Source organism: Dysgonomonas sp. Shenzhen-Wh21 (assembly GCF_043392705.1).
GTDB lineage: Bacteria > Bacteroidota > Bacteroidia > Bacteroidales > Dysgonomonadaceae > Dysgonomonas.
Genome location: NZ_JAIXHZ010000227.1, coordinates 1 through 40,666 on the forward strand (window position 1 = coordinate 1; position 40,666 = coordinate 40,666).

The window sequence follows — 40,666 nt, forward strand, 5'->3', positions numbered from 1 at the left end:
AGAAACTAAAAAATTGTTACAATCTAATGAGGAATAAATATCTTTAACCAATCTCGTCCGAGACACTTAGTGGTATACTTTTCAATTACTAAGTGGACTACTTTTCAATTATATTATACAATTAACGATTTAAAATTTGAAGAATGATTCTAAAATCTGTACAGCGATATGCAGCCGGCTTGTCAGTCTGCTTGCTGCTTGTGATGCTGGCATCATGCAAAGCCAAAACGGTGTATGTGCCTGTAGAAAGCATCAGGGTAGAATATCGGGATAAGCTGTTGCGCGACTCGATTCACCTCTACGACTCTGTATTGGTAAAAATGAAAGGCGATACGGTGTGGCTCGAGAAGTACAAATACCTCTATCGCGACAAGGTGGTAAGGGATTCTGTATTTAAGACAGACAGCATAGCCGTGCCCTATCCGGTGGTAGAGGTGCAGGAAGTCAACCGATTGACTTCTTTCCAATCTTTTCAGATCTGGTGCGGTAGGGGCTTATTGTTGTTTTTGCTCGGATATTTGGTAATGCGTAGGTTTAAGAGAAGCGTTTGAAATTTTTTTTAAATAAAATCACATTTTTTATGACGTGTATAATACGCTATAAATTAGTGATTTACTGTCTATATGTGCTCTTAATGAGGATTGTAGGTGAATTTTTTAAGGAATTTAATTTTTATAATGTGTAAATTTGACTATCTTTGTGTAAACATTACAAATACAACAATAATAAGTTATTTTAAATACTCTCATATGGACTATCAAACTATCAAAAAAAGCAAAATAATTTTATAAGTTTTGTTCTTTTTGAGGAAAAATCTAAAGTTTTATTAATCTGTTTTTTTATTAAAAAATATAGGTTTTCGTATTTTTTAATATATTAAGTAGTTTGTAAAGTTTGTGTAAGTGAAAGGTCTACAAAGTGATTTTGTGGGCCTTTCTTAATTAATAAGAATGATCTTAAGGATTAGGATTTTTGAATGGATGAGGCTTGTGTTGGGTGTACAGCCTCTTCGGATTTATATAAAGACAAATTTTATCATGTTTAGAGAGATACAGAATTTAATATTTTACAATATCTATCAGCATATTCCTTTAAGTCACGGTTATACGTTCCAAAGTTTTTTACAATCATGTCAAATATCAAGAAGCTGCGCTTTTTGATCAGAATATCCGGATCATTGATCGCATATTGCCCGGTGTCGATGTCCTCGGTGTGCTCAATGGAGATATAATATTTAGACATAATCTTACACATAAAGGAAAGGTGATAGCAATGAATTCTATGCAAATCTAATGATAAGATGAATCCTTTTTTATCATTTTTTGTGCGATATGACTTTTTGTGCCGATATGCTGGCAATAATATTTTTTATATCAGTCGTTTAACTCTCTTCAGTAGGGGGCTTTATATGACTTTTTTGTAGAATGTATGTGGGGGTTTTTGTCATTTTTTTGCACAAGAATAGCCTTGTTGCGGTTGTGATCTTAACGTACAAGCTCGAAAGACCAGCGAAAAGATAGTCTTTCCCTTTGCTTTTGATGTAGAGGGAATGGTGGCGTAGGCCTTCGTTTATTGTAAAGTTTTCTGTTCTAATTCTTACTCCGAAAATAGATAAGCTTGCGAACTGGCAATCTGTAGGAAGTAGATGAAAATGAAGCCTAAGACAGAGAGCAATACAGCGATACCTACAAAACCGGCAACATAAAGGAATCTTCCTACGCCCGTTTTGTTCGATTTGATGTAATCCCAGTCGTCTAGCAATAGTTTGATGTTTTTCCACCCTGCAAAAAGAAAGAAAACTGCAAATATCAGAAGCGATACGATGAATAAATAGTGTATTGTGTTCATTCTGCCTGATTTATGGTTTATTATTTATTGAAGTATTAATTTTATCACTACTTTTTGTTAACATACTGACTATTATATGAATTACTTATATTGTATATTACATTTATTCCATTGTTTCTAAAACAACAATATCAACCTGAACTTTACTGCTCACTCTCTATCTCACAAGAGCTTACCTCTTTTTGCACATTTAAGGCACAAGATTCTAATGAATTATCGTCAGAAATATTGATTTGTATTGTCCGAACTCATTTCAATTTATATCGAAATTCATATCGAAAATGAAGTCTTGAACGTTTTGTGTTGCCTGATAATATGCTATTTATGATCAAATATACATCTATTTCTGTAACAGAATTATAATTTTGATATTTATTTTTATGTTAATAGAAAAATAATTTTTTAGCATAATTTTATACTCCTAAAAAAGTCATATTTTGGGTTGTGGGGCACATGCCTAAGTCTCTTTTCTTTAATGTGTTAATATTTTATTTAACACATAAAAAGTCATATTTCGGCATTCCCCTATTTTATAATATTTATTTATTGTTATATTGGCATGTCTTTATAGTTGAGTTTTAGAAAACTCCCCATATTTTATGGTTCTCCCTTCTGTTGATTCCTTCGTCCTTGTAGGTTTGCAACCTCTTCGTCCTTCGGGGTTTGCAACCCCGAAGTTTTTATTATAAGGATTTGAAATCCAAATAAGACTAACTTTCGGATTGCAAATCCGAAAGGACGGTGTGGTGAGACGGTGAGCCTTAATGACTAATTGGGAAAGGTATCTTTTGAACGTCAATAATCGTGTCGTTTTGCAATTTAATATATTTGATGGTCGTATCTATTGGTATCAAATCAGGCTTGGATACTGTGTCGGGCGAGGATATTGATAGTACTTCAATATACAAAGTATCGTTTTTCTTAAAGGTTTTGTATTTGCTAATTCTATAATATGAGTCTAATATGCTTATAGAAAGGGTGTCATCGGTGTGTTTTAAGACTATAATTCCTTCCGAATTATTTGGCTGAAACCGACAGCCTGATACAGTCAGTATAACGAGTGATAGGATAACGTATATAGTCTTCATATTATTTAGTTTGATAAATTGATGATTGTCACTTTATTCGTTTTTCGGGGTTTGCAACTCCGAAGTTTTATCATCAGGATTTAAAATCCAAAAGGACGGTTGCAATAGTATTTATTCTAATGTAATATCTATGTTGCTGCTGTTTTCTCCTTTTATCGTAACTGTCCTCTCTTTTTTATCTAGCATGTCAGAGAATGTAATTCTGACTGAATCTCTATTGGGTATAGTAATTTCGTATACGCCATTGAGCCCGCTGGTTGTGAAGAAAGGGGTTTGCCTAGGAATGAAAGGAAGGTCTTCAACCAAAACATCAACCAATGGTAATGCTTGTCCTTTTTTATTATAAATCTGCCCCTTTATATAATATGCTCCATCTAGAGCCTTGCTTATTAGAGAATCGCAATGGATTCGCTCAGGTGTTTTCTCTAATGTTACATTTATATATTTATCTTCCTTTCTTACATCTATCTCTTTCTTGTAGTAATCTTGAAAATCTTCTAGCCCATTGTAATTAAAATAGAAGAATAGTCTGTGTTCGAAACAGAGTCTGATCGAGTCTCTTTTTCTTACACAAATCCGGAATTTTCCATTATTATCTGTTAAAGAAGATACATATATGGCTTGAGGCGAATTGACTGTTATGTTGTATATGGGATTTCCTTCTGTGTCAGTTACAGTTCCTGAAATGAACTTTTTGCTGCTGCAACTTCCGATTAGAACTAGGATTAAAATAAGAATCAGGTTTTTCATAATAATAAAAATATTTTTGTCCTTCTGGATTGTAAACTTTTTGCCTCTCCTTCATTCTTCGGGATTTTTCGTTCTTTCGTCCTTCGGGGTTTAACTACGTGACACTCCGTTGATTGCTAATTGCAACCCCGAAGCTTTATTATAAGGATTTTAAACTCGTTCCTGCCCGTTTATATACAGGCGACCACAAGGGATCGCCCCTATTGTCTTAATATGCGTCTCTTCTTTTGCTCGAAAAGTTACATCATATTCGATACCCTTTGTATAATATTGAACATCTGCCGTATATCGTTGAAGCTCAACTCGAAGTCTGAATATTCGGGTGAGGTGTTCAGCGAATGGCAGGTGATCGTGCCTTTTTCTATATCCTGATTTATAATCTGTTTGCAGAGGATGGTGTTGTCGAGCACAATGATCCAGTTCGGGTACTCATTCGTATGTAACTTGTCTCTCCAGTGTTCCGATCCCAGTTCACGCCCCAGCACGATGTCGCCGTTTGCGAGGCTTTTGCGTGTATCGTCGTCCATGCTGTCGCCCTTTATCTCAAAGGCCATGTACTTTCCGTGTCCTATCTGGTCTACAATGAAATTGTACTCGTCGAGCGAACCGCTAAATTCGGCATCCCGATAGTCGTCTATGTACTTGGCATAGGCTTTTATCGGTACAAAGGGAACTCGCATCAGGTATTTTCCGTTTGCCAACTCAAAGTATTTCACCCCTGCCTTTGTTATCAGGTAAGGCTCTTCCTTGTCGGCGTCGGCTTTCATCATCGGACCTTCTTCGGTGAGTAGCCAGCTTGCATTTATCTGCGGCAGCCGGGCAAGAATTTTCTCTATCACTTCCAATCCGATCTTTCGGTTTCCGCTTATCCAGTTGCTTGTTGTATTTGGTTTTTCGTCTATCGATCTGGCGAATTCGATGTTAGACCCTTTAAACAAATCTTCCCTTATTTTCTTTATTCTCTCATGTATTTCCATGATTCACTAATCTGTGTATTGTTAAATGGGCGTGTAATGTGATTATTTTGCTTTTCCTTCTTCTTTTCTTTCTTCTTAAGTCTTTGCTAGAAAATGATTACCGAGCTATCTTATTCATTATCTAGGCAGTATTATCTATTCAATCGCAGTTAACTATAATTAACCATAATATTCACGTAAATGTGTATTATGCATTCACAAATATGTGTATATTTGTATTGAAAGTATTATTTACTATCAAATTAAAGAAAATAAATACAATCTGGCAATTAAAATGAAAGAAAAATGGGAGCACTGAAAATTGACTGCTATTGCAATGAAAGACAGATGGCAAGCTTAGTGAAAGCCGTTACCGGCCATTTGTATGAATCCGACAGGTCGGAGATACCCGATTTCGACGATGTGATCTGTGGTGTACGGGTGTGTGTAGAGTTTGAAACATACATGGATACTGTACAGCTGAAAACCTCCGAAGTACTCGATAGCGACTGGGATTTGCTCTACGAAGACTCTGCTGTGCTGACTTCACGCCTGCGAGCTATTGTAGATGAATACAACCGCAACGAGAACGAAGCATGTGAACAGTCGCGGGAGATACTTTCCGACAGATACACAAGCTGATGGGAGTGCAATACGTGCCTCCCCGGCAAGAACTAACCCAACATCGGCTCTAAAACAATTAATCGCTTGTATGAACTACATTGAACTCATAAATCTATTTTGGCAAATCCGCCGTAAGGTGCGATTGAGCTCCAGCGAGGCAGATATGTATTACTTCCTGATGCAGGAGTCGAACGCTCGCCAATGGGAAAACCCTTTCGAGTGTACCAACGGCATTATCTGCGCCACGATCGGTTTTAGCGAAAAGACCATGATAGATGCACGCAACAGGCTAAAAGAGAAGGGGCTGATAGACTTTGAGGCAGGACAGCGCAGGCTTCGTTCCCCCGTATATACACTGTTGTACAACAAAAAAGGGTGCAGACCGGCAAGTAAGAAGCAGGTAAAACCTGAAAAGAAAAGATTGCCCTTTACAGGCGATGAGAACAGTGCAAAATCCGCATTCGTTGTGCCCACCTTCGACCAAGTGCAGGCTTACTGCACGCAAAGGGGCGGGAGAGTAGACGCCCGCAAGTTTATAGACTTCTATACAGCAAAAGACTGGATGATAGGGCGCAACAAAATGAAAAACTGGCAGGCTGCTGTCCGCACGTGGGAAAAATCGGAGGCTTACATGCAGCCCGTAGCCGAGTGTAAACAACAAAAAAGCTTAGGAGATGAACGATTTTAGCGAAATATGCAGCCGAATGAAAGAGCACGATATGCCTGTGCCTCACAGCCAAGTGATGGTGCGTGTGCCCGAAGCTCGCACGGTGCTCTATCACTATATGAAAGACTGTCTGGCGCAGAAAAGGAGTGAACTGCACTGGCTGCCCGAGTACGAAGAGGTAGCAGAATGGTTGGCAGACAATCGGGGGAGGGGGCTTTTTATGTATGGCGACTATGGTCGTGGCAAAACGGTGCTGGGCTATCATGTGCTGCCCGCCATCTTGCTGAAGTATATGAACAAGGTGGTGAATGTGTACGATGCTCAGAAGATGAACAGCGATATAGATAAGCTGCTGAGGAAGCATGTTATAAGCCTCGACGATATTGGTACCGAAGATACTTTGGTAAGCTATGGCAACCGCCGCCTTGCCTTTGCCGAAGTGATGGATGCCGCCGAAAAATACCGAAAGCTGATTATCGTATCCACCAATCTCAATGGTGATCAGATTGTAGCTCGTTATGGTCAGCGGGTGATGGAGCGCATTATTTCGGTTACCCGCCGTATCGAATTTAAGGGGCAGAGCCAAAGATGCTGATTAACAAATAATTTGTGACTATTCATAATTGTCGGGATTCTCGTCCCGATGGGCATCGCCTGCTCTTTTTTGTGCGGTGCTCTTTATTTCAAAAGTGTATTCAACGTATTTATAATCAATTATTAACCATTCTTTATCTTATTATATTATGCTATTATTCAACGTAAGCAAAGGCAACAAAGGGAAAAAGTATTTCAGTAAAAAACGTGATATGTCGGATATCGTTTTTGCCGAAAAGGCAGAAGCTTTCAACCGTTGGTTCGCCGACAATAATAAAAAGCTGACTCAATATCTTGAGGTACGCCGTTCGTACAACTGTGATGTTTTCAACGACAGCTATCTGAAAATGTATGAGAATATTCTCTTCTCGGGAAACAAAATCGAGAATTATATGCACTATTTTATCCGTTCGTATTATACCAACCTGATGGCGGAGGGCATTAAGCAAAACAGATATTGTGAGCTGTTGCCCAACTACGACAAGTCGGATGTAGATAGCGGCTATTTTCGTGAAATAGAAGCCAAGCAAAGCAAGTTGGAGTCGGATATAATGCAATATGTGTATGACAACTACGATATTCGAGATTTTGAACTGTTTAAGATGTATATCTCGCTCAAGCCTGCGATAAATTATAGTTCGCTATCGGAAATTACAGGGGTTAAGGCGCATAATATACAGCGGGCTATCTCGCGCATCAAGAAAGGTGTACTTGCCAATAAGGAGTTTGCAGAAAGGCGTAGAGAGTTGGTATAGATATTTTTACAAATTATTTATATTCTTGCCTGCATAAAAAAATGTTCTGTCTTGTTTTGCAAGACAGAACATGAAGTATAAGGTTGGGAAGTCCTGATTTTTGCGTAAAAAACGATTTTATATTCCCTTCTAAGAATACAATAATGTGAAGTTAAAGTTTGCTGTGTTTATTTATAATTCTTCTATCAGTAGATAGCTGCCTATCGAGCTCATGTGTTTGGCATCATGTGAAGTTGATGCAGACATGCGCGTGAATCTGTCGTTTGTGGGTCCATTAGCTATCATTCTTATAGTTGCACCTTGTTTTCCTGTGTTTAGTATGCAAATTGGGTTTGTAACCCCGCCATCGTGATAGCCCTCTGTTGACGATTCTGAATATCCCCATGTGGATATTGGTAGCGACTCCACAGTTGGTTTTCCATTCTTCACAAGATAAAAACGACTGGCGATGTATGTCGCGCTTCCTTCGGTGCCATTGGTGAAGATGCCAACGTAGCCTGTTATCTTGAAATCTTTGAACGGGGGGAGGTATATGTCTGTGTTGTTTATAATCTTCAGATCGTTTGCATTTATGCCTTTTATCGAATCCCACACAATGTCTGTAGTCACGGGATTTGTTGAATTGTTCGTTCTGGGAGCGATGATCTGAACGTTTTGTTTGATGGCAACAGCCAGTGTTTTTTCCACAACCGATACCTTTGGTTTTAGGGCTACCCATTTGTATGTAGAGTCACTTAGTTGCCATGTATATATGCCTCGTCCGCTAGAAAATTTGGAGTTGGTGTTGTATACCGTTAGTCCTTCGTTTATAGTGTCTTGTGCAATGTTGTATCCCTCTGCAAACATTGGTAAAAGTTTGTCTGCCTTTGATAAAAATACCCTCGGAAAACCAAAACCTTTTGTAGAGTTTGTACCCTTCGAATCGTTTTCTTTCAGTTGCAAGATGGAACCATAAACCGGTTCGCTCGCACACCCAATGGTTACTTGGGCTTTTAAGAAAACGTTCATATTGATGAGTAATAATATGATTATATATCTGATCATAATAATTAAAATATGATAAGTGGTCTGATGTGCTTGAGTAATCAGCCACTGTAAACTGTAATTGTACTTGTCTCTAAATCCTTCGCAAAGGTAGTATTAAAAAAGGAAATAAAATAATTACTCTCTTTATATTAAGACTTTAGGGAGGGTATTCGTTTTGTTTTTACTTTGTTTCTAGGCTCTATAAAATTAACGGAAGCGTACTAAATACGTTATCTATAGTGTGTTATGTGTTTATAGTTAAAATATACAATAACCTCTATCTATTAGTTATTGAAAAAAGAAATATAGATTTTTTTCGCACAATTTTTCTTTATAGTTTCTCTTTGGAGGAATAATAGACTATCTGATAAATGTTTGAGGGGAACTTTCATTGTCTTGTATATTGCTCACGGCTATAATCCTTGTCTGTCGTACTGAAGAGCGAAGTATTTCGCTATTTCATAAAAAAATATCATCCAAATCGTGAAAAAACCGTCATCTTTTTTCTTCAATATTATCTTATTGTGCACATGTGTTTATTGAATTCAAAACATTTCTAAAAAGAACTATTAAAGTAATTATTAAGCTTATGAAGAAAATTTTATTGATGCTAATGCTCTTTCTCGGCTTTGGATCGATTACGATTATGGGGCAGACCTTTGTTCGAATTTATCCCAAAGCCAGCTTTGTAGGAGTAACTAAAAAAGGTACTACTTATGCAAAGCAATCTATAGAGAAAGATCCGAAGCGTTTTTTTGTCGGTTACGATGCTACTACCAGTACTTATGGTAGAGGATATTTGGAATTTGATCTTTCATCTTTACCTAAGGATGTTACAATTGTTTCCGCATCATTACAGTTAACAAGTGTGATAGCGTATGATAATAATTTCAACGGGAAGATTAAGCTATATTCATGTGGAAACTACATGGATGCTAATGAGGTTATTTGGAATAGCCTGAAAGGAATAACTAATCTTGATCTCATTAGTACAGATATGCAAAGAGAAGGGTATGGGAAAGCCTTGTCAAATGAAGCGTTGAAGATAACAACGAAGAATGCAATCGGTAAAAAGTTATATTTAGCAATAAATCATGTCGATGAAAGTAAGGTAATAAGATTTACTGGAGATATTAAAGATTTGTATTTGGATATAGAGTATAAAAGTGCAAGCGGCGAAACGGGCGGCAGTACAGGTTTTCCATATATTGATGAAATAATTACCTCCACAGTAGACAATCGACTATTATCATTTACATATCCTGCACATCCTGGAGATACTATAATTTGTTATTGTAAAGTTGTCAACGCTGTAGTAAAAGAAGGTGAGATTTCTTGGACTTATAATAGTGACCATTTAAGAAGAATACCCAACAAATCTGATAATGACTTTAAAAGGATAACCTTTGTAGTTAAATATACTCATACAAATATACGTTCAGAGATTAGGGCAGAATATGGGGTGTTTAAAGCGAGAGAAGAAGTAGAAATAGAAGGTAAGCCTGCCAAAATGATTCCGAGTAGCTCCGCAGTTTATCAAGGGAATAAAATTACTTATACATTAGATATTCCTTCTAATATAAGAGACCAGGTAGTAGTAAATTGGGAAGGCTCAATGCTACTATCTCTACTATCGGGACAGGGCACATGCGAAGCTGTATATTATGCTGCACGTGAAGGTAATGCCATTGCTAAGGCAACAGTCTCCTATAATGGACAAAGCTATACAGTTGAAGACTCCAGTGTTCGCATTATTTTAGATCCAAACCCTAGTACCATTTCTTACAATGCTATCAAGAACTATACCGATATAAGCCGATACGATAGGGTTGGGTCGTTAACATTCGGTAGCGAAATAAGAGGAGCAACCAAATTTCAATGGTATGGAGGTTTTCCGGTCGAATATAAAGGCAGTAAGACAAGTGCATCTGTTACAGTAGATAAGAAGCATATTATAAGTAAGGGATTTGGGATGACAATATGGGTAACAGCAAGTAATGATAAAGAATCTGTTACTATTTATTACTTTGTATCTGTCGATGGCGTAGGTGGATTAGATCCTACGATATAGTAATAAGATCTTATATAAATAATTTTATCTATCCTCCTTCCTTCTTCATAAAGGGAGGAGGATATTTTTCTCTTTCCTTCCCCCAAAAAACTGCATTATTTCTCTACAAAATTATCTTATTATATATGGATGCGCTAATTATCATTATTACGATGCTGTGTTGCATTATCACCTCCCTTTATTGCGGAGTGGTGCTGTCGCTAAGGCTTCCCGAAGTGTGGACTATTCTCGACCGAAAGCCTTTCAATTGTCGTCCCTGTCTCACCTTTCACCTCACATGGATGCTGTTGGGGATATTTGCCTTTGAGAGGCAATCGTGGACTTTGGCAGGTATCGGCATCGTGGTTGCGTTCATTGTATTTTTCATTGTAAAATATATCGACAACAAAAAAATAGTAAAATGACAAATCTAGCATTAAGATCAGAAGTAGAAGCATTGGTACGCGAAGTAGAGAAAACACACCGTTACTCGATGGGCCGTATCTATGGATTATATAATCGGGTTTTCGGCACAAACGAAACCCCTCAGTCGTGTGCCAGTTGCCTGATACGCAAAGTAAGAGAGTTGAAAAACTGGCTTGCTAAAAGCTCCGATAACGAGCATATTGCAGATAAAGAAACTTCCGCAGTGCAATCCGCATCCGCAAAGACAGCAAAGAAACATTTGAAAAAAGATAAATAATGGCTGCCCGCAAAACCTGTTACAAAAGCCGTGAAAACAACGGCAGGGAGATAAGGTATGAAAGCCCGGGTAGCCTTCTCGCACAGGCATATAAATACTTCGAGTGGTGCGACAGCAACCCTTGGCACAAAGCTGAGCTGATCCGTTCGGGAGCAAGGGTAGGAGAGGTGGTAGAGCTTCCCGTGTCACGCCCATACACCATCGAAGGCCTGTGCGTTTTTTGTGGAATCAGTCTTGCTACTTTCAGCCGATACGAGTCTGACCCTCACTTTGGTGAAGCTATAGAGCATCTCCGATTGACAATCTGTCAGCAGCAGCTCGAGGGCGAATGTATCGGTGTTTACAATGCAAATGCTCTGTCTAAGGTTACAGCCATAGAAAAAAAGGAGGAGGCAGACCAACCTTCCGAATTGGTTATCAACGTGCTGTCTCACGATACAAAAGAAAATTTGGAAAGATTGAAGAAAAACCTATCAGGATAAGGGGTGTTGAGCGATTAACACATACATTCTGTTTTCGTAAACTCATAAAGTAAAGACAATGAGGTTCTTTTTTTGATATTGTAGGTCTTTTATTAAAAATTTATGTTATTTTTATAAAACAAATACAAATATTCTCATTTTAGGGAATCCGTTTAATATAGAGCCTGTTCGTATGGAGTAATGATGATGAGCCTGTGGATATGCAGCGTTTTTAACACAGCGATATTCTTCTCGAAAGCTCATTTATAAGTTAAAAAACTTATTATACATATAATACGTATGTTTCTTTAACTCGGAAGCATTTTAAATCTATTGTTTAACTAAACTTTTTTATGCTTATGAAAAAAATTATTTTAGTGGTTACCCTAATGTGTTTATATATTGGGGGCGTATGTGGACAGAGCTCTGGAGTGAAGCCAGCCGTAGCGAATGGAGAGAAAAGCGATGCAGCCGAAAACTCCGTAGTCTGTGTAGGAGTGCCTCAAACTCCAATTTTGTCTTGTAGTGGAGGGACTACCCTGCAACCAAATTCAACTTATGAACTCCAAGCTATTTCTGCGGGTGCACAAACATATACATGGTCTACAGCTTCAAGTGCAGTAACGTTAGAGCCTACTGATCCTACTTCAAATACCATAGTGATTAGAACAGGTGGAAGTACAGGGATGAGCAATGTGATTATAGTTACATGTTATACCACGAATGAATGTGGTAAAAGTACTACTTCTAGAATAAGACTTAGTTACGAATAAATTTTATTTGATCTATCCTCTCTGCTATTCTATCTGATAAAATAGAATGGCAAAGAGGATATTTTTTCGATTATCTCTTTTCATTTAGCTTAGCTATTTGTATCCCCTACCGAAAATATTACTCCCCGCTTTTCATCTTATTTACAAATTCCTTTGGCGACATGCCATAGCTTTTGAAGAATGCCTTGGTAAAGTACGATGCCGAGTTAAAACCTACGTAGTAAGCCACTTCATTTATCCGCATGTCTGTCTCCAGCAGAAGTTTACATGCTCTTTTCATGCGATAATTGCGCAGGTAGTCACCCGGAGTAACCCCGCAGATGCTCTTTAATTTGCGTTGCAGGTTGGAGCGGCTGATGCTCAGTATATCGGTTAGCGATTCCACGGTGAATGTTTCTTCCGAGAGGTGTTTTTCTATCTCTTCGTTCAGCTTGTTGAGGAATGTTTCGTCACCCCTATTGGTTACCAGGCTTGCGTAAGACGATAGCGGCGAACGGTTGAACGCTTCGAGTATCGCCTTCCTGTTTTCCAGCAAACTCGCTATCTGAGCTCTGAGATATGATATCGAGAACGGCTTTTCGATAAACACATCAGCCCCCGATAACAATCCTTCTACCTTCGCCGTATTCTCGGTCTTTGCCGATAGCAGTATCACCGGTATATGGCTGTAGTTGAGGTCGGCCCTCAGTCGTTTGGTAAACGATATGCCGTCGATGCCGGGCATCATAATATCCGAAACGATAAGGTCGAAGCTCTTGTCTTCGAGTAGTTTCAAAGCTTCGGTAGCACTCAGTGCCGTGTCTACCGTATATTCGTTCTGCAGGCTGTTTTTTATAAATTGTATCATCTCGGGATTGTCGTCTACCACAAGCACGCTGTTCTTGCCGTTGATCGTAGTCAGTCCTCCATCCTCGAAGGAGGTACTTTCACTACTTGCCGTTTCGCTTTGGTCGATAGAAAACTCTTTGGATGTATCAGAGAAAGTGAACGCAAACAATGCGCCGCCAGTTTTGCTGTCTTTTACCTCAATCTTGCCTTTCAGTATCTCTGCCAAATGCTTTACCAGCGAAAGCCCGATGCCTGTACCTACCTTACTGTCGTCTTGCTGCACCTGATAGAAAGGGTCGAATATCAGTTCTTTATGATTGTCGGATATGCCTCGCCCGTTGTCTTCTACAGTCACGGTATATGTCTTATCACTGTTCGGTATAAGAGTAAGGATAATCTTGCTTCGGGTAAATTTCAACGCATTGGTCAGCAGGTTACCTATTATTTTGGTCAGCGCATCCGGATCGGATATTACATCTATTATAGGTTGGGCAGGCATGTGCAGCTCAAAGTCTATCTTTTTGTTCTGAGCCGTTTTTTTAAATCGCTCATACAGTTCGTTGATATGCTCGCTAAGGTTTATTGTTTCGGGATTTACTATATATTTGGTCGAATCCATCTTGCGGAAATCGAGCAATTGATTAATGAGCACCGTCAGCCTGTCGCAGTTTTTCTCTATCATCGAAAGGTTCTGATGAGTCTCCTTGCTGCCTTCGCCCGACGAAATCACCTCTTCGAGCGGTGCGCTGATAAGACTTAGCGGTGTGCGTATTTCGTGCGCAATGGTGGTGAAGAAATCGATCTTCGATTTGAAGGCGAGCGTTTCCTGTTCGGCTTTGTAAGCCTCAAGGTGTTTCTGCTGCTTTATCTTGCTTTTCTTGGTGTAGTACGATACCAACAAATAAATAAAGAATATGACGAGTGCAAAATAAACGAGCCGTGCCGGTATCGACAGCCAAAAAGGCGGCAGTATTTCTATCTCTATTGCTGTGCCCGTTTCGTTCCACAGTCCGTCGTTGTTCGAGGCCTTCACCCTGAAGGTGTATTTGCCCGGCGAAAGGTTTACATAGGTCACGCTCTTGTTGTTGCCCGCATAGTTCCATTCCTCGTCCGTTCCTTCGAGCATATAGGCATATTGGTTTTTAGTTTGCGATATATAGCTGAGGCTAACGTACGATATGGTGAATGACGAACGGTTGTAAGATAATTTTATGCGTTGTTTTTTATTCAGACGGGTTTGTATCTCTTGTTCTTTTTCCGCACTGATATTTCCCAACACACGTATCTGGGTGATCTCTATAGATGGGATGATGCCGTTTTTGTTCTCGCTCAGGTCTTTAGGGTAAAAACAACTGAATCCGTTTATCCCTCCGAAGTAAAATTTGCCGTCTTTGGTCTTGTAGCTCGACTTGTAATTGAACTGGTTGCTCTGCAGTCCGTCGGCTTTGTTGTATATTCTATGGTTTTTGGGGTCGGACGTATTGAAGGTTACCAGCCCCTTGTTACAACTTACCCAGAGGTTGCCGAAAGGGTCGTCGAGCACGCCGTAAATCACATTGTTGGGCAAGCCGTCGTCTTCCGATATATTTTTGAAGTTATCCGTTTTGTAGTCGTAGATAAAAATGCCACGCCCTTCGCTCGAGAATATCACCCGCTTGGTATTGTCGATGTGTATGCTTGTCAGCTTACTGCCTACAATGGGGTTGCTGCGCCCCTGTATCGTGTCGTAGTGTACCCATTTGTTGCGGGTCATGTCGAGCTTTATCGCACCCCTTCCGTATGTTGCCACCCAGAGGTTGCCGTAGTCGTCTTCCTTCATGTCGTATATAAAGCCGAAGGCTTCGGGGATACGCTTAAAGCTGCTGGTACTTCGGTCAAACTTGTTCAGCCCTACAGGAGTACCGACGTATATATCTCCATTCTTGGTTTTGTAGAGCGAGAAGATGCAGTCGTCATTCAGCGTGCTTTCGTCTCTGATCTTGCTTCGGTGGTTGACCAGCGAATGGCTGCGTGTATTATATATGTCTATCCCGCGCGAAAATGTTCCTATCCACAGGTTATCGCCGTCTATCATCAGGGCATGGGTGTTGTGGTATGAAGTCTTTACGGGTTGCGAAAATACCTTTGTCTTGGTATCAAAGTAGTTGAGCCCGCCGTCTTCGGTGGCAATCCAGATATTGGACGAGTTGTCTTCCAAAAACTGGCTGACCGCCTTTCCCGAGAGCAGGTTGTGCAAAACATCGGGGTAGTAAGTCTCTATATTGAGTAGCGAGGTATTCAGATAGTTTACTCCTCCAAAGTAAGTGCCTATCCATATCCCGTTCTCCTTGTCTTTGGCTATCGAGTATACATTTTGGTCGCTGAGGCTGTATTTCACCTGAGGGGCATCGAGTCGTCTTATCGATTTGGTGTCTGTATTAAAGAGGTACAGCCCATCGTCGGAACCGATAAGCAGCGAGTTGTCGGTATATTGAAATATAGAGCGTACGTGCGTAATATAGTACGACTTAGATCCCAGCCCGAAGAACGAAGTGTACTCGTTGGTTTGCTTGTTGAAGAGCCTGATGCCATCGTCCCATGTGCCCAGCCAGAGATTGCCCTTGTTGTCGTCGAGCATGCACAAGATTTCGTTTTGCGAATTATCTTGTATGCTAAACATGCCTTTGGGCGCTTCCAGCTTGCCTTTGTCGGGGTTGTACCTGAGCAGCCCGAGCCTTGTACCTACCCATATCGATCCCGATTTGTCGGTTATGATAGACCACGCGGCGTTCAGCCCGAGCCTGTATTTTTCTATCTCTATGGCTTTCAGTGTCTTTTTTGCGGGGTTGTACATAAATATGCCTTGCGCCATTGTTCCTATCCACAGATTGCCGTCTTTGTCTATGTACAATGCATTTACGGCTGAGGTAACCTCTATGCCGTTGGCGGTCTTGGTATTTATCTTCGCAAAACTCTCGTCGGTCATATCCATTCTGTATAGTCCGGCATCAGTACCTACATAGAGTATGTTTTCTTTTCCTTCGGCAATGCAACGGATGAAGTTGTTGCCCAAAGACTGGTTGTTGTGATTGTTTTTTCTGAATATGCGGAAGTTATCCCCATCGTAGCGGTTGAGTCCGTCTTTGGTTCCAAACCACATGAAGCCTTTCGAGTCCTGTAGGATACAGTACACGGCGTTTTCCGAGAGCCCGTCATCTACCTGAATCTTTCGGAAGTGAAAATTGGAATTTTCCTGAGCAAATAGATTTATGGTATAAAAAACGGTCAGAAAAATGGTGAAAAGTAGTCTTCTGTTTTTCATTTTTGTAAAAATACAGTATATCTGCGAACATACGAACTCTTGGGTAAGCTTATTTTGTGGTAAAAAATAGGTCAAAAATATTAAAAAGGGTCGGGGTTTATCGATTGGAATTAAAAAAATAGAGTCATTAAGAGAATGACTCTACTCTATGTCTTTATAGAATACTTATTTAGGTGCTATATATATAACTTGTTGTTTATATTGATAATTTCCATTCTGAGAGTTGAAGTTATCAAAATTAAACCAACCATTTCCTCCATTAGCTCCCCATCCCCAATTGATATAGAAATATAGGTAACCGTGTCCAGAAGAAGATGCAGGGTTATCCCCTGTAGGCCCTCCCAAAGATGAATATCCGTTAGCCGTTTTATATTCAACAAAATAAGTTAAAGTTAAGTCTTTCGATTTTGCTCCTTCAATTACCCAGGCATGTCCATCTTTATAAATAAGACCTAACCACTCTTTGGTTCTAAAACCACTCATAAAAACAGGCTGCTTTTTATTTAGAAGGTAATTTTCGACATCTGTATGGTTATATCCCAGTGGCACTAAAGGGTTACTGGGTACTGTATTGTAACCCATAGATTGGAAGCCTATTATCGTGTTTTCGTAATCAGCCCCCGAGCCATTACTACCATATTCCATTTCTACGGATGTACCAATATTAGCAATCAACGTTTGTGTATCCACTGTTCCGGTGTAATTAGGCATATTATTCCAGTTATACTTAGTTGGGTGTTTATAAAACTTCATCATCTGTGCCATAGCAATAGCTACACAACCTGCAGGATATTCATTTGGACACATACCATTATAAGGAGAGCCTTGATGCCATACAGTATTAATAAGAGGACCAACTTCTTGTGTAGGTTTAGATTTATATCCAATAATTGTATGTTGGAGAGATGAACCGTACATATTGGCTATATTGCATAAGTTCCGATATTCGGTTGAAGGCAAAAAGTTTGCAGCAGATGATAAAGGGCTAAATGAGAAACTTGGGTATTTTGAATATAATTCTGACAAACGTTGTCTAAACGCCATTTCATCTTCATAAAATCCTTTTGTTTTATTAGATTCCTTCGAATCAAGTTCCTCGTAAAGTGCCCACGAATTATTTATTATACTCGATGTATTTTCATCAAAAGATTTTGTTTTGAGCTCTTTTATTCTATTTTTTACATTTTCAGACCAAATAAATACACCTTGATTTAAGCTTTCATTTATCGTTTCTATAGCGAGCGAATTCTTTTCAGAATATGCTAAAATAGGATAGTACTTCTTTGTTGCACTTACTATCACAAATCCCCCTTCTTTATAATTGATTACATACATTGTAGGAGTATCGGTATCTTTATCTTTTATAGTCTTTATGGAGTTAGCAATATTATTTTTATTATTTGAAACTGTTAAGAAGAATTTATTTGCTACTTCTGAGGCTTTTCTTTCAGAAACAAAATCATCACCTCTGGTTGCGGTTACATTTGTGTCCAAATCAAAATCATCACGGATTTCACTACAACTACTAATCAGAATAGCCACAATGAGAAAAAAGAATATCCTTTTCATATACTTAAATTTTAAAGGTTAATAAAGTTTATAGACTATTAAAACAAATATAAGAGATGCATTTTAATAAAAATATTCAAAATAACATGTATCTGTTAAATGGTTAATATTTACATGTTTTTGAATAAAAAATACAACTTTACACTGTCATTCCTATATTGTTTAAAGGCAAAAGTTATAGTAAGTATTTTCCAACCTAAAAAATAATCATTGTGTGATTTTAATTTCAAAAAATCTTCTTAAATGTAGGCATCGGTTTGTGTGTCCTTGTGAAAAATGAATATTCTTATTCGATCTTAGAGTGAATAATTTAAAATAAATGGTTGAAAGTAAATCTGCGATATTAATGTTTAATTCCTCTTTACCATGTTGAACAGAGTGAATTGAAAATCGGCAGCGCCAAACATCTCTTGTCTACAAGGAGAGATCCTTCCCCTTTGGTCGGGATGATAAGAATCTAAAACAAATTCTCCCTCCATCTCCAACCCAATATAACAGCCTTAAAGCAGAGTGGCGCTAATGATAAAAATCGGTCAAATAGTAATAAAAACTAGTCAAAAGCCGAATTTGGCTTATTTTGACACTTTTTTGGTTGAAAAGTATACTTATCTTTTATTCTTGGCATGCTAACTTAGCAGTGCAGAACGCTACGAAAAGCATGTCATAAGATAATGCAATAAAATTTGAATAATACCATGAAGAAAATTTTTACATATATGTTCATTCTCCAATTGCTTGTGGCAACGGGATGTAATGCATGTAGCAGTTCTAAAAAAGGAGCACCTGTAACTCCAAATCAGAAATATACAAATCCTGTAGTGGCTCTGAGCCTGCCCGACCCAACAATCATAAAGGCACAGGATGGACATTTTTATTTGTATGCAACAGAGAATACACGAAATACTCCTATCTACAGGTCGGATAATCTTGTAGACTGGACATTTTTAGGAACGGCATTTACGGATGCCACACGCCCCACCTTCGAGCCCAACGGAGGTTTGTGGGCGCCTGATATTAATTACATCAACGGCAAATATGTGCTGTACTACTCCATGTCGGTATGGGGTGGCGAGTGGACATGCGGCATTGGCGTAGCTGTTAGCGACAAGCCCGAAGGACCATTCACCGACAAAGGAAAGCTTTTTAGAAGCAACGAGATCGGCGTTCAGAATTCCATCGACCAGTTTTACATCGAAGAAGGAGGCAAGAAATACCTCTTTTGGGGCAGCTTCCGAGGCATTTATGCCATAGAGCTGAGCGACGACGGACTGTCGGTAAAAGAAGGAGCGCAGAAAAAGCAAATAGCCGGAACAGCCTTTGAGGGAACATATATCCACAAGAAAGGAAATTATTACTACATGTTTGCGTCTATAGGCAGTTGTTGCGAAGGTGCAAACAGTACGTACGAGCTTGTTGTTGGTCGTTCACAATCATTGTTTGGCCCTTATGTGGATAAGACTGGCAAGGATATGATGGACAACGGCTATACGGTGGTGATAAGCAAAAGCTCCCGCTTTGTAGGCAACGGACACTGCTCCGAAATCGTACAGGACAAGGCAGGCAACGACTGGATATTCTACCATGGCGTAGACCTTAACCACCCCAATGGGCGTATACTGCTGCTCGATCAGGTAAAATGGGATAACAATTCATGGCCTTATATAGAGGGAGGCAAACCGTCTTCTTCGGCAGATAAGCCTGTGTTTTAAAGATATAGTGATTGTAATAGATAGGAGATTGCAACCTAATTAATGATTGGTATTTACTGCCCCGGACGAAGCGAGCCCAGAACATAAGCTTCGTTCGGGAAGTAAAGAAAGACGAAAGTTTTCTTTCTCTCACTACACGAAGAATAACATAACATATCGCTAATTTTTATAGAATAAGCTTTATTCTACAAGGAATCATTAACTCAAAATATAAGATATGAAGAAGAATTTTTTATTGTTAATTTTATTTGTCACCAGTATTGGTCTTTTTGCCCAATGGAAACCAGCGGGAGATAAGATAAAAACAAAATGGGCAGAATCGCTTGATCCCAAAAACATATTGCCCGAGTATCCACGTCCGATAATGGAGCGTACCGAGTGGGCAAACCTAAATGGACTATGGGAATATGCAATCTTACCCATCGGACAAGCCGAACCTCGCAGTTTCGACGGACAGATACTTGTTCCGTTTGCTGTAGAGTCGAGCCTGTCGGGAGTGCAAAAGGAACTTGGAGCAAAAAACGAACTTTGGTACAAACGAACTTTTTCTGTACCATCGTCGTGGAAGGGTAAGAATGTGATCCTTCACTTTGGTGCGGTAGATTGGAAGACAGAGGTTTTTGTTAACGATATAAAAGTGGGTACACACAAGGGCGGATATACTCCGTTCAGCTTTGATGTTACTCCTTTCCTTACATCGGGTGCTCAAAAATTGGTTGTGAAAGTCTGGGATCCTACCACAGACGGCTATCAGCCTGTCGGCAAGCAGCACAAAGACCCTCACGGTATATGGTACACTCCTGTGTCGGGTATCTGGCAAACAGTGTGGCTAGAGCCGGTGAATAACAAACATATTGCCAATATTAAGGCTATACCGAGCCTCGATACGAAGAAAATAGCATTCGATGTATGTGCGGCAAATACTTCATCTTCAGATGTTGTAGAGGTAGTAGTAAAAGATAAAGGACAAACTGTAGCTTCGGGAAAAGCCGTTGCGGGACAGACGCTCGAATTGCCTATCGCCGACCCTAAACTATGGTCGCCCGAAAGTCCGTTCTTGTACGATGTAGAAGTAACGCTTTACAGTGCAGGCAAAGCTCAGGATAAGGTAAAGAGCTATACGGCCATGCGTAAGGTTTCGTTCAAGCGTGACGATAATGGCATTATGCGTTTGCAACTCAACAATAAAGATTACTTCCAGTTTGGCCCGCTCGATCAGGGTTGGTGGCCCGACGGACTATATACCGCACCTACCGATGAGGCTTTGGTGTATGACATACAGAAAACGAAAGACTTTGGATTCAATATGATACGCAAGCACGTGAAGGTAGAGCCTGCACGCTGGTACACGCATTGCGATCGTCTGGGGATATTGGTTTGGCAAGATATGCCTAACGGTGACCGTTCGCCACAGTGGCAAAACAGAGATTACTTCAAAGGATCGGAGCTGATTCGTAGTGCCGAGTCGGAAGCAAACTATCGTCAGGAGTGGAAAGCGATTATGGATTATCTGATCTCTTATCCTTCTATCGCTGTGTGGGTTCCGTTCAACGAAGCATGGGGACAGTTCAAAACACAGGAGATTGCCGAATGGACAAAAGCGTATGATCCTTCTCGCCTTGTAAACCCTGCTAGTGGCGGTAACTTCTACCGTACAGGCGATATGCTCGACTTGCACAACTATCCGGGCCCTGACATGTATCTCTACGATGCCGAACGTCCTACAGTGCTTGGAGAGTATGGAGGTATAGGTCTTCCGCTTCAGAACCATCTGTGGCAGCCTGACAAAAACTGGGGATACGTTCAGTTTAAGAATGCCAAAGAAGTGACAGACGAATATGTGAAGTATGCCGAACAGTTGAAAAAGCTTATCAAAGCCGGTTTCTCTGCTGCTGTCTACACCCAGACTACGGATGTGGAAGGCGAAGTAAACGGCTTCATAACATACGATAGAAAAGAAATAAAAGTGGACGAACCACGAGTAAAAAAGGTGAATTTGGAGATATGCAATTCCTTGTCTAAATAACTAGGAACAGTATTTCCTGAATTTAGGTGATTTTAGGTTTGAAAAGAGGTGGAAGGGATTTTCACCTCTTTTTACTTTATTACTCCAAAATGCCTTAATGCATTTGCAACGCCATTCTCGTCTATGTCATCGGTAACGTAGTCGGCCGCCGCTTTTACATCGTCGCCGGCATTTCCCATCGCTATGCCGATAGCCACGTGGCGAAGCATTTCTATATCGTTGCCTCCATCTCCGAAAGCCATCGTCTCGGACTTGTGGATGCCGAAATGTTCGAGAAATTTATCTATCCCTGTGCTCTTGTTTATCCCCTTGATATTTACATCGGCAAATGTAGGATGCCATCGGCTGGCATGGCAACTTACCAATGCCTCGTTCATTATTCTTTTTTCCAACGCATCATCTACATACAGGTTTACTTGTAGAACCTCTTGATCGATCATCTCCTCTAGGTTTCTTACAGGAGGCACATTTACCTTCACAAGGTTAGCTATCTTTTCCACATTGCTGTCTACATAGTTTACAAACGAACCTTCGTTGAGCATGAAGGCTAAAGGAAATTTCACCTCGTTTTGTTGATACTCGATCAGCGACTTCAGCTCTTCCTTGGGGATCAGCTTTTTGAAGATAACATCATGATCGGTAGTTACACAATACGCTCCGTTTACGGTTATAAAGCCATCAAACTCCAAGCCTCCCAGATTTTGTATCTGCTTTCTCAAGCGACCTGTGGCAAGGAAAACCTTGATGCCTTGTCTCTTTACTTCGTTAATAGCATCGATTGTAGATTGTGAAACCGAGTGTGTTTTGAAACTTAATAACGTGCCGTCTATATCAAAAAAAATAGCTTTTGTCATAATGTTTTAGGATAGATTGCAAAGGTAATGTTTTTGTAGTGATAATAAAATCGCAGGGTAGAGTCGGAAATAAAAAAGCGCCTGAATATCCAGACGCTTTTGATCTTGTATTATGAATAAATTTCAATAATAATTTGCGAAAACAATTGGGCGGGTACTAGCTGCAACTCCGTTTACTTTGCTGAGTAGCATTATTACTGTAGGGTAATTTGTTAAATAGATTTCGATAGGAGAGTATCCCTGAGGCAGATTTACTGTCATGTAAGTAACCATCGTACTCGTATTGGGCACATAGCAGCTCATATAATTTGACCAATCTATCACCTTATATCCGGCTGCACTGTACGAAAAAGAAGGATGCTTGCTTGTTCTCAATTCGAAAACAACAGTTGACGGCTGGCTGCTGTAAACATCAGCAGTCACTTTCGATTTGTCAGAACTTAGCTTGTCATTTGTGAAAAATACGTCGACTGACTGGGCTTTCAGGCTACTGCATGTAAGTGTAAATACAAAAACAGCGATAAATGTGTACAAAGCTTTTTTCATGATAACATAATTTAGCGTTAAACATAGAATTTTATGTGTTTTGAAATTAGTAATAATTGACTGGAAATAAGGCTGGTGTAAGCTCTGATATGACTTTTTGTAGGGTGTGATTCTTGTTAAAATATTGTCGTATAATTGTTTAGTAGTCTTTTATTTGTGTTGTAATATGACTTTTTTTAGACTGAGTATGGGCTTTTGGGCAAAAAAGAAGGAGCTGTCTTCTTAAGAACAGCTCCTTCTTTACTCGTTTATAAATAGTTAGGTATATTTTATGTTAATCATACATCGAACCCCACTCAGGATGATAATTACCTTCATTTAGATAAGCATTGTAAGTACTCTCTATTTTGAACTCTCTATTTGCATCAAACATTTTACTGAAAGAATATTTTTTACCATTAGTCTTATGTGTAATATTGAATGAAATATATACTTTAAATTTTCTATTACTCATATGATGATTTTTGTCTCCACTACCATTTGTTGATTCAAAATATACTTGTGTTTCATAATATAGTCCAGTATTCCCTGTGTAGAATTTAATATCCTCATATTTATTTCCGGAGAGCTTTCCATTTACAATGTAACCATAAGGTTTATTTAAAGGTGTATCTGGTTGACTTGTCCCTTCTACTAAAATTGTAGCCCAAGGTCCTGAAATATTAAATTCTTTTTCTATTTCAGGATTTAGTATTATAGAATAATTCTCAATGGAGTATGTAAAATAGAACTACATCCCAGCCATTCTTGTAGGAGCCTTTCTGTCGACATAGTAAATGCAACGATTAGAATGGACAGTTACTACAGGTGTTGTTTTTAAGTTCCATACTCCCAGAGGTTTATTGTATAATAGAGATTTGTCAGGACCTCCTGGTATTGCTAATCTCCTATCAGTCCATCCTGCAAGTATTTGTTCTGACTCCATTTTAATTTTAGAATCTAACTGTACTTTTAGATCTACCTTACTAACCTTATCTTGGTCACCGATTAAACCTCCAAGAAGACCTTTTAGCGCATCTACAGCAAGAGAACTTCCTGATGATATTATGGATTCAATTCCTTTTTTAGCACCGGATTCTAATCCGGAAGTAACCCATTTTGATGCATTACTTTTTATATTGCTCCAAAGACTTTTGAAGAACGGATCGTTCTTTTTTATTCCTTGATCAATTTTATCTCCTACATATCCACCAGTATTACTTGTCGCTGATATTGTATTTGTTAAAGTATTGTTGAACATATTGCTAAAGCTTACTGAAGGAGAGGATGATGAAGATGCTGTGGCTTTAATTGTACCAGTAATCTCTCCTGTAGTAGTAGCTGTTCCTTCTGTAGTGATTTTATTAATAGCTCTACCCATTATTGTAAAGAAATAGCTACTGTCTGAGATCGTTTCAGGGGCGTATGCGCATTCAATTTCGAAGGCATACCATGTATTATTAGCCAATCCTATCGATGTGAATTTACCATTGGAGAAAGTACCTTCAGTTGTTGAGATTGTCGCAGGTGCAGGGTCAGGTTTATCTGCTGGTAGAGGTGTATTTTTGTTAAAGTTCATCAAAGAGGTCTGTTTGTTGACACTAATTCCCCATACCGATTGGGATGATCCTTGATTGCCTGGGTCTGCAAATATATAGACAAAAAAACGTAAAATTCCTGTATACTTATTGTACAAACCAATATACTTATATGAATCTTTTTCTAATATATTACTATATACTAGTTCCCATCCATTTGATTTAGTATACATTCTTTTAGCTCCTGATACATGAAAGTTATGATCTATCCACTCGCTGGAGACGCCAGCATTAGGCGATTCTCTTACCCATGGAACTAAAATTCCTTTAACCAAATTCCCTTTTAGATCGATCATATTCAATCTTTCAGCCTCGAAATCGAAATAATTGTCAATAGAAGCTTTTAGTTTAGTTTCTTCATTTGTATTCTCCTGGTTTGAAGTGTTCTTCGAAATTTCTTCATTTGAACATGCTGTGAAACAAGCGCATAAAAATAGCAATAAAATGCATTTTGATAAAAATTTGTTTTTACTCATTTTTTTGTGATTTTAGGTTTAACAAGAGATTCTTAATTATTTATCGTTTTATAAACATTGTATGTCTTGAGTGTGATTTTAACATAGGTTTAGTTTTTGTAAAAATGGATATAATTCTGTGTATTCTTCTTTAGATTGGTATCTATTTGATTGTAAAAATACCTATTGTGATATAGAAATGCAACTTTAGTGTGTTTTTATCCCCTATTTTTAATTTTATTTGTTTTATTATGGTAGTTTGGCAGGGTGTAATGGTTTGGGTATAAGAGCTTTCTTGGAGGTAGTATTTTTTTTATAAATTTTATTTATATTGAATATCAAAAAGCGATCTCTGTGTGTTAACTTATATATATGTTGTTCTTATATTATCTTATTTTCAGCCATAAAAAAAGCGCAGATTATATCAATCTGCGCTCCCTGTTATTTTTTATTCTGCTATTTCAAATGTTCAAAATTGCGTCGTTTCAGTTGGAAGTCACGTCCGAGATATTTCTCTCTTACCGTTTCATTTTCAGCTAATTGCTCGGCACTTCCTTGGAACAATACCTTCCCCTCGAACAAAAGATATGCACGGTCGGTGATACTCAGCGTTTCGTCCACATTGTGGTCGGTGATGAGAATCCCGATGTTCTTATATTTCAGCTTTGCCACAATCTCCTGAATGTCTTGCACAGCAATAGGGTCTACCCCCGCAAAAGGCTCGTCGAGCATGATAAATTTAGGGTCGATAGCCAGACAGCGGGCAATCTCCGAGCGGCGGCGTTCCCCCCCCGATAGCCTGTCACCCAGATTTTTGCGAACCTTGTGTAACCCAAACTCATCGATGAGGCTTTCCAACTTCTCTTTTTGATACTCGGATGATGTTTTTGTCATTTCCAGTACCGACCGGATATTGTCTTCCACAGTCATCTTGCGAAAGATGGAGGCTTCCTGTGCCAGGTAGCCGATGCCATGTTGCGCCCGCTTATAAACAGGGAACTTGGTTATCTCCGTGTCGTTGAGGAAAATCTTGCCTTCGTTGGGCATCACCAATCCTACGGTCATGTAGAACGTTGTGGTTTTCCCTGCACCGTTGGGGCCTAGCAAGCCGACAATCTCGCCCTGCTTCACATCTATAGAGACATGATTTACGACAGTACGCGACGAGTATCGCTTTACAAGGTCTTCGGTGCGTAGCACCATTCTCTCGGTGGGTTGTATATTGTTATCTTCTGCCATTATTCAATTACTATTGTAGACAAGCAAACAAGTTGTTAGAGTATGGATACCCGATCAGTCGAGAACTGTTACCCAGCCGTGTGTGTCGGGTTCGTCGCCCTGCTGTATCGCTCTCAGCTTGTTGTACAGCTTGGTGCTTACAGGGCCTGCGTTACCATCTTTAGATATCACATACGACTTGTTTTCGTCCAGATCATCTACTCTTAATATCGGGCTGATTACGGCAGCTGTACCCACTTGTCCTGCTTCTTCGAATGTCGCCAGTTCGTCTTCCGGTATCTGACGGCGTTCTACCTTCATTCCCATATCTTCGGCCAGTTGCATCAGGCTCTTGTTGGTGATAGAAGGAAGTATCGAGCTCGAAAGCGGTGTGATATATGTATTGTCTTTTATTCCGAAGAAATTTGCAGGGCCGCATTCGTCCAGATATTTCTTTTCTCTGGCATCGAGATACAGAACGGCAGAGTATCCCATTTCGTGTGCTTTGTGTCCTGCCACGAGGCTGGCTGCATAGTTGCCACCTACCTTTATTGTACCTGTACCCAGCGGTGCTGCACGGTCGTATCCTCGCAGGATGGCAACCGGAGTAGGTTTAAACCCTTCCTTGAAGTATGGGCCTACAGGGGTAACAAATACGAGAAACATGTATTCGGCAGCAGGTTTTACGCCCACCTGCGCACTTGTGCCTATCAGTAGCGGACGGATATATAAAGAAGCTCCGCTTCCGTATGGCGGAACAAATTTTTCGTTCAGTTTTACAGCTTTTAATACTGTTTCTTCAAAAACTTCGACAGGAAGCTCGGCCATCATAATACCATGACATGAAGAAATCATACGCAAAGCATTATCGCGCATTCTGAAAATTCGGATTTTCCCGTCTTTACCTCTAAACGCTTTGAGTCCTTCAAATGCTTCTTGTCCGTAGTGGAGGCAAGTGGCAGCTATATGAATGTCAATACTCTCAGAAGTAGTTTCGGTTGGTGTACTCCATTTTCCATCTTTGTAATGGCTTCTTACATTATAATCTGTCTTCATGTACCCGAAAGACAAATTAGACCAGTCTATCCCATTCATGTCGATAAAAGTTTAAATCAATACTTTCGATAAATTGTTTATATCACAAAAGTACAATTTTCATCGATATTCAGGCGATGTTTTTTCTTATTAAGTAAATATTTAAGCTCATTTTTCAGATTTTAGGGATTTCTTCTTTTCGGGATGATATTTAAAATGTATTTTTATTGCCATGCTCAGAAGTGAAGAATCTTATGTCAGAATAGAAAGAGATGCTTCATTTATACTTTTAATCGTAATACTTATTTAGATATGGAATCACTACACAAAATATGGTCACGTTATTTCAACTATAATTGGCAATTTGGTCTTGCGCTAATTCTGCTGTTTGGTGTTCCTCGTTTTATTCTGGTGTTGGATGCGAACATGTCGGGCGGATATGGCACAGCTTTTATCATCTTTTTCATCATGTGGTTCACCCCTTTTATTTTTCTCACTCGCAAGGGCAGGAGAGAAATTGGCTTTAAGCGCCCTAACAATTACCTTCGTTTGCTTTATTCTTTTGCCTTGGGCGCATTGGCGTGCGGAGCTATATACGGGCTGTTTTATCTTTTGTATGGCAACACAATCAGCAATTCGCTTGTCTATATCTCTAAAGCCAGCACGTCTGTCGTGTTGGACGATAGTCATCGGCTTATCTTCTTCCTTATTGCCGCTATACCCAGTATGCTATTCAGCCCTATCGGCGAAGAATTTCTGTACAGAGGGGTAATACATGGCAGCTTTGTTCCCAAGTTTGGTGAAACAAAGGCTTCTCTCTTCGATAGCCTCGCTTTTGCATTAACGCATCTGGCTCATTTCGGAATCATTTTTGATGCAGGTGTGTGGAAATTGCTTCCTGTTCCGGCACTGTTGTGGGTACTGTCAATGTTTGCTGTCAGTCGACTGTTTTTTGCGTGTAAGCAGATGTGTGACTCTATATTTGGAGCTGTGCTGTCGCATGCCGGATACAACTTTGCGATGATGTACTTCATCTTTTATCACATCCTATAACTTATTTTTTTGCCATTATAAATTCAATACGTCGATAATATTTCTTTCTCTACGAGGATATCTCCAAATAGCGAAAACGCTTTTCCAATGCCCTTTCTGCTGTAAATATTTATAAATGTTTACACCTTTTGTTGCTTCTTGAGGGGAGTTTTCGAAACATAGAGAGATGATCGGTAATTTTTAGTAAACAGTTTTTATTTTCAAAGAATACATTCGAAAAAAGAACTTTATATAATTTGCTTGTGTGGAGAAAAGTTGTGGTCAGGATTTATAATAGTTAACATAAGTGCAAAATGAATACTATACTTTTGCTTCGCGGTCTTACTTTAGACGGCGATTATGTTAACTTTCTAATCTTAATACGAATACATACAAAACTATATTCGTCAAAAAAAGAGTAAATCATTTCCTTGATTTACTCTTTTTGCTTTTGTGTTGTCGATTGTTTTTTCTTCAAATGGCAGCATCAATCCTCTTTCTGAACCTCAGGAGAAACGGCAGTAGCCAGTCTATCGGTAAACAATATACCTTGCAGATGGTCGTACTCGTGCTGAAATATCACGCCCGTAAAGTCTGCGCCACGAGAGCCGCCGCTTAGTCTTTCTTTTATAAGCGTTCCGTTATCGTCGTAATACTCCACATCTACCCATGTGTAGCGATTCGTTGTGCCCGATAGTTCGGGTACGGAAAGGCATCCGTCTCTTTCGAAGAGGAATGTCTCACCCGAATGACCTACAATACGTGGATTGATGGCTACTTGCACAGGCATCCCTTTTTGGTCGATACGCAAGAAAAGGAACAGGTTGCGCCCGATACCCACCTGCGGAGCTGCGATGCCTACTCCCGACTCTACGGCAAGTGTCATTTGCAGGCGGTCGATAAGGAGTTGCAGGTCTTTGTTGGTTGCAATGTTCTTCGCATCCAGATCGATGCTTTTTTTTCTGAGGAAAAGAGAATCTCTTTGGTTGTCGGTTTGCAATACTCTGAACGGAGTATCTGCACTTCCGCTATTTATCAGTGATTTTTCGTTGCTTGTCATAAACTTAACAGATTTACACGCGGATATGCTAAACAAAATAATCAGCAAGTATACTATCTTTTTCATTCTATCCGATGTTTGCATTTTTTTGCAAAGATATGAAAAATGGATAGTACATAACAAAAAATATATCTTACAGTAGAGGCTATTCTTGTAGCTACCCGAATTGAGAACATGCCCCTAGCAACAAGCTTTTACATCCATTTTTTTGGTTACCGCTTCATATTTTCATCATCTATTCGTGATTAAACATTAAAAAATTCCTAATATTGTGATAAATCGCACACTTTTGCGACATATATAATAAAGCGACTTCTAATAGATGAAAGAAACGAAGGAAAGGGATGAACAATTCTTAGAGATGATACGCCAAAACGAGGGTATTATCTTCAAAGTAGCCTCCTTCTATGCCGACAAAGAGCATCCGATCGGCGATCTTTATCAAGAAGTCGTACTCAACCTATGGAAAGGGTATCCGTCGTTCAGGGGCGAAAGCAAGTACTCGACCTGGATATATAGGATTGCGCTCAATACCTGTGTGTCTTTTTATCGCAGGAATAGAATTAATGTTTCCTATGTAGATATATCGACAGATATTCCCGACGTGGTAGACAACAATGAAGAAATACAAGAATTGTACAAATTAATCAACCGTTTAGGGAAAATCGAACGTGCCCTTGTCTTACTCTATCTCGACGATAAACCGTATAAGGAGATAGCCGAAATCACAGGGCTTTCTGTGACAAATGTGGCAACCAAGCTGAGCCGCATAAAAGATAAGTTGAAGCAGATGTCGAATGGACAAAACTAACCAAATTATATGGATCTCGATAGCATAAAAAAAACGTGGCAAGAAGCGGATATAAAGCCGACAATCGATGAATCAAAGATTCAGAAAATGTTGGATAATAAGGGGAAAAGCGCTTATGCAAATTTATTGAAGTATGACAAGTGCTTTCTGTGGCTGCTCATACCTTGTGTGTTTGCAGGAGTCTTGTTCTATTGTATGCATCCTCTGCCCGGTATCCTTTATTTTGCATTGCTTATCCCGGCATTTTTCTGGCAGCTGTATAAGATCAGCTACCTGAAGAAGGCGGATGTGTCTAAAATGGGAATACTGGAAATATCGAAGGGGGTGACACGCTACAAGAAATTCTTGGTGTACGAAATTATTATAGGAGCTGTGTGGATAGTAGCTTTCTCGGTGTCGTATATATATTATGGTCTGCCCAGTATGTTTCCTAAGCTGATGGGGCGATATTCGTCCGACGGCGAGTCGTCGTTTATGCTCTTGTTGCTTATCTTTATGATTGCAGCTACGATGGTTTTCTCTTTCCTGATCTATAAATATTTGTACTTGAATAATATAAAGAAAATACAAGATTCGATACGGGAAATAGAGGATTTTGAGAAAGATAATGTTGACTAAATAATAAGAATATCCTCTTTGTCATATTGAAAGGAGTAAATAATCTCTTGCCATAAGAAATGCTTCTAGTCGTCAGCATGATAAATATAAATAACCTTTGTAAGAAACTTAACGAATAAATGTAATATGAAAAATCTGGTCGCAACATTTTTTGCACTGATACTATTTGTAGCTGCTACCACGCTCACAGCTCAGAACGAAACGAAGTATGATAACGCTTTGCTTTGGAAGGTTTCGGGCAATGGGCTATCAAAGCCTTCTTATATACTAGGTACACACCATCTGGCACATGTGAGCTATGTAGATAGCATTCCGGGGCTAAGAAGTGCCATGGATGCTACCGAACAAACGGTGGGCGAACTTCTGATGTCTGATCAGACAGCGATGCAGGCCAAACTGCAACAGGCGGCGATGATGCCGGCAGGCGAGAGCTATGCAGCTTTGTTGTCTCCCGACGACTATTCCAAGCTGGATGATGGGCTGAAAAAGCTTTTCGGTGTTGGTCTCAGTCAGTTTGGACAACTCAAACCGGGTATGCTTTCTATGTTGTACACCATCACGTTATATACAAAGTTTTATCCCGAGTTCAACCCGATGGCACACGAGGCTATCGATGGATATGTACAACGCATAGCTACCGAGAAAGGAAAAACCGTTGTTGGTCTCGAAACTGTCGAAGATCAGATTTATGCTCTGTTCGATGCCGAACCGTTGAAAGATCAGGCTGTTTCATTGGCATGCTATGTCGTGAACAGCGACAAGGCAAAAGATATGTTGGATAAACTGAACTCATACTACAAGGCAGGGCAGTTGACAAATATGTACAACCTTGCTTTTAATAATCCGGACGATCCGTGTGGTGTATCACAAAAGTCGCAAAACGCTCTGAATAAAGACCGTAATGATAAGTGGATCGCAAAACTTCCTGAGATAATGAAAAATAAATCGAGCCTCATTGCCGTAGGTGCGTTGCACCTTGCCGACAAGGACGGATTGCTGGCTCAGCTTGCTGCTAAAGGATACACAGTAGAAGCTGTGAAATAAAAGATATACTTTATTTTCTTCCCCCTTCATTAGATTCACTCTTTTCTATTGGAGGGGGAAATTGTATCCCGTGGCTTGTTATCCCTCTTATATATTATGAAAAGCTGATATTCCTCCCTATCCAGAAAAGCACAATCAGTATAAGAACTAGAATGATAGCCCTTTTTCCGAATAATGTCTTCCGTGCGGTCGGATATTTTTCTTTACCGCCAAAGTATTCGAAATAAATTCCAATGATAAGATAAGGAATTGCCGGTATTAAGAGGGGATTACTTGCAAATGCATCTTTCAGCCTAAAGTGTAGTAAATGATGTATGGCTCGCTGCGAACCACAGCCCGGACAGTCGAATCCTGTGAGCTGATGAAAAGGGCATTGCGGAAAATATGCCGATTCTGCGGGGCTGAACACAAAGTATATAATTGCGGCAAGCAGTAGTACGCAGCTTATCACAATAACTCTGGTCAGATATTTCGGCATTGTTTTTGGATTTTAAGTAATTGATCAAAAATAATGAAGTATTTGTTTTATTGCAAAAACGCTGTGTTACTCTTTTTACTCTGTGGTTAAAAAATGGATAAGAGCGAATGCGACAATAATTCCTTTTATAACTTAATACTGTAGCAGTGCTGCAAGCAAACCTAAAATGAACAATAACATATAGATAACAGGCAAGAATGCAATACCCCATAGCGTCCATAGTTTGGCTTTGCGTGATGCTTCTTGCGAAGCTTCATATTCTCTCTTGCCATACAGCGTTTCTACCTTCACGGCATAAAATATTCCGACAAGGCTTATCGGCGAACAACAAAATATAGTAAGCAATATCGATTCTATAAGCCAATTCTTGGGCATGGGTATTATGCCATCCCACTTGTGCTGATCGTCATATTGGTATCGCTGCCCGCTGTTATATGTCGGGTTTTGTTTATCCTGCTGCTGTCGTATTGGAGGAGGTGTCTGCTGCTCTTCTCTACGGTCTTGCGGTACAGGGGCTTTTGTGTCGAAAAGAAAATTCAGCTCCTGCAAAGTTCCGGCTTCAGCCCAGTCTGCCATCCCCGAACGCCAAACGATTGTTTCGGGGCTGATATTCTTACGAAGTAACTCGTTTGAAGTAAAGGGGCCGCATTGCAACTTCGATATATCATCGATGTAGTAATATTTCAGCATAAATTTATTTCATCTTAAAAAATAATATAGATCTTATATCTATATAAGAATATTAAAGAAAGTAATAAATTTTCATTCACCCAATAAATTGATTGAATAGAATAAAAAATAAAGTAGATACTAAAAAAGTACCTACTTCCATATTTTTGTCTTATATCTTAAAATGGTAATTTGTACGAGACTCCTCCATTTAGGCGTAATCCTGACCAATCCACTTTATAATCTTTTATCTTAGCCCCTATTTCAAAATCATACCCACCTGCAATATGTATTCCTATTCCGTACGGTAAATTGAGATTTGCTCCAATTTGTGGTAAGATGGAAAAACCTGTTGTATTATGTTTGTTCATTTTAAATTCGTCATCTATATCTTCCAATTTATTATTAACCTTGATGTGTGCTTTTGTATCAAAGTTGCTAAATGTCATTCCGGGAGATAATTCTCCATGGAATGAAATATTTACCTTTTGTCCTAATTCGACTTGGAAGAAATGATAACGATACAATAATCCGAACCTATATCCATTTAAAATCTGTTTGTAAATCATTTCCCCTGAATAGTCGGAATAGGCAAATCGTCCAGCTGTGGTCAGGTATGTAAAGTTGGCACCCATTTCATGTTTTTTTAATGTATATGTTATTCCTATATTATGGGTGACATAATTAGGGAAATTATCTGTAGTCGCAAAATCCAAAGGATATTTCAACTTTACAAACTCTTCCATGATACCGAGCAAAGGCTTCATATCATCCATTTTATAATCACCATAACCAACCGAATATTCAATTTTTATCTGAGAGTTTGCCGAAATTGAAAGTATACAAACAAAGATGATTAATATATATTTCTTCATTAGAGTAATCGTTTATTTTGTTATGTTAATGTAATAGTCCCTTACAACCAGGTGGTTATTTATAAGTCGTGCGTAGTAATAATAAAAATTCAGATTCGTTGTAATCTTGAATATTACTTTGTCGTAAGTATCATTTAAAATATTCAGTTGAGAATTGCTGTTGAAATCTTTATCCAAGTATAATATATTTCCAGTAAATGAATCGAAGCAAATAAATTCACCATCGAATGTTGCTATTTTATTTAAACTTGGAATTTCATAAATTGAAAATTTATTATCTATAGTTTGCATCACAACATGATTCTGCCTTTTAGGGTTGAATACAATATTGTTTACGCGGCTATTCGTCTGATGTTTTATTAGATTAAAATCTCCATTTTCATAACTATACAGCTTATACCAAGTATTATCTATTCGTAAGTAATTGAAAATATATTTTCCGTCCGGAGATATCGCTGGCCTGAAGTCTGTCCCTGTACTTTCTCTTTGATTATTGAGTAATTTGTTTGTCTTTATATCATAAATCCGATTAAGCTTTCTATCATTATTGTTTATAATAATCTTATCATCATCAGTTAAAAAGAATACAGGAAAATCATCGGTTGAAAATGTTCCCAACAGTGTGTTTAATGTATAATCAGAATATACATATATTTTAGGGTCTGTAGAACGGTCGTTAATGCGACAATGAATAGCTATTCGCCCGGTTGTTGGGGATGTTGTGAACTCTTCTGTATAAATGTTATACCCGAACGAAATATCTGCGTTGTTTTGAATTATTAAGGATTCTTTATTGTATGCACGAAAACCAAAATGATTTTGGTCAGGACGCATAGCTAAAATATAATTGTTTTTTACATCTGCATTGAATTGTATATGACGGGCATTTTCTTCATATTTTTCACCAAAGAATTTTTCCTGAAAATAGTTTATTATTTTCGGGTACTTTTCATAATTATTGAAATCAGCATGAAGGGGTAAGATATATAACTCATAATATTGAGTATCAGACATTGGGAATGTCGGTCTTAAAATAGATACTTCACTAGTTCCTTCCTTGATATTTATTACCTCATCTCTCCATTTAAGAACGTATTTACAGGCTATATTATTGGGATTATTCCATTTGATTTTCAATTTAAAAGGTTCAGCGGAGCTTGTTGTAAACATGCTGCTGGTGAATTCATTGTATTTTACTGTATAGAAAGCCTCCTTATCTTCTATTTTGTTAGATTTATATTTTACTACGATTCGAAATGTTTTACTACCATATACATAACTATTATCTATATATGAAGTCTCATCAGGATTCGTAATCTCAGCAACAAGTATTTCATCGAAGCTATTATAATGATAAATCTTGTAACTCTCAATTTCCAGACCTTCAATATTGGGTTTATCCCAATATAATTCTAGATGTTTATTATGATTTACACGTTGTTTTATATCTAATTTTATATCTGGATTAACATATTTGACAGAATAGTTAAATTCGAATTCACTTTTCTCCCCTCCTAATATTTCCGCAAGACTCCCTGTTCCAGATGTAAGTTTGACTTTTAGCTTTAATGTACTATTTATATTTTCTGGCACATTATAAGGATGTAAAAAAATGTATCCATTTGAAACATCCATGAGCTGATTATTCAAATAAAACTCTTTATATACGATTGTGCCTGAAGTTATATTTAGTTTATATGTTAAATAAGTAGGAGCATATATGTATATAGGATTCCCCTCCGGGATATCAGCTAGATTAAATACTACTGAGGCATTTTTCTCTGGAGGTGTCAACTCATGATAATTCATTTCATTATTATCATACTCACATGCATAAAATAAGAATAGGCTAAAACTAAGAATAAGTTTTAGGCAACGATTGAAAGATAATTTTACCATCTAATTTAATATGATTTCAATATTCTATAAATACAATATTAGTTTTTATGTATTTATCTATAGTTTTTATGTTAGATTCGGGGCAAATATAAGGAATATAAATTAAAAGATACAATTTTTATCAATTGGCGTTTATTATTTATCTTTTGAAAATAACTATTTTATCATTTGTGTATAATAAAAAAATAGCCTTTCATAGAAAGGCTATTTATATTTTTACTTAAACATTTCGTCTATCTGAGCCGGAGGCGGTGCATCCTGAACCTCTTCGTCGCTGCTCTTGTCGCAAACGCCATATCCCGGTACACTCTCAAACTGGTCTCCCTGACTATAACCGAGTCGCTTGTCTGCAAATACTTTTTTGAAGAACAGACCTACTATCGGCAGTGCCATGCTGGCTCCCTGTCCGTCAGTCGTACGGTCGAAGTGTATAGAGCGGTCTTCTCCACCTACCCAGCATCCGGTAGAAAGTTTAGGAGTGAATCCCATAAACCATCCGTCGGAGTTGTTTTGTGTTGTTCCTGTTTTTCCTCCCATTGGCGCTGTTATGCCATAGTTGCGTCTGATGCGTCCGCCTGTACCGCCATCCACTACTCCGCGAAGCATGTCGAGCATCTTCACATACGTGCCTTCGCTGAACACCTCGTCCATCTTCGGAGCGAAGGCTGCATCGGCTATTATATTGCCAAAGGCGTCTTCGATGCGGGTAACATATACAGGGTTGGAACGTATTCCTTTGTTAGCAAAAGAGGTGTAAGCGGCAACCATTTCCGACACAGACACATCGTGCGTACCCAGTGCCATAGACACCACAGGGTCTATGCGTCCGGTGATACCAAACGAGTGCAACATCCGTGCAAAGGCATACGGTGTGGTACGTCCCATGAGGTAAGCCGTAACAAGGTTGTCGGAGTTTTGCAGCCCCCATTTGATGGTGACCATTTCGCCAAACATAGAAGCTCGTCCACCTCTTGGAGTCCACTCTTTACCTGTTTCGGTAACGAGGGTTTGAGGCACATATAGCATCTGGTCGCAAGGCGTCATTCCGCTTTCCATCGATAGGGTGTAGAGGTATGGTTTGATGGTGGAACCTATTTGTCGGCGTCCCATGTTCACCATATCATATTGGAAGAACTTGAAGTCTATTCCTCCCACATAAGCTTTTACATATCCGTTGTGGTTGTCCATCGCCATAAAGCCCGAACGCAGGAAGCTTTTGTGATAGCGTATAGAGTCCCAAGGAGTCATTGTAGTATCCACTTCTCCTTTCCAAGAGAATACTTTCATATCTACAGGCTGCTTGAATATCTTTAGTATTTCTTTTTCGGACATGCCTTCATTTTTCAGAGCCTTGTACCTGTCGCTAATCTTCATGGCACGATATAGCAATGTGTCTACATCTTTGGCTACCGAGTACGAGAACGGAGCATACGAGCGACCTCTCTTTTCTTTATCGAAGTCGGGTTGCAGTTCCTTGCTGAGGTGTTCTGCCATCGCCTCTTCGGCATACTGCTGCATGCGAGAGTCAATCGTTGTATATATTCTCAGTCCGTCGGTAGAGAGGTTGTAATTAGAGCCGTCCGGCTTTTTATTCTTGTTGCACCATCCGTATAGCGGGTTTGTTTCCCAGCTGATAGAATCGAGCGCATATTGTTCCATCTGCCACGAAGCGTAATTCGATTTCTTCGGTTTTTTGGCAGTCATAGCCATACGCAGATACTCTCTGAAATAAGGAGCGAGCCCGTCTTTGTGGTCTACCCGTTTGAAGTCGAGTTTCAGTTCTGTTTGTATCAGTGAGTCGTATTGTTGTTCGGTAATGTAATCGCTCTTGTACATCTGTTCCAATACCACGTTCCTGCGACCTTTTGTTCTGTCGGGATATCTTCTCGGGTTGAAGTACGAAGGGTTTTTACACATCCCTATCAGGGTAGCGGCTTCTTCTATCTTGAGCTCTTTTGGTGTTTTGTTGAAGTACACCTGTGCAGCCGACTGTATCCCTACAGCGTTGTATAGGAAGTCGAATTGATTGAGGTATAAGTTTACTATTTCTTCTTTTGTATAATATCGTTCCAGTTTTACGGCAATAACCCATTCGATGGGCTTGCGTAAAAACACACGTTGAACCCAGTTTTCGGAAGGAGGAGAATAAAGCAGTTTTGCCAGCTGCTGAGGAATGGTACTACCCCCACCGCCACTTTCCTGCATCAGGATGCCTCTTTTCACTACGGCTCTGAGCAATGCGTATGCATCAATACCCGAATGTGAATAGAAACGTGCATCTTCGGTAGCTACCAACGCTTGTACCAGATACGGAGAAAGATCTTCGTAGTTGGAATATATACGGTTGTTTTTTGCAAGGGAATATGTGCCCAACAGTTGTCCATCGGTAGAATATATCTGAGAGGCATATTTGTCAATCGGGTTTTCTAACTCTTCTACATCAGGCATATAGCCTATTGCTCCTATACTGATAAGGGCAAATGTGATGGTGAGTACTCCGATGAAGCAGGCAAACCCGATCCACATCTTTTTTATGATGGTCTTCGGGGTGCGTTTTTTATTTGTCTTATTATTCCTTCTTTGTTTTTCCTTCTCATTCATAAGTGTATGCAAGTCTTTTAACTTGGCGCAAAGTTATATAAAACGTTTCAATAATGCAGATAAAAAAACTTAAATGCTTTTCAATAATTCTTGTTATGCTCAGTAGCGGAAAGCGTTTTTTATATTTGGCGGGAAAAGATACTTCATTCTGTTCAGGATGATAACCTAACAGCGGACGTAAACCTACATCGGATCAACATCGTAGTGCAACAACAGTGACTTGAACGCCGGATTGGCAAATACAAGGGACTGGCATTGGAAAATACCTTCACGAACCTTCTGTATCGATGCCTGATTTTCGATTTTGAGCATGATGTGGCGGATATACAACGACTGTATACGTGATACCGGCGGCTTGCCCGGTCCCAACACACGCTCGCCAAAGGTGGTGCGCAAGGCTGAGGCAAACTCCCGTGCTGCACTGTCGGTGAGTTGCTCGTCTCTGCCACGTACTACAATGTTTATCAGACGGAAGTAGGGTGGATAACGGAACATTTTTCGTTCTTCGGCTTGCAGTTCGTAAAACGATTCATAGTCGTTTCGCCTTACAAAGCTGATCAACGGACTACCCGGATGCGAGGTTTGGAGGAATACCAAGCCCTGTTTATTTTTACGTCCGGCACGTCCGCTTACCTGTGTCATGAGTTGGTACGCTCGTTCGTATGCTCTGAAATCGGGATAGTTGAGCATATTGTCGGCGTTGAGTATCCCTACAATGCTTACATTATCAAAGTCTAAGCCTTTGGATACCATCTGCGTACCGATAAGTATATTGGTTTTGTTTTGTTCAAAGTCGGAAATAATACGTTCGTAAGACCGCTTCCCTCGTGTGGTGTCTAAGTCCATGCGGGCAACCGAAGCTTCGGGAAAGAGTTCTGCAACTTCCTCTTCTATCCGTTCCGTGCCATAGCCCAGCATGTCGAGCGTAGGAGTCTTACAATCGGGGCAAACGGTAGGCACTTCGTATGTTGCTCCACAGTAGTGGCATACCATCATGCGCTGTCCTTTGTGATAGGTGAGGCTTACGTCACAATTTCGGCAATGCAATGTCCACGAACAGGTTTTGCACTCGAGCATGGATGCAAATCCGCGTCTGTTTTGGAAAAGTATGATCTGTTCTTTTTTGCTCAATGCCTCCTTCATTTTGTCGATGAGGGGAGGAGAGAGGAACGATTTCATTTGTTTTTTCCTTCTCAGCTCTTTGGTGTTAACGACTGCTATCTGTGGCAACTCGATGTTTTCATACCTCTTATCCAATCTTACCAGTCCGTACCTTCCCGTAAGGGCGTTGTTGTATGTTTCGAGCGAAGGGGTAGCCGTACCCAGCAGCGTTTTGGTGTTGAACAGTGAAGCCAATACAATGGCGGCATTGCGTGCGTTGTAGCGGGGAGCAGGGTCTTGCTGCTTGTACGAGCTTTCGTGTTCCTCGTCTACAATCACCAGATCTAAGTCTGTAAAGGGTAGGAATATCGCAGAGCGTGCCCCTAAAACAACTTGTATGTCGTTGTTCTTTAGTAGGTTGTTCCATACTTCGGCTCGCTCGTTATCGTTAAACTTGGAGTGATACACCGCAAGTTTGTTGCCAAAAACGGCTTTTAACCTGTCGGTTATCTGGGTGGTGAGAGCAATTTCGGGCAGAAGGTAAAGCACCTGCTTGCCTTTCTCTATTGCCTCCTTTATAAGTTGGATATATATTTCTGTCTTTCCGCTCGATGTAACGCCAAAGAGCAGAGTTATGTCTTTTTCTTTGAATGAGTCTTTTATCTCCTCAAGGGCTTTTTGTTGATGTTCGTTCAGCTCCGATGCAGCATCTATATTGGTATCGCCATAGTCGAAACGGCTGACTTCGTATTCGTACGTTTCGAGGAATCCTTTTTTCAGCAGTTCGGACAGTACGCTAGCCGAAGTATCGGCTTCTTCGAGCAGTGTTTTCTTTAGCACAAGGGGAGCCTCGTCCTTCATAAACAGGAATGTAGAAAACAAGTGCTGTTGCTTTTTTGCCCTTCCCAGCTCGTCCATTATCGCATTTAGCTCATCTTCGCTGTATTGGCGGGTGAGGCGTATGGCTGTTTGGCTCTTAGCGGTATATGTGTCTTGTATGTTTTCGCTGATGTATGCCGCTTTTTTATCTACCAACGCTTTTATGGCAGTGACGGCATTCGATAT

The 40,666-nt window shown here is 39.6% G+C and carries 37 protein-coding genes; 16 read left to right on the forward strand and 21 right to left on the reverse strand.

Features of this window, described 5'->3' with window-relative positions; genetic code table 11:
* Window positions 1–143: 143 nt before the first annotated feature.
* Window positions 144–551, forward strand: a complete 408-nt coding sequence (locus tag LDB17_RS14995; protein WP_252639409.1) for a hypothetical protein — start codon at window positions 144–146, stop codon at window positions 549–551.
* Window positions 552–1,041: 490 nt separating this feature from the next.
* Here the strand turns inward: LDB17_RS14995 and LDB17_RS15000 are convergent, their stop codons facing one another.
* The 5 genes from LDB17_RS15000 to LDB17_RS15020 form a co-directional block, all read right to left on the reverse strand.
* Entirely contained in the window at window positions 1,042–1,242 is a 201-nt protein-coding gene (locus tag LDB17_RS15000; RefSeq protein ID WP_228093781.1) for a hypothetical protein, read from the reverse strand.
* Between the two features lie 354 nt (window positions 1,243–1,596).
* Window positions 1,597–1,848 carry a hypothetical protein gene (locus LDB17_RS15005; RefSeq protein WP_135104679.1) on the reverse strand — a complete coding sequence of 84 codons (252 nt, stop codon included), beginning with the start codon at window positions 1,846–1,848 and terminating at the stop codon, window positions 1,597–1,599.
* Window positions 1,849–2,609: 761 nt separating this feature from the next.
* Window positions 2,610–2,936 (reverse strand): hypothetical protein, encoded by a 327-nt coding sequence (locus LDB17_RS15010; RefSeq protein ID WP_252639408.1) that lies wholly within the window; start codon window positions 2,934–2,936, stop codon window positions 2,610–2,612.
* Window positions 2,937–3,047: 111 nt separating this feature from the next.
* Complete coding sequence (locus tag LDB17_RS15015; RefSeq protein WP_252639407.1) at window positions 3,048–3,686, reverse strand: carboxypeptidase-like regulatory domain-containing protein; 639 nt, start codon at window positions 3,684–3,686, stop codon at window positions 3,048–3,050.
* Between the two features lie 239 nt (window positions 3,687–3,925).
* Window positions 3,926–4,663, reverse strand: coding sequence for an XRE family transcriptional regulator (locus tag LDB17_RS15020; protein WP_006844631.1), 738 nt, complete (start codon window positions 4,661–4,663; stop codon window positions 3,926–3,928).
* Window positions 4,664–4,948: 285 nt separating this feature from the next.
* Here LDB17_RS15020 and LDB17_RS15025 point away from each other — a divergent pair, with 285 nt between their 5' ends.
* The 4 genes from LDB17_RS15025 (at window position 4,949) to LDB17_RS15040 (ending at window position 7,282) form a co-directional block, all read left to right on the forward strand.
* On the forward strand, window positions 4,949–5,284 hold the full coding sequence (locus LDB17_RS15025; RefSeq protein WP_252639406.1) for a hypothetical protein: 336 nt from the start codon (window positions 4,949–4,951) through the stop codon (window positions 5,282–5,284).
* Complete coding sequence (locus LDB17_RS15030; protein WP_252639405.1) at window positions 5,211–5,954, forward strand: hypothetical protein; 744 nt, start codon at window positions 5,211–5,213, stop codon at window positions 5,952–5,954. The genes LDB17_RS15025 and LDB17_RS15030 overlap by 74 nt, the downstream gene beginning before the upstream one ends.
* A 16-nt stretch (window positions 5,955–5,970) precedes the next feature.
* The gene (locus tag LDB17_RS15035) at window positions 5,971–6,528 is read left to right on the forward strand and encodes a hypothetical protein (RefSeq protein WP_252639404.1); all 558 of its coding nucleotides are present in this window, start codon (window positions 5,971–5,973) and stop codon (window positions 6,526–6,528) included.
* A 148-nt stretch (window positions 6,529–6,676) separates the two neighbouring features.
* On the forward strand, window positions 6,677–7,282 hold the full coding sequence (locus tag LDB17_RS15040; protein WP_252639403.1) for a hypothetical protein: 606 nt from the start codon (window positions 6,677–6,679) through the stop codon (window positions 7,280–7,282).
* 171 nt (window positions 7,283–7,453) lie between these two features.
* On the opposite strand, the gene LDB17_RS15045 is transcribed toward LDB17_RS15040, so the two are convergent.
* Complete coding sequence (locus LDB17_RS15045) at window positions 7,454–8,326, reverse strand: hypothetical protein (protein ID WP_252639402.1); 873 nt, start codon at window positions 8,324–8,326, stop codon at window positions 7,454–7,456.
* Between the two features lie 571 nt (window positions 8,327–8,897).
* On the opposite strand from LDB17_RS15045, the gene LDB17_RS15050 reads away from it, so the two are divergent.
* The 5 genes from LDB17_RS15050 to LDB17_RS15070 all read left to right on the forward strand — a co-directional run bounded on the left by LDB17_RS15050 (window position 8,898) and on the right by LDB17_RS15070 (window position 12,295).
* Window positions 8,898–10,379, forward strand: coding sequence for a hypothetical protein (locus tag LDB17_RS15050; RefSeq protein WP_252639401.1), 1,482 nt, complete (start codon window positions 8,898–8,900; stop codon window positions 10,377–10,379).
* Between the two features lie 125 nt (window positions 10,380–10,504).
* Entirely contained in the window at window positions 10,505–10,783 is a 279-nt protein-coding gene (locus LDB17_RS15055; protein WP_252639400.1) for a hypothetical protein, read from the forward strand.
* Window positions 10,780–11,061, forward strand: a complete 282-nt coding sequence (locus tag LDB17_RS15060) for a hypothetical protein (protein WP_252639399.1) — start codon at window positions 10,780–10,782, stop codon at window positions 11,059–11,061. Before LDB17_RS15055 ends, LDB17_RS15060 begins: the two co-directional genes overlap by 4 nt.
* Entirely contained in the window at window positions 11,061–11,543 is a 483-nt protein-coding gene (locus LDB17_RS15065; protein ID WP_252639398.1) for a DNA-packaging protein, read from the forward strand. Before LDB17_RS15060 ends, LDB17_RS15065 begins: the two co-directional genes overlap by 1 nt.
* Before the next feature lie 338 nt (window positions 11,544–11,881).
* A complete protein-coding gene (locus tag LDB17_RS15070; RefSeq protein WP_252639397.1) occupies window positions 11,882–12,295 on the forward strand; it encodes a hypothetical protein in 414 nt (137 codons plus the stop codon).
* A 118-nt stretch (window positions 12,296–12,413) separates the two neighbouring features.
* Here the strand turns inward: LDB17_RS15070 and LDB17_RS15075 are convergent, their stop codons facing one another.
* Together LDB17_RS15075 and LDB17_RS15080 are read right to left on the reverse strand one after the other, a co-directional pair.
* Window positions 12,414–16,424 (reverse strand): two-component regulator propeller domain-containing protein, encoded by a 4,011-nt coding sequence (locus LDB17_RS15075; protein WP_252639396.1) that lies wholly within the window; start codon window positions 16,422–16,424, stop codon window positions 12,414–12,416.
* Window positions 16,425–16,589: 165 nt separating this feature from the next.
* The gene (locus LDB17_RS15080; protein ID WP_252639395.1) at window positions 16,590–17,993 is read right to left on the reverse strand and encodes a C10 family peptidase; all 1,404 of its coding nucleotides are present in this window, start codon (window positions 17,991–17,993) and stop codon (window positions 16,590–16,592) included.
* Between the two features lie 695 nt (window positions 17,994–18,688).
* Between LDB17_RS15080 and LDB17_RS15085 the strand changes: the two genes are divergently transcribed.
* Together LDB17_RS15085 and LDB17_RS15090 are read left to right on the forward strand one after the other, a co-directional pair.
* A complete protein-coding gene (locus LDB17_RS15085; protein ID WP_252639394.1) occupies window positions 18,689–19,702 on the forward strand; it encodes a family 43 glycosylhydrolase in 1,014 nt (337 codons plus the stop codon).
* Window positions 19,703–19,919: 217 nt separating this feature from the next.
* On the forward strand, window positions 19,920–21,728 hold the full coding sequence (locus tag LDB17_RS15090; RefSeq protein ID WP_252639393.1) for a glycoside hydrolase family 2 protein: 1,809 nt from the start codon (window positions 19,920–19,922) through the stop codon (window positions 21,726–21,728).
* Window positions 21,729–21,799: 71 nt separating this feature from the next.
* On the opposite strand, the gene LDB17_RS15095 is transcribed toward LDB17_RS15090, so the two are convergent.
* The 6 genes from LDB17_RS15095 to LDB17_RS15120 all read right to left on the reverse strand — a co-directional run bounded on the left by LDB17_RS15095 (window position 21,800) and on the right by LDB17_RS15120 (window position 27,473).
* A complete protein-coding gene (locus tag LDB17_RS15095; RefSeq protein ID WP_252639392.1) occupies window positions 21,800–22,582 on the reverse strand; it encodes a Cof-type HAD-IIB family hydrolase in 783 nt (260 codons plus the stop codon).
* 123 nt (window positions 22,583–22,705) lie between these two features.
* Window positions 22,706–23,128 (reverse strand): hypothetical protein, encoded by a 423-nt coding sequence (locus LDB17_RS15100; RefSeq protein WP_252639391.1) that lies wholly within the window; start codon window positions 23,126–23,128, stop codon window positions 22,706–22,708.
* Between the two features lie 274 nt (window positions 23,129–23,402).
* Window positions 23,403–23,582, reverse strand: a complete 180-nt coding sequence (locus LDB17_RS15105) for a hypothetical protein (RefSeq protein ID WP_393925124.1) — start codon at window positions 23,580–23,582, stop codon at window positions 23,403–23,405.
* Between the two features lie 276 nt (window positions 23,583–23,858).
* A complete protein-coding gene (locus tag LDB17_RS15110) occupies window positions 23,859–25,181 on the reverse strand; it encodes a hypothetical protein (protein WP_393925125.1) in 1,323 nt (440 codons plus the stop codon).
* Window positions 25,182–25,616: 435 nt separating this feature from the next.
* Window positions 25,617–26,363 carry an LPS export ABC transporter ATP-binding protein gene (lptB, locus tag LDB17_RS15115; RefSeq protein WP_374043269.1) on the reverse strand — a complete coding sequence of 249 codons (747 nt, stop codon included), beginning with the start codon at window positions 26,361–26,363 and terminating at the stop codon, window positions 25,617–25,619.
* A gap of 90 nt (window positions 26,364–26,453) precedes the next feature.
* A complete protein-coding gene (locus LDB17_RS15120; RefSeq protein WP_252639389.1) occupies window positions 26,454–27,473 on the reverse strand; it encodes a branched-chain amino acid aminotransferase in 1,020 nt (339 codons plus the stop codon).
* Window positions 27,474–27,725: 252 nt separating this feature from the next.
* Here LDB17_RS15120 and LDB17_RS15125 point away from each other — a divergent pair, with 252 nt between their 5' ends.
* A complete protein-coding gene (locus LDB17_RS15125) occupies window positions 27,726–28,466 on the forward strand; it encodes a CPBP family intramembrane glutamic endopeptidase (RefSeq protein WP_252639388.1) in 741 nt (246 codons plus the stop codon).
* A gap of 466 nt (window positions 28,467–28,932) precedes the next feature.
* On the opposite strand, the gene LDB17_RS15130 is transcribed toward LDB17_RS15125, so the two are convergent.
* Complete coding sequence (locus tag LDB17_RS15130; RefSeq protein WP_252639387.1) at window positions 28,933–29,571, reverse strand: peptide deformylase; 639 nt, start codon at window positions 29,569–29,571, stop codon at window positions 28,933–28,935.
* A 256-nt stretch (window positions 29,572–29,827) separates the two neighbouring features.
* Between LDB17_RS15130 and LDB17_RS15135 the strand changes: the two genes are divergently transcribed.
* The 3 genes from LDB17_RS15135 to LDB17_RS15145 all read left to right on the forward strand — a co-directional run bounded on the left by LDB17_RS15135 (window position 29,828) and on the right by LDB17_RS15145 (window position 31,978).
* On the forward strand, window positions 29,828–30,316 hold the full coding sequence (locus tag LDB17_RS15135; protein WP_252639386.1) for a sigma-70 family RNA polymerase sigma factor: 489 nt from the start codon (window positions 29,828–29,830) through the stop codon (window positions 30,314–30,316).
* A gap of 9 nt (window positions 30,317–30,325) precedes the next feature.
* Complete coding sequence (locus LDB17_RS15140) at window positions 30,326–30,934, forward strand: hypothetical protein (RefSeq protein ID WP_252639385.1); 609 nt, start codon at window positions 30,326–30,328, stop codon at window positions 30,932–30,934.
* 126 nt (window positions 30,935–31,060) lie between these two features.
* Window positions 31,061–31,978 (forward strand): TraB/GumN family protein, encoded by a 918-nt coding sequence (locus tag LDB17_RS15145; protein ID WP_252639384.1) that lies wholly within the window; start codon window positions 31,061–31,063, stop codon window positions 31,976–31,978.
* A 94-nt stretch (window positions 31,979–32,072) separates the two neighbouring features.
* On the opposite strand, the gene LDB17_RS15150 is transcribed toward LDB17_RS15145, so the two are convergent.
* The 6 genes from LDB17_RS15150 to priA all read right to left on the reverse strand — a co-directional run.
* Window positions 32,073–32,456, reverse strand: a complete 384-nt coding sequence (locus LDB17_RS15150; RefSeq protein WP_252639383.1) for a DUF2752 domain-containing protein — start codon at window positions 32,454–32,456, stop codon at window positions 32,073–32,075.
* Between the two features lie 132 nt (window positions 32,457–32,588).
* Window positions 32,589–33,146, reverse strand: coding sequence for a CD225/dispanin family protein (locus tag LDB17_RS15155; RefSeq protein WP_252639382.1), 558 nt, complete (start codon window positions 33,144–33,146; stop codon window positions 32,589–32,591).
* A gap of 158 nt (window positions 33,147–33,304) precedes the next feature.
* Entirely contained in the window at window positions 33,305–34,000 is a 696-nt protein-coding gene (locus tag LDB17_RS15160; RefSeq protein ID WP_252639381.1) for a hypothetical protein, read from the reverse strand.
* A gap of 12 nt (window positions 34,001–34,012) precedes the next feature.
* Window positions 34,013–35,899, reverse strand: coding sequence for a hypothetical protein (locus LDB17_RS15165; protein WP_252639380.1), 1,887 nt, complete (start codon window positions 35,897–35,899; stop codon window positions 34,013–34,015).
* Between the two features lie 216 nt (window positions 35,900–36,115).
* Entirely contained in the window at window positions 36,116–38,500 is a 2,385-nt protein-coding gene (locus tag LDB17_RS15170; protein WP_393925126.1) for a transglycosylase domain-containing protein, read from the reverse strand.
* A gap of 183 nt (window positions 38,501–38,683) precedes the next feature.
* The coding region (gene priA / locus LDB17_RS15175) for a primosomal protein N' (protein ID WP_393925127.1) at window positions 38,684–40,666 on the reverse strand (1,983 nt) is incomplete at its 5' end.

Coding starts and splice junctions, on each gene's coding strand:
- LDB17_RS15045 (WP_252639402.1), bottom strand. CDS start 8,326: ATGATCAGATATATAATCATATTATTACTCATCAATATGAACGTTTTC.
- LDB17_RS15075 (WP_252639396.1), bottom strand. CDS start 16,424: ATGAAAAACAGAAGACTACTTTTCACCATTTTTCTGACCGTTTTTTAT.
- LDB17_RS15020 (WP_006844631.1), bottom strand. CDS start 4,663: ATGGAAATACATGAGAGAATAAAGAAAATAAGGGAAGATTTGTTTAAA.
- LDB17_RS15120 (WP_252639389.1), bottom strand. CDS start 27,473: ATGAATGGGATAGACTGGTCTAATTTGTCTTTCGGGTACATGAAGACA.
- LDB17_RS15080 (WP_252639395.1), bottom strand. CDS start 17,993: ATGAAAAGGATATTCTTTTTTCTCATTGTGGCTATTCTGATTAGTAGT.
- LDB17_RS15105 (WP_393925124.1), bottom strand. CDS start 23,582: ATGAGTAATAGAAAATTTAAAGTATATATTTCATTCAATATTACACAT.
- LDB17_RS15055 (WP_252639400.1), top strand. CDS start 10,505: ATGGATGCGCTAATTATCATTATTACGATGCTGTGTTGCATTATCACC.
- LDB17_RS15160 (WP_252639381.1), bottom strand. CDS start 34,000: ATGAAGAAATATATATTAATCATCTTTGTTTGTATACTTTCAATTTCG.
- LDB17_RS15015 (WP_252639407.1), bottom strand. CDS start 3,686: ATGAAAAACCTGATTCTTATTTTAATCCTAGTTCTAATCGGAAGTTGC.
- LDB17_RS15170 (WP_393925126.1), bottom strand. CDS start 38,500: ATGAATGAGAAGGAAAAACAAAGAAGGAATAATAAGACAAATAAAAAA.
- LDB17_RS15005 (WP_135104679.1), bottom strand. CDS start 1,848: ATGAACACAATACACTATTTATTCATCGTATCGCTTCTGATATTTGCA.
- LDB17_RS15040 (WP_252639403.1), top strand. CDS start 6,677: ATGCTATTATTCAACGTAAGCAAAGGCAACAAAGGGAAAAAGTATTTC.
- LDB17_RS15010 (WP_252639408.1), bottom strand. CDS start 2,936: ATGAAGACTATATACGTTATCCTATCACTCGTTATACTGACTGTATCA.
- LDB17_RS15050 (WP_252639401.1), top strand. CDS start 8,898: ATGAAGAAAATTTTATTGATGCTAATGCTCTTTCTCGGCTTTGGATCG.
- LDB17_RS15095 (WP_252639392.1), bottom strand. CDS start 22,582: ATGACAAAAGCTATTTTTTTTGATATAGACGGCACGTTATTAAGTTTC.
- LDB17_RS15150 (WP_252639383.1), bottom strand. CDS start 32,456: ATGCCGAAATATCTGACCAGAGTTATTGTGATAAGCTGCGTACTACTG.
- LDB17_RS14995 (WP_252639409.1), top strand. CDS start 144: ATGATTCTAAAATCTGTACAGCGATATGCAGCCGGCTTGTCAGTCTGC.
- LDB17_RS15140 (WP_252639385.1), top strand. CDS start 30,326: ATGGATCTCGATAGCATAAAAAAAACGTGGCAAGAAGCGGATATAAAG.
- LDB17_RS15065 (WP_252639398.1), top strand. CDS start 11,061: ATGGCTGCCCGCAAAACCTGTTACAAAAGCCGTGAAAACAACGGCAGG.
- LDB17_RS15110 (WP_393925125.1), bottom strand. CDS start 25,181: ATGAGTAAAAACAAATTTTTATCAAAATGCATTTTATTGCTATTTTTA.
- LDB17_RS15090 (WP_252639393.1), top strand. CDS start 19,920: ATGAAGAAGAATTTTTTATTGTTAATTTTATTTGTCACCAGTATTGGT.
- LDB17_RS15100 (WP_252639391.1), bottom strand. CDS start 23,128: ATGAAAAAAGCTTTGTACACATTTATCGCTGTTTTTGTATTTACACTT.
- LDB17_RS15155 (WP_252639382.1), bottom strand. CDS start 33,146: ATGCTGAAATATTACTACATCGATGATATATCGAAGTTGCAATGCGGC.
- lptB (WP_374043269.1), bottom strand. CDS start 26,363: ATGGTGCTACGCACCGAAGACCTTGTAAAGCGATACTCGTCGCGTACT.
- LDB17_RS15165 (WP_252639380.1), bottom strand. CDS start 35,899: ATGGTAAAATTATCTTTCAATCGTTGCCTAAAACTTATTCTTAGTTTT.
- LDB17_RS15000 (WP_228093781.1), bottom strand. CDS start 1,242: ATGTCTAAATATTATATCTCCATTGAGCACACCGAGGACATCGACACC.
- LDB17_RS15085 (WP_252639394.1), top strand. CDS start 18,689: ATGAAGAAAATTTTTACATATATGTTCATTCTCCAATTGCTTGTGGCA.
- LDB17_RS15035 (WP_252639404.1), top strand. CDS start 5,971: ATGAAAGAGCACGATATGCCTGTGCCTCACAGCCAAGTGATGGTGCGT.
- LDB17_RS15130 (WP_252639387.1), bottom strand. CDS start 29,571: ATGAAAAAGATAGTATACTTGCTGATTATTTTGTTTAGCATATCCGCG.
- LDB17_RS15025 (WP_252639406.1), top strand. CDS start 4,949: ATGGGAGCACTGAAAATTGACTGCTATTGCAATGAAAGACAGATGGCA.
- LDB17_RS15145 (WP_252639384.1), top strand. CDS start 31,061: ATGAAAAATCTGGTCGCAACATTTTTTGCACTGATACTATTTGTAGCT.
- LDB17_RS15060 (WP_252639399.1), top strand. CDS start 10,780: ATGACAAATCTAGCATTAAGATCAGAAGTAGAAGCATTGGTACGCGAA.
- LDB17_RS15070 (WP_252639397.1), top strand. CDS start 11,882: ATGAAAAAAATTATTTTAGTGGTTACCCTAATGTGTTTATATATTGGG.
- LDB17_RS15125 (WP_252639388.1), top strand. CDS start 27,726: ATGGAATCACTACACAAAATATGGTCACGTTATTTCAACTATAATTGG.
- LDB17_RS15135 (WP_252639386.1), top strand. CDS start 29,828: ATGAAAGAAACGAAGGAAAGGGATGAACAATTCTTAGAGATGATACGC.
- LDB17_RS15030 (WP_252639405.1), top strand. CDS start 5,211: ATGAATACAACCGCAACGAGAACGAAGCATGTGAACAGTCGCGGGAGA.